Origin of the sequence: Salegentibacter echinorum (assembly GCF_900129445.1) — a bacterium.
Lineage (GTDB): Bacteria > Bacteroidota > Bacteroidia > Flavobacteriales > Flavobacteriaceae > Salegentibacter > Salegentibacter echinorum.
In genome coordinates this window covers 1-57,671 of the sequence record NZ_FQVT01000010.1, presented here as the reverse complement: position 1 = coordinate 57,671, position 57,671 = coordinate 1, and the positions used below count along the sequence as shown (strand labels likewise).

Below are 57,671 nucleotides of genomic sequence, written 5' to 3'. Positions count from 1 at the left end.
TGAATCAATATGACAATTTATCTAATACAAAAGCACATTATGAAAGTACGGGACCCGAGATTTGGAAACAAACTGACGGGAAAGTTACTCACTTTGTAGTTGGAGTAGGAACCGGGGGAACCATTTCTGGTGTTGGAAAATATTTAAAAGAACAAAACCCAAATATTAAAGTTTGGGGAATAGATACTTATGGTTCGGTTTTTAAAAAGTATCACGAAACAGGCGAATTTGATGAAAATGAAATCTATCCTTATATAACCGAAGGAATAGGAGAGGACATCCTACCTAAAAATGTAGATTTTAATGTAATTGATGGTTTCACAAAGGTAACCGATAAAGACGCTGCGATTTATACACGTAAATTAGCTGAAGAAGAAGGTTTCTTTTTAGGTAATTCTGCCGGGGCAGCTGCAAAAGGTTTACTACAATTAAAAGAACATTTTACCAAAGATGATGTGGTAGTGGTCTTATTTCACGATCACGGGAGTCGTTATGTGGGCAAAATTTTTAATGATGAATGGATGAAGGCTCAGGGTTTTTTAGACTAACTTCACCATAAGTTGCGATTGCAGTGCTTATCGCATCTTTGTATTCTTTGAAATAATATAATAATAACATAATTTTAAGCAATTTAGCAAAGCGAAATAGTAATAAAATAGAACATATTTATGAGGAATTTATGGCTTTTTACCAGTATATTTTTAATGCTAACAGCCATTACCAATGCGCAAGACGAAATAAAAGAAGATACGGGACTTCAAATTGAAGTAAAACTAAATAACCCATCTACCGAAATTAATGACGCCACCGCAGAAGTGGTTGCCCGGGGCGGCAAAAAGCCTTATAAATACAAATGGTCCAACCAATCTACAGCCCTTGATGCTGCAAAATCTACGGGTTTAATTGAAGGGATGGATCACAGCATTAGTGTTACCGATGCTAATGGTAACACTGTTTCAGAGACCTTCTCTATTCCCGCGAAATCTATCACCGAAATTTTTAATAGTAATGTACAGCCTGCCGTAGATTTTCTTGGAGGGATCTTATTCTGGGATCCCTTTGAGGCAATAGGTCTTTTTGATCCAGTGGTTTACACACCAAGTAAGCAAGTGCCAATTCCCAGATGGGATGCTACTACAAATGAAGCATACACGCTCAAAGAGTGGCTTAAGGAAAAAAACGCCCGGGTAAGCGAAGGCGATAAAATTGCCCTTGTTCAAAGCGATGGAGGAAAAGAGATAGAAGTAGTTTCACCGGCAGATGGTGAACTTAGCTATCTTGTAAAAGAAGGCCATGTGATTTTTGATCCCGAAAGCGGTAGTGACGTGATTGAGCAGGGTGCTCATATCCTGGCCGAAATTACTTATGACGAGCCACAACCTCTCTTACATCCTAATGGCGATATTAAAAAAAATAAAATTCCGTTTATCGTGATGTGGCTAATTGTGGGCAGTATATTCTTTACGCTTAGACTTGGTTTTGTAAACATTCGCGGATTTAGACACTCCATAGATCTCGCCAGGGGAAAATATGACGATCCCAATGCACCGGGTACTATTACCCACTTCCAGGCCATGGCCACTGCAGTTTCTGCAACGGTAGGTTTGGGGAATATTGCAGGTGTTGCTGTAGCGGTCTCATTAGGTGGCGCCGGAGCCACTTTTTGGATGTTTTTAGCAGGTTTCTTCGCAATGTCCCTAAAGTTTGTAGAATGTACCCTTGGAGTAAAATATCGATTTATAAATAGTGAAGGTCGAATTTTTGGTGGGCCTATGAATTATTTACGGTATGGCCTTGAAAAAAGAAAAATGAAAGGACTTGGTAAATTTTTAGCCGCTCTTTTTGCCGTTCTTGGGGTAGGAGCTTCCTTTGGAGGAGGAAATATGCTGCAATCCAATCAAGCGTTTAAAATTGTTTCAGAACAAGTACCTTTCTTACAGGGGTACGGATTTTGGTTTGGGGTGATTTTTGCCATTCTAGTAGGTGCCGTTATTATTGGAGGTATTAATAGTATTGCCCGCGTAACAGGAAAAGTAGTGCCTTTTATGGCCATAGTTTATGTGCTTGGTTGTGCGATTGTAATTGGTACAAACATCGAAAATATTGGCACTGCCTTTTCTGCAATTTTTAATGGTGCACTTTCAGCTGATGCATTAAAAGGCGGATTTATAGGCGTCTTGATTATTGGACTACAGAGGGCCGCCTTCTCCAGTGAAGCCGGAGTAGGATCGGCGGCTATTGCGCATAGTGCCTCCAAAACCAATAATCCTATTGCAGATGGATTTACCTCGCTGGTAGAGCCGTTTATCGATACTATGGTGGTGTGTACCATGACTGCTTTAGTACTTATTTTTACCGGCATGCATGAAGTTGACGGCCTGGGAGGAGTAGAACTTACTTCCGATGCTTTTGGTAGTGTGATTTCCTGGTTCCCTTCTGTACTGGCATTTGCAGTATTTTTGTTTGCCTTTTCTACCATGGTGTCCTGGTCCTACTATGGGATGAGGTCCTGGACTTATTTATTTGGAAAAAGTAAAAAGTCTGAGCTTGTTTATAAAGTAATGTTCCTGGTTTTTGTGGTATTAGGTGCTTCTGTAAGCCTTGGTGCTGTATTGAGCTTCTCAGATATGATGATTCTCGCAATGTCCTTTCCAAATATTATAGGACTGTATATCATGTCTTCAGAAGTAAGGGAAGATATGGCGATCTATTGGGACAGGCTTAAAACTGGAGGCTTGTATATCAACCCAAAATTTAAAAAAGCTAAAGCTGATGCTTAAGGTTAAAAGTGTTATTTTAGAAAAATAAAATATAAACGATGCGTAAAATTTTATTTTCTTTATTAATGCTGGTTTTAAGCTTATCTGGCTGTAAAACTTTTAATGAAACCATTGTTAAAAACGATTATGAATATTCGTTTTTGGCCCTGGGTGATTCATATACTATTGGAGAAAGTGTAGATAAATCTCAGCGTTGGCCGGTGCAACTAGTCTCCCGTTTAAATGATAGAGGCTATAAAGTAGCGCCACCAAAAATTATTGCTAAAACAGGTTGGACCACCGGTGATTTGCTCTCGGCAATGCGGTCGCAACTTAATTATACGCGGGATTTCGATTTGGTTTCAATCTCTATTGGAGTAAACAATCAATACCAGGGGAAAAGTATAAAAGAATATGAAGAGGAGCTAAGAGAGATTTTTAAAATGGCTTTAAATTATGCCAAAAAAAGGGAGAAAGCAGTATTTGCTCTAAGTATTCCAGACTATGGGGTTACTCCGTTTGGAGCCGATAATGCCGAAACCATAAGAGAGGAAATTAATCAATACAATGCAGTTTTTAGAAAGGTTGCGAATGATTTTGATGTAGTTTTTTATAATATTACTCCTATCTCACGGGAAGCTGCTCGCGACTCAAATCTAATTGCCGAAGATAATCTGCACCCCAGCGGCTTGATGTACCAATATTGGGTAGATGAGATTATAGATGAAATCCCCCAAATGCTGCCAGAGAATTAAAAGTAGCTTAGTTAACTTTTAGATTTTCCTAATTTTAAAAATGCGGGAAGATTTTTTACATTATCTGTGGAAGTATAAAAAGTTCGATTTCGCCAATGCGAAAACAACGCAGGGCGAAAAAATCTTACTTTTAGATTGCGGTACTCATAACTTTAATGCCGGTCCAGACTTCTTTAATGCCAGGTTAAAAATTGGGGAACAGCTTTGGGCGGGAAATGTAGAACTGCACATAAAAGCTTCAGATTGGTATTTTCATCAACACGAAACAGATCCCAATTACGATAATGTAATCTTGCACGTGGTTTGGGAAGATGATGTCCCGGTTTCCCGTCGGAATAAAACTAGAATTCCTGCATTGAGCTTAAAAAATTTGGTGGATGCAAGTTTAATAAATGAATACCGAAGCTTGTTTGCATCAACTACTACCTGGATAAACTGTGAACAAACTTTTCCCCAGGTCGATAATTTTACACTCAGGCACTGGCAGGAACGTCTGTATTTGGAACGTCTTGAGGAGAAATCCCGGTTAATTGAGCAGCTCTTAAAAAAATCAGAGAACAACTGGGAGGCAGTTTTATTTCAGCTTTTATCGAAAAACTTTGGTTTAAACCTTAATGGGGATGCTTTTTTAAGTGTGGCTCAAAGTTTTGGTTTTTCAGTTCTGCAAAAGTGTGGTGCAGATCACTTAAAATTGGAAGCTCTGTTCCTGGGACAGGCGGGATTATTAGATAGGAATAGGAATACAGCTTATTATAAGGCACTCGAAGCCGAATATCAATACTTAAAGCATAAATTTCGGCTTAGTAATACTGGGATTACCAGACCTAAGTATTTTAGGTTACGGCCAGATAATTTTCCTAATATTCGGTTTTCTCAATTGGCTTCTTTATACACACGGCATAAATATTATTTTTTGGCTTTGATGAAAGCCAATAGTGTGACCTCAATTTATAAACTTTTGGATGCGGAAACAGCTACTTTTTGGGAAACGCACTATAGCTTTACGAAATCCCATAAGAAGCGGAAAAAAGCCCTTCCGAAGAAGTTTAAAGACCTGGTGATTATAAATACGTTGATTCCTTTGCGCTTTTGTTATGCAAAGGCACGTGGTATTGATGAAATTGAATTTTTATTTTCTGTGATGGAACAACTTGCTTCGGAAGAAAATAAAATAACGAAAGGTTTTAATAAATTACGAGCTTCAACTTCTGTAAACGCGATGCAATCCCAGGCTTTATTACAAATGAAACGTCATTATTGCGAGCCCAATAGATGTTTGCATTGCGCAATAGGAACTAAAATATTAAAGGGGGATATTTAAACTTTTTATCCTGAATGGGGAAACATTTTTGATAAGCTGAAAAGTAAAAGGATTTACTGAAAACATAGGGTTTAAACTTTTAGTTATGTAGGGGCTTTCGTATCTTTGAGTAGCCATAAATAACGTAGCCATGATAAGAATTTTGCTGCCAACAGATTTTTCAGAGAATGCATTTAATGCAATTAGGTACGCTGTTAAGTTATATGCCGAGGAGGATTGCCATTTTATTTTACTGCATACCCTTTACAATGCAGATTATATTATGTACAGCAGCCTTGGTGGCATTTATAAAGAAAAGTCTAATGAAGGCCTGGAAAAAACCAAAGAGCGTATAGACCACGAGTTTAATAATGACAGGCATACTTTTGAACTTGTCTCTTCCTACGAAATGCTGCATCAGGAGATAAAGGATCGGGTGAAAGACAGGAGTATAGATATGATTATTATGGGAACTAATGGTGCTACAGGAAGCGATCAAATCTTATTTGGAACTACCACTGTTCACGCCATTAAAGTTGCCAAATGTCCTTTACTGACAATACCTTCAGATTATCAATTTAAAAAGCCTAAAAACATTGTTTTTGCTACAAAATATGAAATAGATTTTTCTGAATATCAAATGAACCTACTTAAGGAGATCGCAGTACGCACTAAAGCAAATATTCACGCGATGCGAGCCAATTATGGTAGCGACTTAAAAGAACGGCAGAAAAACGCTAAAAACGAATTAACAAGGTTTTTTGAGGGGCTTCCGCTTCAACATCACGATATTGCAGCCGATAGCGTTCCACAGGCGTTGGAAAAACTGGCACAAAAAACTCCTATTGACGTTTTAGTTATGATTAAACACAAACGCAGTTTTATAGAAAAACTGTTGTTTACTTCGGTAATTCACGAAATTGGTTTTAACAGTAGCTCACCATTCCTTGTACTTCCGGCAGAAAAATATGAACCGGATAATGAGTAGGTTTTAGAATTTAATTTTCTCATTTTTAACACCAAACACCAAACCGTTTTATAGTAGTACCTTTATCGCTATGAAAAAACTAATTTATAACATTCGGTATTTTTTTGAACGTCATGGCTTCTATGTCTCTTCTCGTCTTGCCGAGAGTATTGGGATGAGGGCAAAAAGTGTTCGTTTGTTTTTTATTTATGCATCTTTTTTCACCCTGGGATTCTGGTTTGTTGTTTATCTAACGCTGGCTTTTTGGTTAAAACTTAAAGATTTGGTATATACAAAGAGAACTTCAGTATTTGATTTGTAGCAGCTATTTGAATTCTTCGGAATAAGAAAGTCTGGGTTAAGTAAAGTGAAATCTCTTTAACAATATTTTACAATTTAACTTGCAAAAATTTGAAAAAGAGTATTTTTTTAGCATCTTGCTTCGCGGAAATATTAAATTTAAACTTAATACTAAATAGTCTCTATGAGAAAGTACTTACTTTCAGCGTTCTTTATATTTTCAATTTTTACAATTAATGCACAAGAACTGGATGTTACAGCCAAAGTTGGAAACCCTTCAAATCTTATAAACGATGGTTTTATAGATCTTGAAGCAACTGGCGGAGAGCCCCCATATCAATATCATTGGTCTAATTCTCAAACATCCTTGCAGTCTTCAAGAGCGCAGGGACTTACCGAAGGTGTACCATATACGGTTACCGTAACCGATAGCCAGGGCAATTCTGTTACCAAAAGTTTTGAAATTAAAGCTGATGCTATTACCGAGCACTTTAACGGTACTTTCGTTCCAATAGTAGAAGCGATGACCTCCATACTCTTTTGGGATCCGTTTACGGCCTTGGGAGTTTATGATCCTAAGGTGTATTCTGAAGAAAGCAATGTACCGGTGCCAGCCTGGAGTGCAGATGCGCAAGATAAATATAAGCTTAAAGAATGGAAAGTAGCAGAAGGATCTCACGCTAATAAAGGTGATCTTATTGCTATTGTGAATTCTGCAAACGAGGGCGATATGGAAGTTTTTGCCAATGGAACTGGTGACGTGGTTCATTTGGTCGATGAAGGGGAAATGATTTGGGATTACGAGAATAATGACGATCTTATTGAGACCAACGCCCACATGTTGGCGCAAATTACTTATGATGAACCTAAGCTTTTAACCAATCCAAACGGGAGTCCCCAAACTCATAATATTCCCTTTATTGTAGTTTGGTTAATTTTTGGAGCAGCTTTCTTTACCATTAAAATGGGCTTCGTGAATTTTAAAGGTTTTAAGCATTCTTTCGATCTTGTAAAAGGAAAATATGACGAGCCCAATGCTCCGGGAAGTATTACACATTTTCAGGCTTTATCTACGGCAGTTTCTGCAACTGTTGGCCTGGGGAATATCGCAGGAGTTGCAGTAGCTATTTCTCTAGGTGGGGCAGGAGCCACTTTTTGGATGATTATTGCCGGCCTGCTTGGGATGGCTTCTAAATTTACCGAATGTACTCTGGGTGTAAAATACAGGTTTATTAATTCTGAAGGGCGAATATTTGGTGGCCCCATGAATTATTTGCGCTACGGACTCGAGAAAAGGAATATGCGCGGATTGGGTAAATTCCTTGCGGCTTTTTTCGCTGTTTTGGGAATTGGAGCTTCTTTTGGCGGTGGAAATATGTTCCAGGCCAATCAATCTTTTGAAATTTTACAGGGACAGTTTTCCTTTTTAGCCGGTAATGGATTCTGGTTTGGGCTTGTAGTAGCCGTTTTAGTGGGAATTGTAATTATTGGCGGAATACAAAGTATTGCTAAAGTAACTGAAAAAGTAGTGCCTTTTATGGCCGCTACTTATGTCCTGGGAGCTTTAGTGGTAATCTTTTTAAATATAGAAAATGTTGGCGCTGCTTTTGGAGCCATTTATGACGGGGCATTTAATCCTACCGCTTTAAAAGGAGGGGTGATTGGTGTGCTGATTGTTGGTTTTCAAAGAGCGGCATTTTCTAACGAAGCCGGGGTGGGGTCTGCAGCGATTGCTCACTCGGCAGCAAAAACAAACCATCCGCCATCTGAGGGTTTTGTAGCATTATTAGAACCTTTTATAGATACTGTTGTAGTTTGTACCCTAACAGCCCTGGTATTGATTTTCACCGGAATGCACGAAGTACAGGGTGTTGGTGGGGTTCAATTAACTTCAGATGCTTTTGCCAGCGTGGTTTCCTGGTTTCCTTATGTACTGGCGGTAGCGGTATTTTTATTTGCTTTTTCTACCATGATCTCCTGGTCTTATTACGGGATGCGTTCTTGGACCTACTTATTTGGAAAAAGCCAAAAAACCGAATTGGTGTACAAGATATTATTTCTTGTTTTTGTGGTGGTAGGAGCTTCTATTAGCCTTGGCGCTGTATTAGACTTTTCAGATATGATGATTTTAGCGATGTCTTTTCCTAATATCATCGGGTTGTACATCATGTCTGGCGAGGTGAGAAGAGATCTTAAAAATTATACCCGTGACCTTAAAGAGGGCAGGTTGTTTAAAAAACAGCCTGAACCCAAAAGCAGCTAATTTTTAACGTATGAAATTTTTAAAACCTCATTTTGTCTTCTCCAGGAGCCAACAAAATGGGGTTTTTCTTTTGGTGTGCATTATAATTATACTTCAATTGGCCTATCATTTTATAGATTTTTCTTCTGAAGAAAAAGAAAGAAACCTCAATACTTCTAAAATAGAAGAATTGCAGAAACATATCGATTCTCTAAAGCAGCTTAAAGAACAGGAAAAAATTGTAGAGATTTATCCCTTTAATCCCAATTATATTTCAGATTTTAAAGGCTATCAATTGGGGATGAATGTGAAAGAAATTGATAGATTGCACCGCTATCGGGAAACGGGTAAATGGATAAATTCTACGACCGATTTCCAAAAGGTTACCGGCATATCAGATTCAATATTGACAAAAATATCTCCTTATTTTAGGTTTCCAGATTGGGTTGTAACCGCTGAAAAAGCGAAAGTGATAAGCAATGCTTCAATTCCCAGAAAAGTTTTAAATTTGAATACTGCTTCCGTAGAGGATTTTGAGGAAATAAGTGGGGTAGGGGAGGTTCTGGCTAATCGAATTGTAAATTACAGAACTAAAATTGGCAAATTCAGAAGTAATCTTCAATTAAAGGATATTTATGGATTGAATTTTGAAACCAGAGAAAAACTTATACGTACTTTTGAAGTTTCTAAAAATGATAAATTTGTGCTGTTAAACATCAATACGGCAAAAGTACTGGAGCTCGTTGAGGTTCCCTATATTAACTATGAGCTTGCCAGGGAGATCATAGATTATCGGCAAATTCACGAGAAAATAACTAGTTTTGAGGAATTATCAAAAATAGAAAGTTTTCCTTCAGATAAAATTGATAGAATTGAATTATATTTGAAAATCGATTGATTTTTCGGAAATAATCGTTGTTTTACTACCAATGATAGTTATGTTGAAAAGCTAAAATTCTCTCACTTTTAGAGCGAGAAGATTAATAAAAAAAGAAAAAGAAAATGAATACAATGTATTTTACAGAGGAACACGAACTTTTTAGAAAAAGTTTTCAAGATTTTTTAAAGAAAGAGGTAGTTCCGCATATTGATAAATGGGAAGAAACCGGAACCATAGAGCGCTTTATTTGGAAAAAGTTTGGTGAAATGGGATACTTTGGTATTAACCAGCCAGAGGAATATGGCGGTATGGGACTGGATATTTTCTACACCGTAATATTTTTGGAAGAACTTCAAAAGATAAATAGTGGCGGTTTTGCTGCTGCTATGTGGGCTCACGCATATTTGGCGATGACCCACGTAAGCAAGGAAGGCGACGATGCAATAAAAAAGAAATACCTCACACCAAGTATTGATGGGGAAAAGATTGGTTGTCTTTGTATCACCGAGCCTTTTGGAGGATCTGATGTTGCTGGAATGCGAAGTACTGCAGTAAAAAATGGCGATAAATATATTCTTAATGGATCTAAAACTTTTATTACCAATGGAGTGTATTCAGATTATTTGGTAGTTGCCGCAAAAACCGACCAGGAAAAAGGGAATAAGGGTATGAGTATTTTTATTGTAGATAGGGATACCCCGGGAATTTCAGCTTCAAAATTAGATAAATTGGGCTGGCGAGCATCTGATACTGCCGAGCTTGCTTTCGATGATGTGGAAATTCCGGACGAAAATTTAATGGGTGAAGAGGGAAAAGGTTTCTCTTATATTATGCAGCATTTCGCTTTAGAGCGGTTAATTATGGGAATAAACTCGCACGCTCGCGCCGAGTATGCCTTAGATTATGCAATGGGTTACATGGCAGAGCGAGAAGCATTTGGTAGTACCATAGATAAATTTCAAGCTCTAAGACATTCTGTAGCAGATATGGCAAGTGAGATAGAGATAAATAAAGAGTTTAATTATTCTGTAGCCAAGAGATTAGACCAGGGGGAATATGTGGTGAAAGAAGCCAGTATGTCTAAGCTGGTTTCTACCAAAATGGCCGATAGGGTTATTTATGATTGCCTGCAATTATTAGGCGGCTATGGTTATATGGAAGATTATCCTTTGGCAAGGATGTTTCGCGACAGTCGCTTAGGTCCCATTGGCGGTGGAACTTCTGAAATTTTGAGAGAAATTATCGCTAAAATGGTAATCGATAAGAAGGAGTACAAACCTGCAGCGCGGTAGGGTAGAATAATTAATTAAAATATAAGTTGTAGGTTCTTAGATTTAAATTATCTTTGCGCACTATTTCTAAAGAAAGGGGGTGATGACACTATGTTAATAATACCAGTAAAAGACGGAGAAAATATAGATAGAGCGCTAAAGCGTTTTAAACGAAAGTTTGATAAAACCGGAACTATGCGACAGCTAAGAAGCCGTCAGCATTTTACTAAACCTTCTGTAGCCAAAAGGGCACAAAATCAAAAAGCAGAATATATTCAGCATTTGAGGGATCAGGAAGATATCTAGTAAATTAAAAATTCTGGTTTTTTGAAATTATATTTCTCAAAATCATATAGGACTGTTGATAGATTAAAGTTTAGTAACTTTGTTTATCAACAGTTTTTTTATGCCCTTTTTTCAATTTCTCGATTACTTACACCTGGAGAAAAATTGTTCTCCCCATACCGTAACTGCCTATAAAGCCGATCTTACATTTTTTGCTGAATTTATTGACGAGGAATTTCATGAAAAAGATTTAAAACAGGTCGTTTATCCACAGATAAGAAACTGGATCGTGGCGTTGGTAGAAGAGGGGCTCTCCAATAAATCTATAAACCGAAAAATTGCTTCCTTAAAAGCTTATTATAAATTCTTGCAAAAAACAGGAGATATTAGTATTTCGCCGCTTGCAAAACACAAAGCCTTAAAAACCAGCAACACATTACAGGTGCCTTTTTCTAAAGATGAAATTGAGCAGGTTCTAAAAGATTTTGATACTTCAGGCTTTGAGGGTGCCCGGGATAAACTAATCGTAAGCTTGTTTTATGCAACCGGTTTAAGGCGCATTGAACTTATAAACATTCAATTGCAAAACTTGAGCTTAAATGATGGTTACATTAAAGTATTGGGTAAGCGCCAGAAAGAGCGAATAATTCCACTGCTTCCCGGAATTAAAGTTGATATAGAAGAATATTTAAAACAACGCCGAGAGATTTTAGAAGGAAAAGAAAATCCATATTTATTTATTACAAAGAAAGGAGTTAAATTATACGAAAGCCTTGTTTATAGAGTTATAAATAATTATTTTAGTAAGGTGTCTGGCAAAACGAAAAAAAGCCCGCATATTTTGCGTCATTCTTTTGCTACACACTTGTTGAACCAGGGCGCTAATTTAAATGCGGTTAAAGAGTTGTTGGGACATTCCAGTCTGGCGGCAACTCAAATATACACGCACAATAGTATTGCAGAACTTAGCGAAGTACATAAAATGGCACATCCCAGGAACAATAAAGATTAACTAATATAATTGTTTAATTAAATACTAGTAAACATGAAAGTAAACGTGCAATCTGTTAATTTCAATGCCGATCAAAAACTTATAGATTTTATCCAGCTAAAATTGGACAAGCTTGAAAATTACTACGATAAAATAATTTTTGCCGATGTTTATCTAAAGGTTCAGAATACAAGCGCAAAGGAAAATAAGATAACAGAAATCCTATTAAGTATTCCCGGAGACGATATCATGGTTAAGAAAACCTGTAAAAAGTTTGAAGAGTGTGTAGATGAGTGTTTTTCATCACTACAAAGACAGCTTATTAAGCGAAAAGAAAAATTAAGCGCACGTGTTTAAATATTTTTTTAAATAATTGTTTTGCGAAAGAAATAATTTATATACATTTGCAGTCCGTTAGAAATAGCGGGCTTTTTTATGCTGAAAACGTAGCGTAAATGCCGATGTAGCTCAGCTGGCTAGAGCAGCTGATTTGTAATCAGCAGGTCGTGGGTTCGAGTCCCTCCATCGGCTCTTGAAATTTTGAAGTATTTAAGATTTTTCGAAGATATAAGTTTTTAGAATTATTTCTGAAAAAAAAGCTGGATACAGTGTGTAGAGTGGTGTTTGGTTTGTCAATACAACTCTTGAAATTTTGAAATAGTGTTTTTAAGCTTTGATTTATTGTAAATCAAGCGAATAAAAATTTTATTTAAAATTTTTTTAAAAATGCTTTGGACGGTGCTGTAAATTTATGTTTATTTGCAGCCGTTAAAAACAACCGTCATAAAGCTTGGTCAGTACGCTGGCTACGGTTCTATGAAATAGTGGAAAAATTAACATTGGGGAGATACTCAAGCGGCCAACGAGGGCAGACTGTAAATCTGCTGTCTTTCGACTTCGCAGGTTCGAATCCTGCTCTCCCCACTTATTAATTCAATTTTCTAAGTTCTCTATTCAAAATTAATCTTGAATTTTGAATTTTAAATCTTGAATTCAATGCGGGAGTAGCTCAGTTGGTAGAGCGTCAGCCTTCCAAGCTGAATGTCGCCGGTTCGAACCCGGTCTCCCGCTCAAAGTCTTTCTGAGGTTCATGAATTACGAACTTGTTTTGAAAGAAGAGTTATAATCGAAAATAGTTTACAAGTTTTAATAATTGTGGCTATTGAGAGATGAATTTAAAAATTCACTGTGAATGAAAAAGCTTTTTAAGCTTTAATGTTTGTTTTAATCACTTACCCATACACCTTTGTTGGTCTATGGTTTTTGTTGTTTAAAGCTGTGAAGTCCTGGAGAGGTTGAACTTTAGATTGCCGACGTAGCTCAGGGGTAGAGCGTTTCCTTGGTAAGGAAGAGGTCATGGGTTCAATTCCCATCGTTGGCTCTAGATTTGTATTAAATTGAACACTAATATATAACTAAGATAAATAAGTATTAATTATGGCAAAGGAAACTTACGATCGTTCCAAACCGCACCTTAATATTGGTACGATTGGACACGTAGATCACGGAAAAACTACTTTAACTGCAGCGATTACTAAAGTAATGGCTGATGCTGGATATTCTGAAGCTAGTGCATTCGATCAAATCGATAACGCACCAGAAGAAAAAGAAAGAGGTATTACTATTAACTCTTCTCACGTAGAGTATCAAACTGAAAAGCGTCACTATGCACACGTTGACTGTCCTGGTCACGCCGACTATGTGAAAAACATGGTTACTGGTGCTGCTCAAATGGACGGTGCTATTCTTGTTGTTGCTGCGACTGATGGTCCTATGCCACAAACTCGTGAGCACATCCTATTAGGACGCCAGGTAGGTATCCCAAAAATCGTTACTTTCTTGAACAAAGTAGATTTAGTTGATGATGAGGAATTGTTAGAGCTTGTTGAGATGGAAGTAAGAGATTTGCTTTCTTTCTACGAGTATGATGGTGATGATGCTCCTGTGATTTCAGGATCTGCATTAGGAGCTCTTGAAGGAGATGAGAAATGGGCTAAGACTGTTATGGAGCTTATGGAAGCAGTGGATTCATGGATTGACTTGCCAGAGCGTGATGTGGATAAACCATTCTTATTGCCAATTGAAGATGTATTCTCAATTACTGGTCGTGGTACTGTTGCTACCGGTCGTATTGAAACCGGAGTTGCAAATACCGGAGATCCTGTAGAGATAATTGGTATGGGAGCTGGAAAACTTACTTCTACAATTACAGGGGTTGAGATGTTCCGTAAGATATTAGATAGAGGTGAAGCAGGTGATAACGTTGGTATCCTTCTAAGAGGTATTGAGAAAACTCAAATCTCTAGAGGTATGGTAATTACTAAGCCTGGATCTGTAACACCTCACTCTAAATTTAAAGCAGAGGTTTATATCCTTAAGAAAGAAGAGGGTGGACGTCATACTCCATTCCATAATAACTACCGTCCTCAGTTTTACGTACGTACAACCGATGTGACAGGAACAATTAGTCTTCCTGAAGGAGTTGAAATGGTAATGCCTGGTGATAACCTTACAATTACTGTTGAGCTTATTAACACAATTGCAATGAATACTGGACTTCGTTTTGCTATCCGTGAAGGTGGTAGAACCGTAGGTGCAGGACAGGTAACTGAAATTTTAGAATAATTACAGTTTAGATATACAAAGGTATCCCGCCGGGGGCGGGGTGCCTTTCTTTATCTTTCTAATACGGGTTTAGCTCAGTTGGTAGAGCACTGGTCTCCAAAACCAGGTGTCGGGAGTTCGAGCCTCTCAACCCGTGCTTAAATGAAAATACTGAATTGCATTAGGCGAGAAGCCTGTCCCGATTGTAGCGATAGCGGAATATCGGGAAGCCTCTCAACCCGTGCTTAAATGAAAATACTGAATTGCATTAGGCGAGAAGCCTGTCCCGATTGTAGCGATAGCGGAATATCGGGAAGCCTCTCAACCCGTGCTTAATTTGAAATATTAAAGTGTATAAGGCGAGAAGTTTATCTTGAGCGAGGGCGAAGGGAGCTTCTCAACTGGTTAACACTGAGCTTGTAAAAGTGTTGAATTACTGAAAATGAATAACGTGAAGAATCTCGGAGTCTGGGTTTCTGTTGAGGGATGTTTTGGGGAGTGAGATTGTTCTAAATCAGTATTTTTTTTGCTTTAAACAGGTTCATAATAGATTATTAAAAATAGACTACACAAAGTTTAAGGTTTTTAACCCTTATCTCGTGTGAATACCATAATATCATGGCAATAGGTAATTATATATCAGAATCTTACAGCGAATTGAAAAACCACGTGACCTGGACCAGCTGGTCTGAGGCGCAACGTCTTACTATTGTGGTGGCGGTTTTTTCAATAATTTTTTCACTTGCAATATGGGGCGTAGATACCGTGTTTAGTGCGGCTATTGAACAATATTTTGAATGGATTAAATCGTAAATATAGTTAAATGTCAGAGGCAAAGGAAAAAAAGTGGTATGTAGTTCGCGCCGTTAGCGGCCAGGAGAACAAGGTGAAAGACTATATTGAAAAAGAGGTCGCCCATCTAAAAATGGAAGACTATTTAGAGCAGGTTCTTGTGCCTACTGAAAAAGTAATTCAGGTAAGAAATGGTAAGAAAGTAAATAAAGAACGTGTTTATTTCCCGGGATATATTATGGTGCAGGCAAACCTGGAAGGGGAGATGTCTCACGTAATTAAAAGTATAAATGGTGTTATTGGATTTTTAGGTGAGACAAAGGGAGGAGACCCCGTGCCTTTAAGAAAATCTGAAGTGAATAGAATGCTTGGTAAGGTTGACGAATTGGCTGTGAAAACAGAAAATGTGGCTATACCGTTTACTATTGGGGAAACCATAAAAGTTATAGACGGACCGTTTAATGGCTTTAATGGTACTGTAGAGAAGATAAATGAAGAAAAGCGTAAGCTTGAGGTAATGGTGAAGATCTTTGGTAGAAAAACACCGTTGGAATTAAGCTATATGCAAGTAGAAAAAGTATAAAGAATTTTTGTTACCAATTTTTTGATGGTTTTTTAAAGCTTCCACTCTAACAAACTATCACCTTAAAATTATAGAAAATGGCAAAAGAAGTAAGTAAAGTTGTAAAACTACAAGTTCGCGGAGGTGCTGCTAACCCATCACCACCAGTTGGACCTGCTTTGGGTGCTGCCGGGGTAAATATCATGGAATTCTGCAAGCAATTCAATGGTAGGACCCAGGATAAACAAGGTAAAGTTTTGCCGGTGAATATCACAGTATATTCAGATAAGTCTTTTGATTTTGTAATCAAGACTCCTCCGGCTGCTGTACAATTGTTGGAAGCATCTAAGAATAAAAAAGGTTCAGGAGAACCAAACAGAAAAAAAGTAGCAAGTGTTTCTTGGGATCAGGTTAGAGCGATCGCAGAAGATAAGATGCAGGATTTAAATACCTTCACCGTAGAATCTGCTATGAAAATGGTTGCTGGAACAGCGCGTTCAATGGGAATAACTGTAAAAGGTGATGCACCGTTTTAATCCAAAAAGAAATTAGAAATGGCAAAATTGACAAAAAAGCGAAAAGAGGCACAATCTAAAATTGAGAGCAATAAAGCTTACTCAGTGGCAGATGCTTCAGCTTTAATTAAAGACGTTGCTAGCGAAAACTTCGATGCATCTGTGGATTTAGCGGTTCGTTTGAATGTAGATCCCAGAAAAGCCAACCAAATGGTAAGAGGTGTTGTAACCCTGCCGCACGGTACTGGTAAAGATGTGAAAGTTCTTGCGTTGGTAACTCCAGATAAAGAAGAAGAGGCTAAAGAAGCCGGGGCCGATTATGTTGGTTTAGATGAGTATTTAGACAAGATAAAAGGTGGCTGGACAGATGTAGATGTGATTATCACTATGCCTAGCGTTATGGGGAAATTAGGTCCTTTGGGCCGAATTTTAGGGCCAAGAGGTTTAATGCCTAACCCTAAAACAGGAACCGTAACAATGGATGTAGCGAAAGCAGTTTCTGATGTAAAAGCTGGTAAAATTGACTTTAAAGTTGATAAAACCGGAATTGTACATGCGGGAATCGGAAAATCATCATTTGATGCTGAAAAACTTGCCGGTAACGCAAGAGAATTATTAACTACTTTAGTGAAGTTGAAACCTCAGGCCGCCAAAGGGGTATATATTAAGAGTATATATATGTCTTCTACAATGAGCCCGAGCGTTCAGGTTGATACTAAAAGGTTCACTGAGCAATAATAGTATAGATTATGACAAGAGAAGAAAAATCAATAGTAATTGAAGATTTAACTGCCCAGTTATCAGATAACTCTGTTGTTTATTTAGCAGATATATCTGGCCTTGATGCCGGAACGACTACCAACTTGCGTAGAGCTTGTTTTAAAGCTAACGTAAAACTGGCTGTAGTTAAAAATACTTTATTGGCTAAAGCAATGGATGCTTCAGACAAAGAATTTGGGGAACTTCCTTCAGTTTTAAAAGGAAACACTTCAATTATGTTATCTGAAGTTGGAAATGCACCAGCCAAAGTAATTAAAGAATTCAGAAAGAAAAACGAAAGACCACTTCTTAAAGGAGCTTTTGTAGATGAGGGAATTTATTTAGGTGACGATTACCTGGAAACCCTTGTTAACATTAAGTCTAAGGAAGAAGTTATTGGAGATATCGTTGGCCTATTGCAATCGCCTGCTAAGAATGTTATTTCAGCACTTAAATCTGGTGGTGGTAAACTGTCTGGTATTCTTAAAACCCTTTCAGAAAAGGAAGGATAACATAGTACGCACTTTTTAACAAATATAAATTAAAGAACTTTTTAAAAACGATAGAAAATGGCAGATTTGAAAGATTTCGCAGAACAATTGGTTAACTTAACCGTAAAAGAGGTAAATGAGTTGGCTGATATTTTAAAAGAAGAATATGGTATAGAGCCTGCAGCTGCTGCAGTAGCTGTTGCCGGTGGTGGAGCCGCTGAAGGTGAAGCTGCTGAAGAGCAAACAGAATTCGACGTAATTCTTAATGCTCCAGGTGGTTCTAAACTTGCAGTTGTTAAGTTGGTAAAAGAACTAACCGGTCTTGGTCTTAAAGATGCTAAAGCATTAGTAGATGGCGCACCAGCTCCAGTTAAAGAAGGAGTTGCCAAAGATGAAGCTGAAGCACTTAAATCACAGCTAGAAGAAGCAGGAGCCGAGGTTGAGCTTAAATAAGCTTGACAAAGCAATATTATTTAGGTTTAGACCTCAGGATACGTTCCTGAAGGTCTAAACCCTTTTGCGTATATAGCCAAAAATCTATAACGCACCCGTTTTTTAATAAATTATAATCCGTCCATTGATGTTAGCAAAGCAAACTGAAAGAGTAAGTTTCTCCTCTGTAAAGAAGCCTGATTATCCCGACTTTTTGGATATCCAAATCAAGTCGTTCCAGGATTTCTTTCAATTAGAAACTAAATCAGAAGAGCGGGGAAATGAAGGTCTTTATAATACCTTCCTGGAAAACTTCCCTATTACGGATACCCGTAACCAATTTGTACTAGAATTTTTAGATTATTTTGTGGACCCACCCAGATATTCCATTCAGGAATGTATAGAGCGTGGGTTGACTTATAGTGTACCGTTAAAAGCCAGGTTAAAATTATATTGTACCGATCCTGAACACGAAGATTTTGAAACTATTGTACAGGACGTTTATTTAGGGACTATTCCTTATATGACCCCTAGTGGTACCTTTTGTGTAAACGGAGCAGAACGTGTGGTAGTATCTCAACTTCACCGTTCACCTGGAGTCTTCTTTGGACAATCGTTCCACGCAAATGGAACAAAACTATATTCTGCCCGTGTAATTCCTTTTAAAGGTTCCTGGATAGAATTTGCTACCGATATTAACAGCGTGATGTATGCTTATATCGATAGAAAGAAAAAGTTACCTGTAACCACGCTTTTCCGTGCCATTGGTTTTGAGCGCGATAAAGATATTTTAGAGATTTTTGACCTTGCAGAAGAGGTGAAAGTTTCTAAAACAGGACTTAAAAAAGTATTGGGCCGTAAACTGGCCGCACGTGTATTGAACACCTGGTATGAAGATTTTGTGGATGAAGATACAGGAGAGGTTGTTTCGATAGAACGTAACGAAATTGTATTAGATCGTGATACCGAGCTTAATAAAGATCACATAGAGGAAATTCTTGAAACCGGCAGTAAAACAATTCTACTGCATAAAGAGGATAATTCTACCGGAGATTACGCGATTATTCATAATACACTTCAAAAAGATCCTACAAACTCAGAGAAAGAGGCAGTAGAACATATCTACCGTCAATTGCGTAATGCTGAACCGCCAGACGAGGAAACTGCGCGCGGTATTATTGATAAATTGTTCTTCTCAGACCAGCGTTACAGCCTTGGGGAAGTAGGTCGATATAGAATGAATAAAAAACTTGGTCTTGATGTGGCTATGGATAAGCAGGTGCTTACCAAAGAAGACATCATTACCATTGTAAAATATTTAATAGAGCTTATTAACTCTAAAGCAGAGATAGATGATATTGACCACCTTTCTAACCGTCGTGTTAGAACTGTTGGTGAGCAACTATCTCAGCAGTTTGGTGTTGGTCTTGCCCGTATGGCACGTACCATTCGTGAAAGAATGAACGTTCGTGACAACGAGGTATTTACTCCAATAGATTTAATTAACGCCAAGACATTATCTTCGGTGATTAATTCTTTCTTTGGTACCAACCAGTTGTCTCAGTTTATGGACCAAACCAACCCACTGGCAGAAATCACGCATAAGCGTCGTCTTTCTGCATTAGGTCCGGGTGGTTTATCCAGGGAAAGAGCAGGTTTTGAGGTACGTGATGTTCACTACACACACTACGGAAGACTTTGTCCTATTGAAACTCCCGAGGGTCCAAACATTGGGCTTATTTCTTCACTTTCGGTTTATGCGAAAGTAAATGGAATGGGCTTCATTGAGACACCATACCGAACTGTTGAAAATGGAAAAATAAATATTTCTGAAGAGCCTATATACCTAAGTGCTGAAGAGGAAGAGGACAAAAAGATCGCTCAAGCTAACATCCCTCTTAAAGACGATGGTACTATAGATTCTGAAAGAGTAATTGCAAGAATGGAGGGTGACTTCCCGGTAGTAGATCCAAAAGAGATACACTATACCGATGTTGCACCAAACCAGATTTCTTCAATCTCGGCTTCGTTAATTCCGTTTTTGGAACACGATGATGCGAACCGTGCCTTGATGGGATCTAACATGATGCGCCAGGCATTACCATTATTGCAAGCAGATTCTCCTATTGTAGGAACAGGATTGGAGCGCCAGGTAGCTACAGATTCCCGTGTATTGATTAATGCTGAGGGCGATGGTGAAGTGGAATATGTAGATGCAAAACAAATTATTATTAAATACGACCGTAGCGAAGAAGAGCGTATGGTAAGTTTTGATAGTGATTCAAAAAGCTACGATCTTATTAAGTTTCGTAAAACAAACCAGGGGTCTTCTATTAACCTAAAACCTATTGTTAGGGTTGGTGACAGGGTAACCAAAGGACAGGTGTTATGCCAGGGTTACGCTACAGAAGCAGGAGAACTTGCACTGGGAAGAAACATGAAGGTTGCTTTTATGCCCTGGAAAGGTTACAACTTTGAGGATGCGATTGTAATTTCAGAAAAAGTGGTAAGGGAAGATATTTTTACTTCTATCCACGTAGATGAATACTCGCTTGAAGTTAGGGATACCAAACTTGGAAACGAAGAATTGACCAATGATATTCCAAACGTTTCAGAAGAGGCTACCAAAGACCTTGATGAACACGGGATGATTAGGATTGGTGCCGAGGTTAAACCTGGGGATATTCTTATTGGTAAAATTACACCAAAAGGAGAGAGTGACCCAACTCCGGAAGAGAAATTACTTCGTGCCATCTTTGGAGATAAAGCAGGAGATGTAAAAGACGCATCCCTTAAAGCTTCTCCATCACTTAATGGTGTGGTTATAGACAAGAAATTGTTTGCCCGTGCTATTAAAGATAAACGCAAGAGAGCGCAGGATAAAGAAGATGTTGCAGCATTAGAGAAAAAGTATGACGCTAAATTTGCTAATTTAAAGGCTGAGCTTGTAGATAAATTATTTACAATTATTGGCGGAAAAACAGCACAGGGCGTTCAAAATGATCTTGGAGAAGAGGTAATGCCAAAAGGGAAGAAATACACCCTTAAGATGTTAAATTCGGTAGATGATTATACCCACTTAACGCACGGCACCTGGACGACAGATGATCACTTAAACACTTTGGTTGCAGATCTTATCCACAACTATAAAATTAAGGAAAACGATCTTCAGGGGAACTTGAGAAGAGAGAAGTTTACCATCTCTGTTGGAGATGAGCTTCCATCTGGTATCCTTAAACTTGCTAAAGTTTACATCGCCAAGAAACGTAAGCTTAAAGTAGGGGATAAGATGGCGGGACGTCACGGTAACAAAGGTATTGTTGCCAGGATTGTGCGCCAGGAAGATATGCCATTCCTTGATGATGGTACTCCGGTAGATATCGTGTTGAACCCACTTGGGGTACCTTCACGTATGAATATTGGACAGATCTATGAAACTGTTCTTGGATGGGCCGGCCAGAAGCTTAACACGAAATATGCAACACCAATTTTTGATGGTGCCAGTATAGATCATATTAATGAGCTTACCGATAAAGCCGGAATTCCAAGATATGGACATACTTATCTATATGATGGTGGTACAGGTGATAGATTTGACCAACCTGCTACAGTAGGGGTAATCTATATGCTGAAACTGGGCCATATGATTGAAGATAAAATGCACGCCAGGTCTATTGGTCCATACTCTCTTATTACCCAGCAACCGCTTGGTGGTAAGGCACAGTTTGGTGGACAGCGATTTGGAGAGATGGAAGTTTGGGCCCTTGAAGCTTATGGAGCCTCAAGTACCCTGCGTGAAATCTTAACAGTGAAGTCTGATGATGTTATAGGAAGGGCTAAAACTTACGAATCTATCGTAAAAGGAGAGCCTATGCCAGAACCCGGCCTGCCGGAATCTTTCAACGTACTTATGCACGAATTGAAAGGTCTTGGTTTGGATATTAAATTAGAAGAATAATAAAAAGTTTACAGTATTCAGTGGTAGTTTTTACTGCTGCTGAATACTGATATACTGAATATTGGAAAATATGGCTAGAAATAATGATAAGAATGCAGTAAAGAGATTTGATAAAATCTCTATAGGTTTAGCTTCCCCAGAGTCTATCCTCGCAGAGTCTCGCGGAGAAGTTCTTAAACCGGAAACTATCAACTATCGTACCCACAAACCAGAGCGTGACGGTTTGTTTTGTGAGCGTATTTTTGGTCCTGTAAAGGATTACGAATGTGCTTGTGGTAAATATAAAAGAATACGTTACAAAGGAATTGTTTGTGACCGTTGCGGGGTAGAGGTAACCGAAAAACAAGTACGTAGAGACCGTGTGGGACACATAAATCTGGTAGTTCCTGTAGCACATATCTGGTACTTCCGTTCTTTACCAAACAAAATTGGATACCTACTTGGTCTTCCGTCTAAGAAATTAGATATGATTATTTACTACGAACGCTACGTAGTAATCCAGGCCGGTATTGCTAAAAATGAAGAAGGAGAACCATTAAAGAAAATGGATTTTCTTACCGAAGAAGAGTATCTTAATGTTTTAGATAGTCTTCCGCAGGAAAATATGTATTTGGAAGATAACGACCCTAATAAATTCATCGCGAAGATGGGGGCAGAGTGTCTTATTGAAATACTTAAGAGAATAGACCTTAACGAACTTTCTTACGAGTTAAGACACAAGGCAAATAACGAAACTTCTAAACAACGTAAAACTGAAGCTCTTAAACGCCTTCAGGTTGTGGAAGCACTACGTGATGCCAATAAAAATCGCGAAAACCTTCCGGAGTGGATGATTATGAAGGTGGTACCGGTAATTCCGCCAGAATTACGCCCATTGGTACCGCTTGATGGTGGACGTTTCGCGACTTCAGATTTAAATGATCTTTATAGAAGGGTGATTATTCGTAACAACCGACTTAAAAGATTAATGGAGATTAAGGCTCCCGAAGTAATTTTACGTAATGAGAAACGTATGCTTCAGGAATCGGTAGATTCATTGTTCGACAACACCAGGAAATCTTCCGCAGTAAAAACCGATTCAAACCGTCCGTTGAAATCACTTTCAGACTCCCTTAAAGGGAAGCAGGGACGTTTTCGCCAAAACTTGTTGGGGAAACGTGTAGATTACTCGGCACGTTCGGTAATTGTTGTGGGACCAGAGTTGAAGATGTATGAGTGTGGTCTTCCAAAAAACATGGCAGCAGAACTTTACAAACCTTTTGTAATTAGAAAATTAATTGAAAGAGGAATTGTAAAAACCGTAAAATCTGCCAAGAAAATAATCGATAAGAAAGAGCCGATTGTATGGGATATTTTAGAAAATGTTCTTAAAGGACATCCTGTACTGCTTAACCGTGCTCCTACGCTTCACCGCTTGGGTATTCAGGCATTTCAGCCTAAGCTTATTGAAGGTAAAGCGATACAATTACACCCCTTAGCGTGTACGGCATTTAACGCCGACTTTGATGGTGACCAGATGGCGGTACACCTACCGCTTGGACCAGAGGCTATTTTAGAAGCGCAACTTTTAATGTTGGCTTCTCACAATATTCTTAACCCGGCAAACGGTTCGCCAATTACAGTACCTTCCCAGGATATGATTCTTGGTCTTTATTATATGACCAAATCACGGGAATCTACAGATGATGTGAAAGTAAAAGGTGAAGGCCTTACGTTCTATTCAGATGAAGAGTTGGTAATCGCTTACAACCAGAAAAAGGTAGATCTTAACGCCAAAATTAAAATTAGGGCAAAAGATTTTAACGCTGCCGGGGAATTAGTATATCAAATTATTGAAACTACAGTTGGTAGAGTACTGTTTAACCAGGCTGTACCAGAAAAAGTTGGTTTTGTAAATACCGTATTGACCAAGAAAAACCTTCGGGATATTATTGGTAGTGTATTGAATAAAACCAGTGTACCAGAAACAGGTGAATTCCTGGACGCCATTAAAGAAATGGGTTATGGATATGCCTTTAGAGGTGGATTGTCGTTTAGCCTTGGGGATATTATTATTCCTGCAGAAAAACAAACGATGATCGATGAAGCTAACGAGCAGGTTGAGGGTATTGTAGGCAACTATAATATGGGGCTTATTACCAACAACGAGCGTTATAACCAGGTGATTGATATTTGGACTTCCACCAACGCCGGTCTTACCGAATTGGCGATGAAGCGAATTCGCGAAGACAAGCAAGGTTTTAACTCGGTGTTTATGATGCTTGATTCTGGGGCACGTGGATCTAAAGAGCAAATTCGTCAGTTAACGGGAATGCGAGGATTAATGGCCAAGCCTAAAAAATCGAATTCCGGTGGTGGTGAAATTATTGAAAACCCAATTCTTTCTAACTTTAAAGAAGGGCTTTCAATTCTTGAATACTTTATTTCTACCCACGGTGCACGTAAAGGTCTAGCCGATACTGCACTTAAAACTGCCGATGCGGGTTATCTAACACGTAGATTGGTAGATGTTTCGCAAGATGTTATTGTAAATGAAGAAGACTGTGGAACTTTAAGAGGTGTAGAAGTAAGACCGCTTAAGAAGAACGAAGAGACTGTGGAATCTTTAGGAGAAAGAATCCTGGGACGTATTTCCCTGCACGATGTTCACGATCCTTCAAATAATGAATTGTTAGTTGAAGCAGGAGATGAAATCACTGCAGATATTGTTGCGAAAATTGAAGCCGCACCAATTGAAAGCGTAGAGGTGAGATCACCATTAACCTGTGAAGCTAAAAAAGGTATTTGTGTTAAATGCTACGGAAGAAACCTTTCTACCAATAAACTGGTACAAAGAGGTGAGGCCGTTGGTGTTGTAGCTGCGCAATCTATTGGAGAGCCCGGTACACAGTTAACCCTTCGTACGTTCCACGTTGGAGGTATTGCCGGAAACATTTCTGAAGATAATAAACTGGTGGCTAAATTTGAAGGTCGTGCAGAAATTGAAGATCTTAAAGTAGTAAAAGGTGAAGCTCCAGATGGTAGCCAGGCCGAGATCGTAATCTCCAGAACTGCCGAGCTGAAGATAAAAGATAAGAAAACCGGGGTAGTGCTAAGTAATAGTAACATTCCTTATGGTTCTCAAATATTTATTGAAGATGGTGTAGATGTTGCCGAAGGTGATACTATATGCCAGTGGGATCCATATAACGGGGTAATTATTTCAGAGTTTGCCGGTAAGATTAAATATGAGAATATCGAGCAAGGTGTAACTTACCAGGTAGAGATCGATGAGCAAACCGGATTCCAGGAAAAAGTAATTTCAGAATCAAGAAACAAAAAATTGATTCCTACTTTACATATTCTTGGTAAAAAAGGAGAAGTGATTCGTTCTTATAACCTACCGGTGGGTGCCCACCTTATGGTAGATAATGAGGAGAAAATAGGAATTGGTAAGATTTTGGTTAAGATTCCACGTAAATCTTCTAAAGCAGGAGATATTACCGGTGGTCTGCCAAGGGTAACCGAGCTGTTTGAAGCCCGTAACCCTTCAAATCCTGCCGTAGTAAGTGCGATAGACGGCGTGGTTTCCTTCGGGAAAATTAAACGAGGTAACCGCGAGATCATTGTAGAATCTAAACTGGGAGAGGTTAAGAAATACTTAGTGAAGTTATCCAGCCAAATCCTGGTACAGGAAAATGACTACGTGAGAGCGGGAATGCCACTTTCTGATGGTTCTATTACTCCAGAAGATATCCTGAACATTAAAGGGCCAAACGCGGTACAACAGTACCTGGTGAACGAAGTTCAGGAAGTGTATAGACTACAGGGTGTGAAGATTAACGATAAGCACTTTGAGGTTGTAGTAAGACAAATGATGCGTAAGGTAAGGGTTCAGGATCCGGGAGATACCATTTTCCTTGAGAACCAACTGGTACATAAATCAGATTTCATTGAGGAGAACGATAAAGTCTTCGGAATGAAAGTGGTGGATGATGCCGGGGATTCAGAAAACCTTAAACCGGGACAAATTGTTTCTCCTAGAGAGCTTAGGGATGAGAATTCCTTGTTGAGAAGGGAAGACAAAAACCTTGCAACAGCCAGAGATGTAACTGCTGCAACGGCAACTCCGGTACTTCAGGGTATTACGAGGGCATCGCTACAAACAAAATCGTTTATTTCGGCGGCTTCCTTCCAGGAAACAACCAAAGTATTGAACGAGGCTGCGGTGAGCGGTAAGATCGATAAGCTTGAAGGACTTAAGGAAAATGTAATTGTAGGACATAAGATCCCTGCAGGTACAGGAATGCGCGAGTATGATAGCATTATCGTTGGTTCTAAAGAAGAATTTGACGAAATGATGGAGCAAAAACAAGAAGTTAATTATAACTAATGTTTGGAACAAGGGCCGCAATCGCGGCTCTTTTCTTTTTATAAGCTAAAATCCCGGTCTTAGGCCGGGATTTTTTGTATTTTTATTTTAAACATTTCAAAGCAACAATATGAGTGAAGAAAAGAAACAACCCAAAAAGGGACAAATCAATATAGAACTGGATGAAACCGTAGCCGAGGGCACCTATTCTAACCTGGCGATTATTAATCATTCGGTATCAGAGTTTGTGGTCGATTTTGTAAATATCATGCCCGGCAGACCTAAGAGCAAGGTAAAATCACGTATTATCTTAACCCCGCAGCACGCAAAACGTTTGCTAAAAGCTTTAAATGATAATATCCAGCGTTTTGAAAAAGCACACGGCGAAATAAGGGATTATGAAAAAGCCCCAATGCCACTTAATTTTGGCCCAACGGGTCAAGCTTAATTTAATTGAAATTTTATTTTAAAACCCTGCAGTTTCTGGCTGTGGGGTTTAATTATAAAAAGCACTTTAAACCTGCGTTTATCCCTGAATATTTTTGATTAGATAGGTATATTGTACTGGATATAACACGTTGGGTGCAATTTGAACAAAAATCGATGAAAGGAAAAATTATTCAATTTATAAGAAGTAAAGACTTTAAATTCATAGAAGAAATAGGTCAAGGCGGAACTGGTAGAACCGTACTTCTTGAAGATGAAATAATTAATGAGCGATTTGTTTGCAAAAAATATTCGCCATATTACGAGGAGCACAAAAAGATATTCTTCAACAATTTCAAAGATGAAATCAAATTACTTCATCTTTTAAATCATAAAAATATTGTTAGAGTTTTCAATTACTATTTGTATCCAGAAGAATATACAGGATATATATTAATGGAATTTATAAAAGGCAAAAACATAACTGACTTTTTAAAGGAAAACCCTGACAAATTAAATGACATATTTAGACAAACAATAAACGGTTTTGTTCATTTAGAAAATTCAAATATTCTACACAGAGATATACGACCTGATAACATTCTGATTTCTAACGAAGGCATAGTCAAAATAATAGATTTTGGCTTTAGCAAAAAAATAGATTTTGAGTCGGACTTTGATAAGAGCATATCCTTAAATTGGAGATACTCACCACCAAATGATTTCAAAGAAAAAAAATATGATTTTAAAACGGAATTATATTTTATTGGAAAAATGTTCGAAGAAATAATCGTTGAAAATGATTTTCAAAACTTTCGGTATAAAGACCTTTTGAAAAATATTGTTGTAATAGATTATGATAATCGAGTTTCATCATTTTTTGACCTAAACAGAAAAATGATTTCCGAATTGACAAGCGAAATTTCATTTTCAAAGGAGGAGAAAGCAATATACCAGAAATTTGCTGATGGTTTAGAGAATATATTTAGTAACATTGATGTTGATGCAGAATACATTACAGATATTTCGAATATTATAAGAGAAATTCAAGAAGTTCATAGAAATTCAATTTTAGAAGACAACATTCAAAATCAAAACCGACTTGCGAGATGTTTTATCAAAGGTAATTTTCGGTATTGGAAAAATCGAGAAATAAAAGTTGATACAGTTTACGATTTTTCTAAATTCTTAAGTTCTTCATCGAAAGAAAGACAAAAAGTGATTTTAAATAATTTATGGCAAAGGCTTGACAAAATAGATAGACACGACCCAAGTGAAGAAGATGATTTACCATTTTAATAAAAAACTGTATCCAATAACTAAGCATTCCCCGAGAAAAAATCGGGTCAGGCAGTGTGGCCGGTACTGCCTGTCCCGATTTTATCGGAAGCCTAACATGAATGCCGTGTTGACTAAACCGGCTGTTCTTCGATTAGCCACTATGGGGATTGGTCTGTTTGCCTTGAGTTTTTTAGGTAGAGAATCCCACCTTTCTTTTTATTTGGCATCTAAACCTAAGCTTAGAAAATAGCAAGTTTCACTATTTTGGGTATTGAAGGGTTTTTTATCACTGCTTTTTACCATTTTTCTTGATTTTTGGATGTAGTCTTGGATTACGCCTTTTAGGATCGTTTTTCAGTATCATTTAATTTTGTTTTAATTTGTTAAGCCGGCGTTTTGGTGGACCACGAACTGTAAATGTGACCACGGTAATAAGTTTTTCTTTTTGCATACCGGGCACATCTGGTGTTGTAGGGGCTTTGTTTCTGTAGTACTGCCGTGCCTAATAGCTGCTGTAATTCTGGAATTATAGTTCTTTTGTAATAACTGCTTAGGATACTATAATTCCTGATCCGGGTGAATCCTTTGGGCAGGATCCTGAAAGAATCGGGACAGGTAATTTGATGAAAACCGCCTGATCTATTCGGTCAAAGTCAATTTTTTTATGATTATCTTTACTCAATAATCGAGATTTATCCCGATACCTATCGGGAGCTCCGAGGCTTGCCCCGAGGTAGTTTATTGTAAATATTTAGTTATGAATTCAGCAGAAATAAAAATAGACTTATTTAGAAAATTAGATTCATTAAAAGGAAATCAATTAGAAGAAGCTTATGGTGTTTTGTTGAATTATATTAACGGAAAGAATGAACTTGATGATTGGAAAAGTCTGACCCAAGAGCAACAAAATGCCATTAAACTTGGTATTGAAGAACTTGATAAAGGAGAAGGTAGAGAACATAAAAAAGTAATGTCTGATATTAGAAAACGATATACAAGTGCTTAAAAAAGTAACCTGGTCCCCTTCTGCCGAGAATGATTTTTGAATCAATATTAGATTACTTACAACTAAATTGGGATGACAAAATGGTAAATAGATTCATTAACAGAGTTGATGATAATATTAACTTGATACTTAAAGACTCAAAGATATTTCCTGTAATTAATGAAGATCTTCAGATAAGAAAAAGTGTAATATCAAAGCACAACACGCTTTATTATAGAGAAAAGGCAGGGAAACTCGAAATAATAAGACTTTTTGATTCACGACAAGCCCCTAATAAATTGAAATTTTAAAAAGCACTACCTATAACTAAGGATTCTCCGATAAAAATTGGGGCAGGCTGTGCGGCTCATTACTGTCGATCTCAATTTTTCCGGGAGCCTAACATAAATGCTCCCCAAGCTCGAGATTGGCTAAAAAGTCATTCTTTAATTGTTCTTAAGAAGATTGTTTGTCTTTGGTTTTCACAAAAGGACACATATTTTTCTATAGAAACGGCATAAATTAGGATAGATGAGCCTATATTTATTCTTGAAATAAAGAATTTATGAAAGTTAGAATTATTGGAATTATTTTATTACTTGTCGGTTTTATCATGATTTCCTTCATTGATCATGATATGATAGACATCTTTTCCGGAATTGTTACCGGAGTTGGCCTTGGCTTTACCATTACTGGCAGGTTTAAAAAATGTAAGTCATTATCTTAAAAATATAAATTCTTCGGCTTATACTTTATCGACATCTTTCCTTTCTTCTTCAGAAAAGAAATTCAATAATTATGGACGTCTGCTAACTCTAAAAATTCCTGGTGAAATTAAAAAAATATAGATTTTGGAATGCCGCTCATAAATGAAATTAAGGGTATGATTCATGTCAGATTTCGGTTGTTTAAAGTCGGGTATTATTTGATTAGTTGTAGTTCTTACCTAATTTAGAGCTTGGTTACGACCTGTCATTTTTATAAAGGAAATGGAATGTTAACTTGAAAGACAGGGATAAAATAAGCGCGGAATATGGATTTTCTCATAGAGTTTTTAAGTAAGGATTATATCGCCTTATTTATTATTATTGGTTTTGGGATTGCCCTGGGCCAGGTAAAGGTGAAAGGAATTTCATTAGATTCTTCCGCAGTTATTTTTGTGGCAATCCTTTATGGGTATATCTTAAATTCAAACGGCACCCAGTTTGAATTACCCGCTATCATCCAGCAAATAGGCTTATTGCTTTTTATTTTTACTATTGGGATGCAAGCCGGGCCTTCTTTCTTTGAGGTTTTTAAAACCCAGGGCGGTAAGTTGATAAGTTTGGCGGTGATTGCAGTGGTTTCTGGCGCAGGGATAACTGCTTTGGTTGCCAATGTTTTCGATGTAGAATTTGATATTGCCGTAGGGCTCTTTACCGGCGCTTTAACCAGTACCCCGGGATTGGCCGCAGCGATAGAGGCTTCAAATTCTCCCCTGGCTTCTATTGGCTACGGGATCGCTTATCCGTTTGGCTTGCTGGGAGTAATTCTTTTTGTAAAGCTTTCACCACATATATTCCGCGTAAAAATAAAAAAGCAGGAAGAAAATTATCGCGAAGCAGAAACAAGCCAAACCTCAGAGGTATTTAATCGCAATTTTATTATTAGCAATAGTAATATAAACGGAAAAACTATTGAGCAACTTGAAGTAAGGGCCATGACAAAGGCAAATATTTCCAGGATTATGCGTCCCGATAAAAATTCAGTTCCCGTAACTCCTGATGCTGTTTTGTATAAAGGAGACCTTATAAAGGCCGTGGGTACCGAAGAAGCTTTAAAAAAGGTTGAGATTCTTTTGGGGAAAGTTACCGATATAGAAATTCCCACCAGCGGACTTTACGAAATTAACTGGTATGTGGTTTCCCGCCGGGATATTGTGAAAAAGAAAATTGCCGATCTTTACTTATTAAATAACTTTAAGGCTAATGTAACCCGGGTGAGAAGGGCAGGAATAGACTTACCTGCCAAACCTACCTTAAAATTGCGATATGGTGATAGGTTGCTTATTTCTACAACCAGGGGGAACGTAAGCGGACTTTCCTCTCTTTTGGGAAATAGTATGAAAGAGGTAGAAACAACCAGTTTTCTTCCTGTAGCGCTGGGAATTGTTATTGGTTTGCTGGTAGGTGCTATAGAAATTCCGCTTCTCGGTGGAGGTTCTTTTTCTTTGGGAATTACCGGGGGTGTGTTACTGGCCGCGCTTATTCTTAGCCGAATTGGCAGAACAGGAAAAGTGCTTTGGAATCTGCCCGGTACCGGAAACCAGATTTTGCGACAGCTAGGTTTGCTGCTATTTCTAACGCCGGTTGGCCTTGCGGCAGGAACACATATTCAACCCACCATTGCCGAATATGGCATTAGTTTGTTTGGTATTGGTGCAATTATTACCGTAATACCCTTGTTTTTGGTAGTGATGATTGGCCATTGGTTTATGAAAATTAATTTTTTGTCTATTCTTGGAGCTCTTACGGGGGGTATGACTAGTACTCCCGGCTTAAGCGCTGTAGATTCTATGACCGATACCGCAGGTCCCCAGGTGGCTTATGCGGCGGTATATCCTTTTGCACTCGTAGCAATCATTATTTGTGCGCAGATCCTGGCACAGCTTTAAAGAGTAGCAAAAGTTTAATGCAAGAAGAAAGATTACTCTATCGTCGGAAGAAACAATGCTTTTTCAGCTCTTTTGCCTTATCCTTAATGGGAATTTGCTAAAACGAAAGGAGTGACAAAGTCCCCTTTAGGGGATTTAGGGGTTTTTTATTTTTCGAAGCAGAGTCAATTTTGAAAGCTTAATCAAAATACAGCACGCTAGCAGTGCGGCTATCGTTGGGATGAATCGTCACAATAAATAAACTGCCATAAACACTTTCCTCCAGGTCATCATATTTTTCTTTTCCTAAAATATAATTTACCCATTCGGGATTTAGATTACTGTGTCCCACTACTAAAACCGTTTTGTTCTCTGTTTCCTGCTGAAATTTCTTGCTGTTTAACTTTTCAGTGTCAAAAAAATTAAGCTCTTTATTTTGAGCTTGCGCAATAGGTTTGGCAGTGTTTTTTGTGCGTTTATAATCTGAAGTATAAATAAGGTCAAAATCGATATCTTTAAAAGTTTTTGCCCAGTTTTCCGCTCGTTTTAATCCGGCTTCGGTGAGTTTAGGATCTTTATTTCCAGAATCTGTGGTATCTTTTTCAGCGTGTCGAATAAAGTAATACGTGGTGATTTCTTCGGAAGGTTTCCTGGCATCTTCTAAAATATCTTCAGGCTCTTTCTCCCCAAATTCACAAGATGTAAGAAGCGCAAAACTACAAGTGATTAGAAATACTGAAATTATTCCGCGCAAAATATCTTTTATTCTTATTGATTTAGTGGGAATAAAATAATGCATAGTGTTTTATTTAATTTCCAATTCTAAAAGTATAAACTGGTTGATTTGTTTGCTAAAGCTACTAAAATTATCGTCTGAAACCAGAATAAGCGACTTTTTTCCGTTAGGTAAATCGGGGCCAAATGTCATACCCTCAATATTATCTATAATTTCTTTCGTTAGAAAACTTTTAATAGATTTAAAGTCGAAAACCAGTTTTTTTGAAGCTTTTTGATAATCAGATTTCTTTAAATTATCTATTGCTAAAGTATTGCTAGCCTTGCTGGCATCAACCTGAAAAATTTTTACCGTATTCCCATTAGAGCCATAACCGGCGGAGTATGCCCGTTCTAAAATCAGGAATTTATCTTCAGCATATTCAAGAATATCGGTTACCCCGTTTACCGCAAACCAGTTTATAGGTAATTTTGAAATTCCGTCTAATTTATAGGCAAACTGGCGTTCTGCCTCTTTGGTTTTTTTATTGAATTTTGTGATTCTCACCATAGATTTCGTCGGAAATACTTTAGGTTTTGGCCCGTCTTTTTCCAGGGGAAGTTCAGTGGCTACCCAGTAGGCTTTTTTGTCGAAACTTTCACTAAGCCCTTCAAAAACCCCGTTATGCCTTGGTTTTTGTTCGCCAGAAACTCTAAAATACTCTGGGATCTTGTAATCGGCCAGAAATTGACCCTCTGGAGAAACTTCAAATACCACGGGATCCTTGCCATATTTAATGGAACCTTCAGAAGTAAGAATGATTTTGTTGGTTTCAGCATCAAATCTAATGGCTTCTAAATCTAAGGTATTGTTCTTTATAAAATCCTGCTCGTTGTCCAGTTTTATCATTTCTGTAATTAATACAGTGTCTAAAGAACGGTTTATCATGGGGATTTCTGCTTTATAAAAGCGGGGATTAGAAGGTTGGTCACAAACCAAATAATAGCTTCCGTTGTGATAATCTATTCCGGAAATTCCGCCCACCTTGATGCCATCAAATTCCAAGTCATTGGGAATGACCACATCGTCCAAATAACTTAACTTTATTTCCTGCTGCTCAATTTTTCTGCTAGTGGCACAACTTAAAATACTCCCGCTTAAAAGGAGTAATAAAATAATTCTTTTCATAATTAAAATTCCTGGAAATAACCTGCTTTGTTTTCATTTAGCAAGGCCTCTTATTACAAGGGCAAAAATAACAAATCCTTAAGATAAATATGGGAGTATTTTGAGAGTTTGAACTTTAAGCTCATGGTATCTTAGAGGTGTTATTAACAATTAAAACCAATAGTTATGAATAATGATCAATTAGAAGGAAAGTGGAAACAGGTAAGAGGTCAATTTAAGCAGAAATATGGTGATGTGACCGATGATGACACTACGTATTCTGAAGGTAAATTTGATGAAATGCTTGGTCGTTTACAGGAAAAAACCGGAAAAACGAAGGAAGAATTGAAAGACGAAATTGATAAAATGTAATTTCGTTGCAACAAAAAAGAAAAGGCTGTCTAAAATTTTAGACAGCCTTTTTTTATTAAATCTTGCCCGTGATTAATCATTGGGCACTGCATTGGTTTCATTTCTAAATACCAAATGCTCATCAAATTCATCGATCAAAATAATACTATCTGTAGTGATTTTACCGGCTAGTATTTCTTTAGAAAGTTTGTTCAGCACTTCTTTTTGAACAACCCGTTTTACCGGTCTCGCTCCAAACTGAGGATCAAAACCAAGTTGCGATAGATAAGATATTGCTTCCTCAGTGGCATCTAAAACTATATTTTGTTTTGCCAACATTCTCTTCACCCCTTTTAATTGCAGGGAAACAATTTTGCGAATATCTTCTTTTGATAACGGACTAAACATCACGATGTCGTCAATACGGTTAATAAATTCTGGTCTTACATTTTGTTTTAACAGTCCCAGAACTTCGGTTTTTGCCGCTTCCATTGCTGTATCTAAATCCTGCACATTCTCAAATTTCTCTTGAATAATATGGCTTCCCATATTTGAGGTCATAATAATTATGGTGTTTTTAAAATCGGCGAGACGGCCTTTATTATCTGTTAACCGGCCTTCATCCAGCACCTGCAATAAAATATTGAAAGTGTCTGGATGCGCTTTTTCAATCTCATCTAAAAGCACCACAGAATAAGGTCTTCTTCGCACGGCTTCGGTAAGCTGGCCACCTTCATCATAACCTACATACCCGGGAGGAGCTCCAACCAAACGACTCACAGAATGCCTCTCCTGGTATTCACTCATATCTATACGGGTCATCGCTGCTTCATCGTCAAAGAGGTATTCTGCCAGGGCTTTCGCAAGTTCGGTTTTACCAACGCCGGTGGTTCCTAAAAACAGGAAGGATCCAATAGGCCTGTTTTGATCCTGTAATCCCGCACGGCTTCTTCTTACTGCATCACTTACTGCTACAATAGCTTCCTCCTGGCCAACTACTCGTTTATGGAGTTCATCTTCCAGTTTTAATAACTTTTCACGGTCGCTTTGCAGCATTTTGGTGACAGGTATTCCCGTCCATTTGGCGACAACCTCTGCAATATCTTCGTTGGTCACCTCTTCCTTGATCAAGGTGTTAGTTTCCTTCTTTTCGGCTACTTCTTTTTGTAATTTTTCCAGTTTTTCCTGGGCTTCCTTAATTTTTCCGTAGCGAATTTCGGCTACCTTACCGTAATCGCCTTCCCGCTCGGCACGTTCAGCCTCCAGTTTATAATTCTCAAGATCAGATTTTAACCCCTGAATATTATCTACTACGCTCTTCTCATTTTGCCAGCGGGCATTTAACTCATTACGATCTTCTTTGAGGTTAGCTAATTCGGCGCGAAGCGTTTTTAGTTTGGTTTCATCCTTTTCACGTTTAATCGCTTCAATTTCAATCTCCAATTGCATGATCCTACGATCTAATACATCCAGTTCTTCTGGCTTGGAGTTAATTTCCATACGTAGCTTAGAAGCAGCTTCATCCATAAGGTCTATCGCTTTATCGGGTAAAAACCTGTTGGTAATATACCGCTGTGATAATTCTACTGCCGCAATAATAGCCTCATCTTTAATACGCACCTTGTGGTGGGTTTCATACTTTTCTTTAATTCCCCTTAAAATGGAGATCGCACTCTCGGTATCGGGTTCTTCTACCATCACCTTTTGAAACCTTCGCTCCAGGGCCTTATCCTGTTCAAAATACTTTTGGTATTCATCTAAAGTTGTGGCTCCAATAGCGCGAAGTTCACCTCGGGCCAGGGCCGGTTTCAAAATATTGGCGGCATCCATAGCTCCCTGTCCGCCACCGGCGCCTACCAGGGTGTGGATTTCATCAATAAATAACACAATATCACCATCGCTGGAAGTCACCTCCTTGATCACCGCTTTTAAACGTTCCTCAAACTCCCCTTTATATTTGGCACCGGCGATAAGTGCCCCCATATCCAAATTATATATGGTTTTATCCTTTAGGTTATCGGGAATATCACCGGCAATTATTCTATGTGCCAGACCCTCGGCAATAGCAGTTTTACCGGTTCCGGGTTCACCTACCAGCATAGGGTTGTTCTTGGTCCTTCGGGACAGGATTTGCAAAATCCTTCTAATCTCTTCATCCCTTCCAATAATTGGATCTAATTTACCTTCCTCGGCCATTTTATTGAGGTTGTTGGCATATTTTTCCAAGGAATTATAGGTATCTTCTGCGCTTTGGGAAGTCACTCTATCGCCCTGCCGTAATTCTTCAATAGCCGTCTTCATAGACTTTTCGGTGGCACCCTGGTCTTTTAATATTTGGGCAACCTTGCTTGAGGATTTAAGGATTGCCAGAATTAAATGTTCAATAGAAACATATTCATCTTTCATTTTTTTAGCGATGGTACTGGCTTCATTCATAGCTTTACCTGCTTCTCGTGAGAGAATAATATCGCCACCACTCACTTTAGGGAAACTTTCTAAAGTTTTATCGAGAATCTCGTTGAAAAGATTTACGTTAATGTTCAGTTTTTTCAGCAGAAAAGGCGCAACATTTTCATCTACCATACCAATGGCTTTAAAAATGTGTTCATTTTCTATTTGCTGATGGCCCATTTCCTGGGCAAGCTGTTGTGCTTGCTGGATGGCCTCTTGTGATTTTATAGTAAAGTTTTTAAAATTCATTTCCGTTATTTTTCTGAAGTAGAGCAATTGATATACCAATGTAGAATAATGACATTATGGCGTTATATTTTAATAATTAACCGACAAATTGTCTATTTAGGTTAATAGATTCTTAATCATTTGATGAAGTAGTTCTACTTAATTTTATAAACTTAAATTTGTAAAAAATCATATTATGGGAATATTGGATAAATTTTTTAATTCTGATAAAGACGATAAGCAGGAAGATGGAATTACCTGGCATCCTTTAACCGATAAAGATCAGATCACTATTGCCTTAGAAGAGTCTAAAGATAAATTAATAGCGGTTTTTAAACATTCTACTAGCTGTGGAGTAAGCCGGATGGTGCTTAAGAGCTTTGAAAAAGAATATATTGAAAATGAAGATGTTAAACTTTATTTTCTGGATTTAAGAAAGCATCGCGAAGTTTCTAATGCTGTGGCAAGTGAATTGAATGTAAGACATGAGAGTCCGCAGCTTATCGTTTTGCAAAATAAGGAAGTAGTTCATCACGCTTCCCATCAGGATATTGATGCTGAAAAAATTGCCGAGCTAGCCAGATAAACATCTTGCCGTTCAGGTCTTAACGAAAAGTAGATTTAGTATCTAAGAGCTGCCGATTATCATCTTTTAACCGCAAGGCGATAGCATGAGGTTTATTTCCCCGGGACCTGGCTCGAAATAGAAGAACTTTTTACAAAAGCATACCTCGTGCCTTTGGTTCGGGGTTGTTGAATTTTTAGACTAATCGTAACTTTAGCATTTAGTGAAAACAATATTTTAAGTGAGAAAATATTATAAAACCGTGGCCATTATTGGTTTTATCTCCAAAGGGATTATTTATTTGGTGATTGGGGTGCTTTCTTTATTGGCCGCACTACGAATGGGAGGTGAAAGCTCTGGAACCAATCAGGCTCTTACTTTTCTAAAAAGACAGCCTTTCGGACAAATAATGTTGTTATTTCTTGGCGTTGGTTTATTGTGTTATTCGTTTTGGATGTTTCTACAAAGCATTAAGAACCCTGAAAAACTCGACTCATCCCGAAGGTCGAAGTCTCGCCGATTCGGACTTTTTACTACGGGATTGGTTTATACGGCTGTAGCTATCATGGCCTTTTACCACCTTTTTACAAACTCGTATAAGGGAGATTCTGAAACGCGTTATATGAGTTTTCTAGATCCCTCAGTAATCTCCTATATTTTTATAGGTGTTGGAATCATACTTCTTGTTCAGGCGGTTATTCTAATAAGGGGGGCATTTAAAGGAGGTTTGCTGGATCAGTTTAATTTAGAAGGACAAAAACACCATCGCATAATTAGGTCTGTAGGAAGGTTTGGTTTCTACGCGCGTGCCTTTGTAGTGCTAATTATCGCCTATTTTTTCCTTCGTGCCGGAATTTATTCGGGAAGTAATGATATTAAAGGCATGCAAGATGCTTTTGCCTTTATGGATCAATCTAGTTCAGGTCGGATTTTGATGGCTTTCACGGCTGTTGGGTTTATTTCTTATGGTGCATTTTTTGTTTTTCTAACTCGGTTTAGGAGTTTTGGAACAGAGGATTGAGTTGTTGATTGACGTTGGGAAACTGCCTAAGCGTGATTATACATTCCTAAAAAGGCAGGAAGCTCTGTACCCGGCAAGAATCCTACGTAGGTTTTGTCTGTGAAAACAACTATTTTTGAGTAATGTCCATCAGGGTTTAAAATATTTTTAAGTAGTAAATTACTATTGGTCGGTAAAGAAATAAGATTGCTTTCCTGCAAGAATAAAGAGAAAAGACTAAATTCTAACTAACCGAGAATCAAGCCTTTTAATAAGTAATATTCTTCAACTAAGTCTTTTTCCTGAAGATTTCAAATAGCAAGAAGGATAATTGTGAAAGCGTTTTGCGGCATTGCTATAAAAAAGAACAAGCTAATTAGTTATATTTTTATCGGACATCAAAGGCAATAAAGATATTTGGAGTGGGAAATAAAATAAAAGCAAATAAAGATATTTTATATCGAGATGTAGCATTCCTTACATCCATATATCCGTTCAGGAATTATAAAAATCCTAAAAGTCTTAAGAAGGCGGCAAATTTTATTGAAAATGAATTCAGGAAAATAGGCTTACGCACCGCGCGACAAGAATGGTTGGTAGGGGAGGAACCTTACGAGAATATTATCGCAAAATATCAGCCCGAGAAAACAAAACGCTTTATTATTGGGGCGCATTATGATGTGTATAAGGACCAGCCCGGGGCAGATGATAATGCCAGTAGTGTGGCAGGATTACTTGAGATAGCAAGAATGCTAACAAAGAATGAGGTAGCATTAGAATACGGAATCGATTTTGTTTCCTTTTGTTTGGAAGAGCCACCGTTTTTTAAAAAGAAAGAAATGGGAAGTTATATTCATGCAAAATCTATTGGAGATCAAAACATAGAATATATTGGAATGATCGCACTGGAGATGATTGGCTATTACCATGAAGAACCCGAGTATAATGCTGATAGTAACTCCAGTAAAAACTTTTTAATAGTCTCCGGTATTAAGCGTTTTGATACATTCAATAAAAACATATCCAAATTGTTGAAAGCCTATGGAGAAATTGATTCCCGACGCTTATCTTATGCCGATAATTACCGAAACAACGGTCCTTCTGATCATCGCAATTATTGGCAATATGGAATTCCGGCCGTCATGGTGATTGGAACTGGAGGCCACGGGAATCCTCACTACCACAAAGCTACCGATACTATTGATACTTTAGACTTCGAAATTATGAGCCGTGCAGTAAACAGTTTGGTGTATGCCTTGACCAATTTCTAAATTATAGATTTGCTGTTTTATTTATTTCCCGATACAGAAATTAGAAAATATATTCCCAAGTAACTCGTCATTGGTAACCTGGCCGGTGATTTCTCCAAAATATTCTAAAGCTTCACGAATATCTATAGCCAATAAATCGCCTGACAAACCTGAGTTTAGACCTTCTTCCACTTTGTTGATTTCTTCAAGGGCTTGAAGTAGCGCATTGTAATGACGGGAGTTGGTGACGATGGTGTTGTTGTTTCTAAGAGCTCCTGTATTGACAAATTCGAGTAATTTTGTCTTTAACTCCTCAACCCCGGCACCGGTTTTAGCCGAGATTAATTGTAAACTTGCGCCTTCAACTTCGTTTAAATCTTTATACAATCGCGTTTTCTCTTCTTCTACAAGTTGGTCTATTTTATTGGCAAGGATTAAAAGTGGTTTCTGTGGAAACTGATTGTGAATCTTCTTAATTTCAACCTTGAACTTCGAACTTTCCACTTTGAAGTTTTCTGCATTGAGCAAAAAAACAACAACCTGCGCCTGACTTATCTTCTCAAAAGTCCGCTTTATCCCGATGCTTTCTACCTTATCTTCGGTTTCCCTAATCCCGGCGGTATCGATAAATCTAAACCCCACGCCGCCAATGCTCATTTCGTCTTCAATAGAATCCCTTGTGGTGCCAGCAACATCAGAGACTATGGCGCGTTCTTCATTTAAAAGTGCGTTGAGTAAAGTAGATTTTCCTACGTTTGGCTCGCCCACAATCGCAACCGGAATTCCGTTCTTAAGCACATTACCCGTTGCAAAAGAATCGATTAAACGTTTTAAAACCTGCTGAATTCTCGCAACCAATTCTTTAAATTGATCGCGATTGGCGAATTCCACATCTTCTTCAGAAAAGTCGAGCTCCAATTCAATTAAAGAAGCAAAATCCAACAATTCCTGGCGCAAGCGATGTATCTCGTTCGAAAATCCGCCGCGCATTTGTTGCATCGCCATTTGGTGGGAAGCCTGATTTTCAGAAGAAATCAAATCGGCCACCGCTTCAGCCTGACTTAAATCCATTTTTCCATTTAAAAACGCCCGCATAGTAAATTCACCTGCTTCGGCAGATCTACAGCCTTTTCTTATCATCAGCTGAATAATTTCTTGCTGAATATACGGACTTCCGTGGCATGAAATTTCAACCGTTTCCTCTCCCGTATAAGATTTAGGTGCCCTAAATACCGAAATTAAAACTTCATCTAAGGTGCGTTCGGCATCCACGAGATTGCCCAGATGCAAAGTGTGACTGGGCTGTTCTTCCAGGTTTTTTTTGCTTTTTGCTTTAAAAAGTGGCGAAACAATGGATAAAGCTTCGGGACCCGAAACTCTTATTATAGCAATCGCCCCGGCGCCAGATGGCGTCGCAAGAGCAACAATGGTGTCATTTAATTTCATAGGGCAAAGATAAGCCTCCCCCCAACCCCCTCCAAGAGAGGGGGAGAAAAATTGATCTTTTTAGAATATGTAACAATTAGTAAAGTTTATCGTCTTATTTATAAACAGAGAGTTAGGAGCTCATAGAGATGAGATTATACGAAAACCAGTTATTTAATTACAAACAAATGCGAGAAGACAAACAAATGCTTATGCTTACCCATCTTTCCCAGTTATTAAGCCTTGTTACCGGGTTGGGAGGTTTTATTGTTCCTTTAATTCTTTGGCTTACCCAAAAGGATAAAATAGCGGGAATGGATTTTCACGGTAAAATAATCCTCAACTTTCAAATAAGTATGTTTATTTACAGTATTATTTGTATTCCGCTAATATTCCTTGTCGGACTTGGTTTTTTTGGCTTCTTAATTATTGGGATTCTAATATTAATCCTCCCAATTATAAACGCCATTAAGGTAAGCAACGGCGAAATCCCGAATTATCCATTAACCATAGAAATCATAAAATAATTAAATAAAAAATCCTCACATTCCCGATACCTATACGGGATTATGAGGATTTTATATTTTTTCTCCTCTCCTTGGGAGGGGCTGGGGGAGGCTTCCCCCTTAGGGAGCCAGGGGGCTTAACTATTAAGCATCACCGGCATAACGAGCATGGTAATCTTTTCCCCGGGATCTAAACCATCTATTGGCGTAAGAATTCCTGCGCGATTTGGCAAGCTCATTTCCAACTGCACTTCATCTGAATTTAAATTATTCAGCATTTCTGTTAGAAAACGAGAGTTAAAGCCAATTTGCATATCGTCTCCTTCATAAGCACAAGTAAGACGTTCCTCTGCTTTGTTGCTGTAATCAACATCTTCCGCAGAAATATTTAATTCGGCTCCTGCGATTTTTAAGCGCACCTGGTGGGTGGTTTTGTTAGAGAAAATAGAAACACGACGCACCGAACTTAAAAATTGGTTGCGTTCTATACTTAACTTATTCGGATTTTCTTTAGGAATTACCGCTTCATAATTTGGATATTTCCCGTCTATAAGTCGGCAAACCAACTGGGTATCGTCAAAAGTGAATTTCGCATTGGCGTCGTTATACTCTATAAGAACTTCACTTTCACTTCCGGCTAAAATACCCTTTAAAAGGTTTAAAGGTTTTTTAGGCATGATAAAATCGGCAGCTTCGGTGGCGCTCACATCTTCCCTGGAGTATTTTACCAGTTTATGAGCATCGGTAGCCACAAAGGTTAACCCATCTGTAGTGAATTGAAAAAACACACCACTCATCACCGGGCGTAAATCATCATTTCCAGAGGCAAAGATGGTTTTGCTAATGGCCGTGGCCAAAATATCTCCTTCAATAATGGTTTTGCTGGGATCTTCCAGTTCCACGGGATTAGGGAATTCCTCACCATCGGCGTAAGCCAGTGCATATTTCCCGTGATTGGAACTCAATTCTATAGTGTTGTTATCTTCTACCACGAAGGTTAGTGGCTGCTCGGGAAAAGTCTTTAAGGTGTCCAAAAGTAATTTTGCCGGTACCGCTATTTTTCCTTCGGAATCTGACTCTACTTTTAACTTTGCAGACATGGTAGTCTCAAGATCTGAAGCAGAAACACTAAGTTCGTCCTGATTAAGGTCAAATAAAAAGTTGTCTAAAATAGGAAGGGTGTTGGTGTTGTTTATTACGCCACCCAATATTTGAAGCTGTTTCAGCAAATAACTGCTGGATACAATAAATTTCATCGGCTTTGTGATTAATTAGAATCGTTTACAAATATATTGAATCTGGTAAATTCAGGACGCTTTCAAGATAGTATTTATTAACATTGTAATCTTGAAATTATGTGTTATACTGCTGAAAATTAGTGGAGTGTCGCAGCGAAAATCTTTCTTATTGTTAATATGTTACTTTCTTCGACCCGATAACTTCAGAAGAAAATGCTATTTCTGATATTTTTTCTTTCTGAAAAATTTAAAGATTAAACCAAAACCCCCTAAGAGAAACAACGGAAGCAACAGATTTACTAATTGCCATTTTAGCCTTTCATTGGCCGCTTTTTGCTCGTTAAGAAAAGCAATATTAATTTCTTTACTTCTTATATCAATAAGTCCGGTATCGTCTAACATATAATTCACGGCATTGAGCAAAAATTCTTTATTACCATAAGTGTTACCGGTATAACGTTCAAACCCAAGCTCTAAAGGTTTGCCTTTCTGTACAGTATTCTTAATCACATCACCATCAGAAATCACCAACATTTTTGTGGGAATACTTTCTCTTAGCGGATTATTGATTTTAAAAGGTTTTATCCTGTTTTTATATACTGAAGTAAATTTACCTTCCAATAAAACCGCCATGGGCTGCTCTCCATCTTTGTAAGTAGCCAGGTTTGGTTCTTTGTTTACAATTTCCAGGCTAATTTCCCTAGGTGTGCCTTCAACCCTGGTTTGTGGTGAACTACTCAATAAAATCGTTTTCTTTACATCGTTGGCCAGGGTGTCAATTTGGTTGGCATATTCAAAACGTACCGCCTCAATATTGTTGATAATTGGGTGATTATTTGGCGAGGTGGTAAGCGGACTGTAAAACCAGGGATATGGATTAAACCTGGTGTTATTTCCCTGCCCCGAAGCCAAAATAATGGGTGCTGAATAAATATCATTTATCAATACAGGGTTGATCCTAACCCCATACGAAAAGAAGAAATCGCCAAGGTTGAGATCCCGCGGTAAAGCAAAAGCTTTCCCGGTGGGGTTTAAAAGACTATCGGTTTCCATCGCTACAGCTTCGGTGAGCCATAACGATTTTCCGCCTTGCATGGTGTATTGATCCAGCACGAATTTCTCTTTCTCGGTAAAAGCCTCGGTAGGTTTTGCTTCAATGAGCAAATCGTATTTTGTTAATTCCTGAAGGGTTTTTTGTGGATTTTCGGCTACCGAATCTAAAGTAAATGGTGCCATAAAATAATATTCCTGCAGGGTCTTAATGAAATCGGCGATGTAAGCGTCTTTAAGTTCGCCATTGCCGCGCATTACAGCAATTTTCTTTTGCTTCGGATAAATTAATTTATTTAATGCATTGGCGATAGCATATTCCAATTGTTGCACCGAGTTGGAAACGCGTTCCTCATCGGTCGCGCCAAGTTTATTTTTTAGCAATGGAATTTGCACCTTTTTCCCTGCCAGACTGGCTTCTGCCCAGGGAAAGATTAAAGCTTCAGATGTTTTTCCATTTTCTTTTACGCTTACCCGGGCGGGGGCCATGCCTCGCTTATAAAATTCCTGTGCAGTGGCTTCGGCATTGTTACTGGTTTCTAAAGGATTGGTAAACGTAAATTTTATATTGCTGTTGTATGCTGAAAATTCTTCCAACATCTGCCGGGTTTCGTTCCGCAACCTCCTAAATTCCGAGGGAAAATTTCCCTGTAAAAAAACTTTGATGATTATAGGTTCTTTCGCGTCTTCAACAATACGCATCGCCGCGGGAGAAAGAGAATAACGGTTGTCACCGGTGAGATCAAAACGCGCAAAGAAATTTGCAGCCAGCAGGTTAACGGCCACCAGAGCAAGCAGGATTAGGAATGCGTTTTTATAAGTTTTTTGTTGTTTCAAAACTAGGATTTTTGCTGAATGGCTTTTAATCTTAGCTTAGTGAATGCTAAAAATAAAATGATAAAACTTAGAAAATAAATAAGATCCCTCGTATCTAAAACTCCCCGGCTAATACTCTGGTAATGAAAACTAATTCCCAGGTATTCCAGGCCATAAGCGGTACTGCCAAAAAGATCGAAATTCCCTAAATTTTCAAAGGCGAAAAAACTAAGAAAACATAAAAACACCGCGATAATAAAAGCAATAATTTGATTTTGAGATAAAGCGGAAGCAAAAACACCAATAGCGGCGTAGCAACCGCCAAGTAGCATCAAGCCAATATAAGAGCCCAGAGTGGCGCCAAAATCGAGATTTCCAACGGGATCGCCCAGTTGATAAATGGTGATTGCATATAAAATGCTGGGGATAATTGCCAAAAGAATTAATAACAGTGCGCCAAAATATTTACCCAAAATTAATTGATTAAAACCAATTGGGCGGGTGAGTAATAGCTCCATAGTACCCTGTTTTTTTTCTTCAGAAAAACTTTTCATCGTAATTGCCGGTACTAAAAAGATAAAGATCCAGGGCGCTAGATTGAAAAATGGTTTTAGGTCTGCAAAGCCGTTATCTAAAATATTGTAATTCCCGGTAAAAAGGAATAAGAAAAGACTGCAAGCCACCAAAAACACCCCAATAACCAAATACCCCGTAAGCGAGGAAAAAAAAGAGTTTATTTCTTTGTTTAAAATTGCGAACATGATCGGATTTCGGTTGTCGGTTTGTCGGTCTCGGTTAAATGTTTATACCTTAGTACTATCATTAAATGAGGTTTTGTAAATTAGCATAAAGATTGTTAATAAATAAATCCTGTAAATCTTCCTTTTTCATATATTATTTTTTCTTTAAACAACTCACAACTCACAACTCACAACTCACAACTCACAACTCACAACTCACAACTCACAACTCACAACTCACAACTCACAACTCACAACTCACAACTCACAACTCACAACTCACAACTCACAACCTCAGTGCTCCAGGCTTCGGGTTTTTCATTAAATAAAACCTTTGTTTTTGCCCAAATTCCTTTAAAGATTTCAGAATTTCTGTAATTTTCTAAAGCTGTTTCATCGGTCCAGTAACTATACGTAAAAAACCGATTGGTATTGTGTTTGTCCCGCAATAATTCAACTTTATGACAGCCGTCAAATCCGCTGATTTTATGTTTGTTCTGCTCGAAATTTTCCAGAAATTCCGGAATTTTTTCGGGCTTAAAACTCATTTTTACGATTCTGTTCAGCATTATTTTTCAAAGTTTATGGTAACGGTATCCCTAATTTCGAGTCCGAAGAGGGTAGCAGCGCTTCCTACGGTAGAAGGATTACTTTTGTAAATGGCTAATTCTATATTTCCTTCAGAATTAAATAATGCCAATTTTTTTCCTCCTTCTTCGCCGCGTTCTTCTTTGGCTACATCAAAATTGATCCAATCGGAATATGATTCGTAAATATCTTTAAAGGTGAGCATCCTGGCACTTATTACAAATTCCCGTCCTTTGCCCACCTGTTCAAATAATTTTCGATTAATGTTAGTGACCACGTTGCCATAGTTGTCAATATAGAGCACGTGGCCTATAATTTGATCTTCTTCAGTATTTACTATTGGCTCAAACTGCTTAAGGTAGCGAATTTCGTTAATATTTCTTCCAATAACATCTAAAGTTCCCCCACGAGCTATATGGCAGGCTACCCGCACAAAAACATCCAGTACCGGGAAATTGGTTTGGGTAGTATCGTGAATATTGATTTCTACAATCTTTTCGGGTTTAATTTCTGAAGCTAAGAGAGATAGAATCCCATTATTGGCGCAAATAAAATAATGCTCGTCCAGTAACACGGCCAGGTGTTTATTTTCTGGAGTAAATTCAGAATCTATTCCAATTATATGAATGCTTCCTTTTGGGAAACTGCGATATGCATTTTTTATAATATAGGCTGCTTCGCTTATATGAAAAGGAGAGACCGAATGCGAAATATCAACAATCCTTACCTGATCCAGCTCGTTGTAAATTGCGCCTTTAACTGCCCCGACAAAATAATCTTTCTCTCCAAAATCTGTAGTTAAAGTAATGATGGCCATAGATAATTGTTAATATATTTTTTTAAATGTAAGCGCTAATTTTGTGTAAGTTTGTAATGAAGCTAAGTAGCAATGAGCGCACTACGCAACAACTAAGAATGCTTTTAATTAAGCCGGTTGTTTTTTAATTTTCCCTACATTGGGTGTGGTGATGTGGTGATTTTTTCTCATCTTGCCGCTAAGCATTACACTAAATTTTATTTGCCAAAATTAGCATTTAAACTTAGTAGACACAAAAAAAGAATAACTATAAATAAAAATATTTTGAACATCTTTTTTCAATTTAAACTTTAAGCTTTTGAACGAACTTGTTATTGAACTTTCAGATATTAATCCCCGCGAATTTTTCGGGCAGCAGAATGAAAATATTGAACTTTTAAAAAAGTATTTCCCAAAACTAAAGATTGTAGCCAGGGGAAACAGGATTAAAGTTTTTGGAGATGATGAAATGCTGGAGGAATTTGATGGACGTATCAATATGCTTATGGAGCACTTTACTAAATACAATAAGCTGGACGAGAATGCTATTGAGAGGGTGTTGACCAGCAAAAGCAGTGCTGAATATCAAACTTCGGCTAAAAGTGACGATGTACTGGTACACGGGGTAGGCGGCCGGCTCATAAAAGCCCAAACTGCAAACCAGCGAAAACTGGTAGAATTAATGCGTAAAAATGATATGGTATTTGCCATTGGTCCCGCCGGAACCGGAAAAACCTATACGGGGGTTGCTTTGGCAGTTCAAGCTTTAAAATCAAAACAGGTAAAAAGGATTATTTTAACCCGGCCTGCGGTAGAAGCCGGGGAAAACCTGGGTTTCCTTCCCGGGGATTTAAGAGAGAAATTAGATCCATATATGCAGCCGCTTTATGATGCGTTGCGTGATATGATCCCCCACGAAAGATTAGATGCTTATATCGAAAAAGGAACCATCCAAATAGCACCGCTCGCTTTTATGCGAGGAAGAACATTGGACAATGCTTTTGTGATTTTAGACGAAGCGCAAAATACTACCCACGCCCAAATGAAAATGTTTCTTACCAGGATGGGAAAAAGTGCCAAATTTATGATTACCGGAGATCCCGGGCAGGTTGATTTACCAAGAAGAGCTGTCTCTGGTTTAAAAGAATCTTTATTGGTCTTAAAAGAAGTGAAAGGAGTGGGGATGATCTATCTTGATGATAAAGATGTAATAAGACATAAGCTGGTTAAAAAAATTATTGCAGCATATAAGGAGATTGAACAGGCCGAATAAGTTTCAATTACCCTGAAACTAACTTTCAATTGAAAATAATCTAAAAAAACAATGATTTATTTATTGCAAAATGTCAATCTTAGCTTGTCGAAGACGCTATTATTTGGAACGCTTCTACAGGCCTGTGCTGAGTTGGTGGAAGTGCCCGGCGAGACAATTTAATTTATTATACAATTTACCTAAGGGGTTTCCAAAACAATGTTAGCCCGGGACTCCAATTTTATCAATTAAGTTTTATATTACAAACTAATGAGCAATACCATTATAAAAACCGATTTCAACTTTCCATCGCAAACCAGCGTTTATAAAGGCAAGGTTAGGGATGTTTATACACTAAAAGACAATAAACTTATAATTGTAGCTACCGATAGGCTTTCAGCTTTTGATGTGGTGATGCCGAAGGGAATTCCTTATAAAGGACAAATTCTTAATCAAATTGCCACAAAAATGATGGAAGCTACCAGCGATTTGGTGCCAAATTGGTTGGAAGCAACCCCAGATCCTAATGTGGCAGCCGGCCAGGCTTGCGAGCCATTCAAAGTAGAAATGGTAATAAGAGGTTATCTGGCGGGGCATGCAGCCCGGGAATACAAAGGGGGGAAACGTATGCTTTGCGGTGTGGAAATGCCAAACGGCTTAAATGAAAACGATAAATTTCCTGAACCTATAATTACGCCGGCAACAAAAGCAGAACAGGGTGATCACGATGAAGATATTTCTAAAGCTGAAATTTTAAAACAAGGTATCGTTTCGAAAGAAGATTATGAGGTTTTAGAGAAATATACCTGGGATTTATTTCAACGTGGTTCTGAGATTGCAGCAAAACGCGGACTCATTTTAGTAGATACCAAATATGAATTTGGAAAAACTGCCGATGGAAAAATTGTGTTGATCGATGAAATTCACACTCCAGATTCTTCGCGGTATTTTTATGCCGATGGCTATCAGGAAAGACAGGATAACGGAGAATCGCAAAAACAGCTTTCTAAGGAATTTGTAAGACAATGGCTTATTGAAAACGATTTTCAGGGGAAAGAAGGACAAATTCTACCCGAAATGAGCGATGATTATATAAACTCGGTTTCTGAAAGGTATATTGAACTCTATGAAAAAATTACCGGAGAAGCTTTTGTGAAGAGTGATATTAATAATATTCAGCAGAGGATTGAAGAAAATGTACTGGATTATCTAAAATAGCCTTTATCTTATTGTGAAAAATAGAACCGGATTAGCTTTTAGTCCGGTTTTTTTATTTTTAATGAATAAGAAACCTATTTCGCTTAGTTTTTTCTCAAAAGTTTAAATTGAGCTGTTTTAATAGGGGCTGAATATTTTATATTCCAATGTATTTTTTAAATTGCAGGGAAGATGTTTCAATTTTTTAATTATTAATCAAACTAGCCACTAAAATATTTATTTAAGTTATGAGTAATTACCATATTAAGAATTTAGAGGAGTACTTTCAGGTATATCGTAAATCGGTTAGAGAGCCCGAAAATTTTTGGGAAGAAGTAGCCGAAGAACATTTTACCTGGCGCAAAAAATGGGATAATGTGTTGAGTTGGGATTTTGATAAACCGGAGGTGAAATGGTTTGAAAATGCTAAACTCAATATTACCGAAAACTGTATAGATCGTTTTCTCTTTAACAGGGCCGATAATACTGCCATTATTTGGGAACCTAATGACCCCAAAGAAGAGGCGCAGCATATTTCATATGGTGAATTGCATAAAAAAGTTAATAAGTTTGCTAACGTTTTAAAATCACAAGGCATAGAAAAAGGGGATAGGGTTTGTATTTACCTTCCTATGATCCCAGAATTAGCTTACGCGATGTTAGCTTGCGCCAGAATTGGAGCTATTCATTCTGTGGTTTTTGCAGGCTTTTCGTCTAAAGCTCTGGCCAGCCGAACCAACGACGCCGATTGTAAAATGGTTATAACCTCCGATGGTTCTTTCCGCGGAAATAAAACTATAGATCTAAAAGGAATTGTCGATAAAGCAATGACAGAGTGTCCAGATGTAGAAACCGTGCTCGTAGCTAAAAGAACCGGCGCCGATGTTAACATGCAGGAGCGCGATAAATGGTTGGAGCCACTTTTGGAAGAAGCATCAGACGAATGCGCCGCAGAAACCATGGATGCTGAAGACCCCTTGTTTATTTTATATACTTCTGGTTCTACCGGGAAACCTAAAGGCATGGTACACACCACCGCGGGATATATGGTTTATACTGCCTATTCTTTTAAAAATGTATTTCAGTATAAAGAGGATGATGTCTATTGGTGTACCGCCGATATTGGCTGGATCACAGGACATTCTTATATTCTATATGGGCCGCTTGCCAACGGCGCCACTACCGTAATGTTTGAAGGGGTTCCTTCTTATCCAGACGCCGGTAGGTTTTGGGAAGTGGTAGATAAACATAAAGTAAATCAATTTTACACAGCGCCAACTGCAATTAGGGCGTTAGCCAAAAAGAATGTGGAACTTGTAGAAAAGCACGACCTTTCTTCACTTAAAGTTTTAGGCTCGGTAGGAGAACCTATTAATGAGGAAGCCTGGCACTGGTATAATGATAATGTGGGAAGAAATAAAAGCCCTATAGTAGATACCTGGTGGCAAACGGAAACTGGCGGAATTATGATTTCCCCAATTCCTTATGTTACCCCGGTAATCCCAACCTATGCTACATTACCGTTCCCGGGAATTCAACCGGCTATCATGGATGAAAATGGAAATGAGCTCATGGATAAACAGGTTGATGGAAGATTGTGCATAAAATTTCCCTGGCCTTCTATTGCCAGAACTGTATGGCGCGATCATAAACGTTATAAAGACACCTATTTTTCTACCTATAAAAACATGTATTTTACCGGTGATGGGGCCTTAAGAGATGAGGTTGGCTACTATAGGATTACCGGTAGGGTGGACGATGTGATTATCGTTTCTGGTCACAACCTTGGTACTGCACCTATTGAAGATGCTATTAATGAGCATCCCGCCGTAGCAGAATCTGCTATTGTTGGTTTCCCTCATGAAGTTAAAGGAAACGCGCTCTATGCCTACGTGATCCTGAAAGAAGCCGGGGAATCCAGAAACCAGGATAATCTTAGAAAAGAGATACACCAGCAAATTTCAGAAAAAGTTGGGCCTATCGCTAAACCGGAAAAAATTCAGTTTGTTAGCGGACTTCCAAAAACAAGAAGTGGTAAAATTATGAGAAGGATTTTACGTAAAATCGCTTCCAAACAAACCGAAGATCTTGGCGATACTTCAACATTGTTAAATCCTGAAATTGTAGATGAAATTATGAAAGATGCTTTGTAAACTTTTTTAAAAGCTTACAGTAAGTAAATTTAGTAGGCAGTCGCAGTGAGCATTGTTCAAGTATTGCTCACTGCTTACTGCTCACTGCAAACTGAAACTGCCCACTGAAAACTGATACTGGTCAATATTTCAATAGCGTTTTTAAATTCAACTTTTTGTCGCTATTTAAAGTTCCCATTATCTTTAAAAAAGCAATAGCGGTGATAAATGCATCGCCGGCGGCAGTATGCCTGTCTTTTATCGCGATATCATAAGTTTCGGCCAGGTCATCTAAAGTATAATGTTTGTCACGGTTAATCAAATTAGAATGAATACGGGTGCGACGATATAAATTTGAGGTATCTAAAACTTTATTTTTTAAATTAGGCAAATTTATCCGTTCTAAAGCCGCGTTTACCATTCCTATATCAAAACCTGCGTGATGAGCAACTAAGACCGAATTTCCAATATATTTTAGAAAATCTTTTATCGCTTCTTCTTCCGTAAGTGTTTCCAGCCTTTCGTGCTGAATAATACCGTGAATTTTTACGGTTTCAGGATTAAAAGTGTTTTGAGAGATATATTCTTCAAAGCTATGCGAAACATCAATACTATTGTTGTGAATTGCAACGGCACCAATACATAACATGCGGTCTTTTATAAAATTAAAGCCGGTGGTTTCGGTGTCAAAAGCAATAAACCGGGTGTCTTTGATTTCTGCTGGCAGCGCCTCTGAGAATTTGGCTGCATACTTTTGCCAAAATTCAGGATATTTTTCTGGTTTTTTTCTAAAAATACTAAACATTAAACGTAGGGGCTTACTTCAAATTTAAACTTTATCAATTCCTGCAATTGCCTTATATTTTTAAAACAGCGTTTTAATTTAATGCGCTCTTCCTTGCTTAGGCTGGAAAGATCTATAAAACGCCCGCTGTTTCTATTTTTCAAACCGTGTTTTGTCCTTAATTTAATTAAGACTTTAGACGCATAAGCGCAAGCCAGGAATAATTCTTTGTTATTGGGCTCCAGCTGCGCTAGTTTTTCAAAACGCTCTGCAGTATTGCTTATGTTTTTTACCTGGTGGTTTAAAATAAGCAATCGCGCAGCATCTGTAATTGGGGTAATTCCACGTTTTTTTATGTCAAAATAATCCTTGTTTTCTCCGTCCTGTTCTACTAAAAATTGCCTAAAGAAACCGAGCGGTGAAGGGTTTCTTAATGTGGTTGCACCCATTACCGCAAAAAATTTACGATTATCGCGGGTAAGTTCGAAAATATGATCGGCCAGGGCGTTGGTAAGTTTTATATTTCCGTAGCTAATATCAAAATCGAAAAAAATAGAACAAAGCAGAATCTCGTCGTTGCCGGGATTCACGATCCAATCGCTAAATTGTTTTTTCCATTCCGTTAGACTAAGACAATATTTGGGGTTTTTGGCCATCATTTCGGCAGGACAGTATTCATAGCCAATTATCCGCAAGCGCTTATTTACTTTTTTAGCGAGTTCTAAAAAGTAAGCTCTCGCTTCTTCCAGTTTTTCTGCGGAAACATCTTCAAAAATAATCGCGTTATCCTGATCGGTTTGTAACAATTGTTCCTTCCGGCCCTGGCTGCCCAACGAAACCCAGGCAAAATCACAGGGTGGGGGAGTACCAAGTTTTTTGATACAACGCTCAATAATTCTTTTGATGGTGGCATCGTTTAATTCAAAAATAATTTTTGAAATATGCGTTAAGGGGATATTGGAACTTATAAAACCTCGTAGCAGTAAAGTGATCTTATGCCTAATTTTCTTTAGTTCATTAGTGCTTTTACTACGCTGTATAGCCTTCATTAAGATGGAAGGATTGTGCGCTTCAGAAACCATAATATCATGTTCAGAAAGAATGCCGGTTACTTTGGTATTTGGCGTGCCATCTTCGGTAATACAAATATGGTTAATATGATGTTTCATCATGCTAAGCTGCGCCTGGGCAATGCTTAAACCCCGCGGATAACAAACTACCGGGGAAGCCATGATCTTCGCAACGGTGGTTTCGCTCTCAAATTCTCCCGAAGCAATCATTTCCCGAAAATCCTCGTCGGTAATTATTCCTTTTGGAATACCTTTCTCGGCAACCAGCACCGAGCCCAATCTTTTTTCGCTCATCAATTGTGCTGCCTGTCTAATTGTAGTATCTGGTGAAACCAATACCACTTTTCTGGTAATTGGTGCCGGCTGGAGTTCAAAAAGATTAGAGTTAGATTGATATTTATGTTCTTCGGCCCCGTGATCTGAAACAAGTTTACCTTTATGCGCTTCAGAGTAGGGATTCCGGGTGTTGGAAGCAAAGCTCTGAATAAGGAAATTACCTACTTCTTTGTTTTCTTCAGAAAGAGGCTTGAATTTTTCAATAGGAATGGCATAAACTATACTTTCTTCTTCGGCGATAGCGTTGATGAGGTAATTCTCTTTGGCAAAAAGCGGCCGAAGACCAAAAATATCCCCTTCATCGCATTTATCTATAGTCTCCAGCTCGCCATTATGCTTTCGCTCTAAAGAAATAGCTCCTTTATTGACTACATAAAAATGTTGATGGCCTTTTTCACCTTCAGAAAAAAACATTTTACCTTTTTCCAGGTATAAAACTTTTACCTGGCCAGAAATGCTTAGTAGCTGCTCTTTCTCTAAAAATTTAAAGGGTGGAAAATCCTTTAAAAAATCGGCGATACGGGAAGCTATGGTATTCATCACAGCACTAATTTGACTAAATTTATAACTGCAATTTACAGAATTACTTCGTAATCTTTAATCATTTCGAGAATCACTTTTTCAGTTTCAGAGAGCGCTACATAATTTTGAGTTGTTTCTTCCTTAACCTTATCAAAATAGGGCTCTATTTCTCCAGATTCGTAGGAATTGATAATCTTTGGATGCACGTAATAGCTGCGACATACCGCCCGGGTATTGCCCAAACCTTCGGCAGATGCGTCGAAGGCTTTTAGCAGGTTTTTTTTATTTTGTTTTTCTTCTTCGATATATCCTAATTCTCTTAAGGTCTCAAAGAAAATTTTAGTGGCGCTCCAGGTTCTAAAATCTTTAGCTGAAAATAGATCACCGGTTAGTTCGTGGATGTACTCATTGATCATTCCGCTGTCTATGCTTCGTTTTTCACCGTTTTCATCAAAGAATTTAAAGAGCTCCCAGCCGGGAATTTCTTCACACTGGTTAATTAGTTTGATTAACTTTTTATTCTTTACGGTTACCGAGTGCTCTTTCCCTTTTTTGCCAATAAACTCAAATTTTATGCGATTTTTATGGGTTTTTACGTGCCGACTCCTAAAAGTAGAAAGTCCGTAGGTTTTATTCTTCTTTGCATAATATTCATTACCAATTCTAATATGTGTTTCTTCCATAAGCCTAAGAATAAGCGCTAAAACTTTTCTTTGACTCATCTCTGGTAGGTCAAGGTCCTTATCTACTTGTTTTCTTATTTTGGGTAGATTTTCACCAAAAGCAGCCATTTTAAAAAACTTAGTTTCATTTCTTAATTTGCTCCAGGTAGGATGGTATATATATTGTTTTCTGTTTTTCTCATCCCGTCCCACTACCTGAAGGTGTCCTTTCTCAAGATGACTAATCTTAACATCCTGCCAGGCTGGAGGAATTACTAATTCTTTAATACGAGCTATGGTTTTCTTATCTTCCAGGCGCTCTCCTTTTTGCAAATATGAGAATCCCCGTCCTCTCTTTTTTCGTTCAATAGAAAGGTGCTCTTCGGAAACATAAGTTAGCCTGGCAAAAGCGACCGCTTCATAAGGATCTGATATTAGGGATTCAATCTCTTCCGGAGAAATAGTCATTTCTTTTTTTATAAATATAAGCTGAAATAAAAAACCAGAATAATAAACATTTGTGAAAGTATAGCTAAGTAACTCGTAATATTCCTGAAATTAGACTCCATTAGCGATATTTAAACCATTATTGCCAGGATGTATTAAGAATGCCGGTTTACTTTATAATTAAATATTGAATATTTCTATAAAAGAAAAAACCCTTTCCTGAATGTTAAAAGGGTTTGAGTTTATTCAGAATTAAACTAAAAAATTATTCGAAATAGCTAAACTTATCGCCGTCTTTAATTTTTAAGATGCTTTCGTATATTAGTTTGATCACATTTTCTACATCTGTTTTATGCACCATTTCTACCGTGGTGTGCATATATCTTAAAGGAAGTGAGATTAATGCGGAAGGAACCCCGCCATTGCTGTAGGCAAAAGCATCGGTATCGGTACCGGTAAACCTGGAGTTTGCGGCTCTTTGAAACGGAATTTCTTTCTCGGTAGCTGTATCGGTAAGCAATTCCCTTAATTTATTTTGTACTGCGGGCGCATAAGCAATTACCGGCCCGTGACCAATTTTAGTGTCCCCGGTTTTTTTCTTGTTAATCATGGGGGTATTCGTATCGTGAGTTACATCGGTCACTATCGCCACATTTGGTTTAATATGATGTGTAATCATTTCTGCACCGCGAAGCCCAATCTCTTCCTGCACCGAATTGGTGATATACAAACCAAAAGGCAATTCCTTTTTGTTCTCTTTTAATAATTTCGCTACTTGCGCAATCATAAAGCCACCCATTCGGTTATCTAATGCCCGGCAAACAAACTTATTGTCATTTAATATAAAGAACTCATCGGGATAGGTGATTACGCAACCTACGTGAACGCCCAATTCTTCTACTTCATCTTTGGTGCTACATCCCACGTCTATACAAATGTTGTCTATCTTAGGGGATTGTTCGCTGTCTTTATCGCGGGTATGAATGGCCGGCCATCCAAAAACACCTTTTACAATGCCTTTTTTGGTATGGATATTTACGCGTTTGGAAGCTGCAATTTGGTGGTCGCTACCCCCATTTCTAACTACATAGATAAACCCGTCATCGGTGATGTAATTTACATACCAGGAGATTTCATCAGCATGTCCTTCTATGACAACTTTATATTCGGCTTCAGGATTAATTACTCCTACGGCTGTACCATAAGGGTCTGTAAAAAACTCATCTACATAAGGCTTTAGATAATCCATCCATAGTTTTTGTCCTTCAGACTCATATCCTGTGGGTGATGCATTATTAAGGTATTTTTCTAGAAATTCTAAAGCTTTTTTATCTATTATGCTGTCTGTACTCATAGTTTTTATTTTTCACGAATTTAATAAGAATTAAACGGTCCACAACGCAATAATCATTAATTTTGGAATGGTTTTAGTACAACAGCAAACAAAATATTTGGTTCATGCCCAGGATACTTTTTGTCATATTATTCTTTGCTTTTTCTACGCTTTTCGCGCAAGACAGCTTGCAGGTGCAGGATACTCTACAGAAAAAATATATGATTATAGCCGGAGATACTGTACCCAGGGAAAGTATTGACCTTAAAGAAGTAGTTATTTTAAAAAAGTTACGATTTAATAGTCTTGCTGAAAGAAGGCGTTACCTTATATTAAGAAGAAAAACGAGAAAGGTGTATCCCTATGCTAAACTGGCTTCAGAAAGATTAGTAGAATTAAATAGTAGATTGGAAGCAATAGAATCTAAATCGAAACGACGATCTTATACGAGGATAGTTCAAAAATATATAGAGGATGAGTTTTCTGCGGAATTAAAAAAGCTTACCCACACCGAAGGTCAAATTCTGGTAAAGTTGGTGCATAGGCAAACGGGCACAACTACTTTTAACCTAATTAAAAATTTAAAAAGCGGTTGGCGGGCATTCTGGTACAATACCACGGCAAGTCTATTTGAAATATCTTTAAAGGAAGAGTATGATCCTAAGAACAATCATGAAGACTTTTTGATTGAAGATATTTTGCAGCGTTCTTTTATGAATAATCTTTTGGAACCACAGGCTACTGCTTTAGATTTTGAGTATGTGGAATTAACCGATAAATGGAGTGAAACAAGAAGCAGTGTCAATTGATTCTTTCTCCTTTAATTTTTTTTCAATCCCAACCCGCTAATTTGAAGTCTTTTAAGTTTGCTGTTTAAGATTTTTTTAAATTAATTTCATAGAACGCTTGCCCACTCAAAAAACGGGTGTATATTTGCCCCCGCTTAGCAGGACAGCGAATAGCTTAGCTTGGCAAAGTTCATTGCATATTGGGGATTGTATTAAGGCTTTTGATAGCGTGTGTATTTAAAGATACAGCGTAATTTTTATCAAATAACGCTCAGTAAAAAAATAATTTATTTTTTGCTTGCCACATTAAAAAAGAGTTGTATATTTGCACCCGCAAAAATAATAATTGCGACGTTCTTTTAAGGTTTGGTTTTAGCGAAAATAAAATTTTAAAAAAACCTTTAAAAAGTTTGGCTGGTAAAAACAAAGCGACGTATATTTGCAGCCGCTTTCACAGCAAAACAAGTTCCCAGAAATATTGAAAAAGAAACCGCCGGACGGGGCGTTATATAAGAAAGGTTCGACTCCTTTGTTTTTTACAAGATAGGAAGCCCCCTTCCTGTTCCCCCGAAAGGGGAATGATTAAGGAGTTGGTTCCTCCCCTTTGGGGAGGCTAGGTGGGGCTTTTGAAGTTCATTGATTTATTGAATTGACAGCGCGTACGTTTTTCGAGAGAAAAGCGATACAAATAATTTAGAATTAAGACTAGAGAAGTCATCTTTGA

Annotated in this window: 47 protein-coding genes and 5 tRNA genes (1 of these 52 running past the window's edge); 39 read left to right on the top strand and 13 right to left on the bottom strand. The window is 38.0% G+C overall.

Annotation, left to right across the window (positions count from 1 at the left end):
- From BUA71_RS13200 to BUA71_RS13050, 30 genes are all read left to right on the top strand, one after another.
- Positions 1-548, top strand: partial view of a PLP-dependent cysteine synthase family protein gene (locus BUA71_RS13200; RefSeq protein ID WP_072880559.1) — the 3' portion only. The gene continues 433 nt to the left of window position 1, outside the view; only the last 548 of its 981 coding nucleotides appear in the window; its start codon lies off the left edge, out of view; the stop codon is at positions 546-548.
- Between the two features lie 120 nt (positions 549-668).
- Positions 669-2,780 carry an amino acid carrier protein gene (locus BUA71_RS13195; protein WP_072880557.1) on the top strand — a complete coding sequence of 704 codons (2,112 nt, stop codon included), beginning with the start codon at positions 669-671 and terminating at the stop codon, positions 2,778-2,780.
- A gap of 38 nt (positions 2,781-2,818) precedes the next feature.
- The gene (locus tag BUA71_RS13190) at positions 2,819-3,514 is read left to right on the top strand and encodes an SGNH/GDSL hydrolase family protein (RefSeq protein ID WP_072880555.1); all 696 of its coding nucleotides are present in this window, start codon (positions 2,819-2,821) and stop codon (positions 3,512-3,514) included.
- A gap of 40 nt (positions 3,515-3,554) precedes the next feature.
- On the top strand, positions 3,555-4,835 hold the full coding sequence (locus tag BUA71_RS13185) for a DUF2851 family protein (RefSeq protein WP_072880553.1): 1,281 nt from the start codon (positions 3,555-3,557) through the stop codon (positions 4,833-4,835).
- Positions 4,836-4,965: 130 nt separating this feature from the next.
- A complete protein-coding gene (locus BUA71_RS13180) occupies positions 4,966-5,802 on the top strand; it encodes a universal stress protein (protein WP_072880551.1) in 837 nt (278 codons plus the stop codon).
- A gap of 70 nt (positions 5,803-5,872) precedes the next feature.
- Complete coding sequence (locus BUA71_RS13175) at positions 5,873-6,103, top strand: PspC family transcriptional regulator (protein WP_072880549.1); 231 nt, start codon at positions 5,873-5,875, stop codon at positions 6,101-6,103.
- A 162-nt stretch (positions 6,104-6,265) separates the two neighbouring features.
- A complete protein-coding gene (locus tag BUA71_RS13170) occupies positions 6,266-8,344 on the top strand; it encodes an amino acid carrier protein (protein WP_072880547.1) in 2,079 nt (692 codons plus the stop codon).
- Positions 8,345-8,354: 10 nt separating this feature from the next.
- Positions 8,355-9,221, top strand: coding sequence for a ComEA family DNA-binding protein (locus BUA71_RS13165; RefSeq protein ID WP_072880545.1), 867 nt, complete (start codon positions 8,355-8,357; stop codon positions 9,219-9,221).
- A 104-nt stretch (positions 9,222-9,325) separates the two neighbouring features.
- Complete coding sequence (locus BUA71_RS13160; RefSeq protein WP_072880543.1) at positions 9,326-10,495, top strand: acyl-CoA dehydrogenase family protein; 1,170 nt, start codon at positions 9,326-9,328, stop codon at positions 10,493-10,495.
- A gap of 90 nt (positions 10,496-10,585) precedes the next feature.
- A complete protein-coding gene (gene rpsU / locus BUA71_RS13155; protein WP_072880541.1) occupies positions 10,586-10,780 on the top strand; it encodes a 30S ribosomal protein S21 in 195 nt (64 codons plus the stop codon).
- A gap of 100 nt (positions 10,781-10,880) precedes the next feature.
- Positions 10,881-11,771 (top strand): tyrosine-type recombinase/integrase, encoded by an 891-nt coding sequence (locus tag BUA71_RS13150; protein ID WP_072880539.1) that lies wholly within the window; start codon positions 10,881-10,883, stop codon positions 11,769-11,771.
- Between the two features lie 33 nt (positions 11,772-11,804).
- Positions 11,805-12,107, top strand: a complete 303-nt coding sequence (gene hpf, locus BUA71_RS13145) for a ribosome hibernation-promoting factor, HPF/YfiA family (protein ID WP_072880537.1) — start codon at positions 11,805-11,807, stop codon at positions 12,105-12,107.
- Between the two features lie 100 nt (positions 12,108-12,207).
- Positions 12,208-12,281: transfer RNA gene (locus BUA71_RS13140), tRNA-Thr, on the top strand.
- Between the two features lie 310 nt (positions 12,282-12,591).
- A tRNA-Tyr gene (locus tag BUA71_RS13135) sits at positions 12,592-12,674 on the top strand.
- 74 nt (positions 12,675-12,748) lie between these two features.
- Positions 12,749-12,821 (top strand) — tRNA-Gly (locus BUA71_RS13130).
- 238 nt (positions 12,822-13,059) lie between these two features.
- Positions 13,060-13,131: transfer RNA gene (locus tag BUA71_RS13125), tRNA-Thr, on the top strand.
- Between the two features lie 56 nt (positions 13,132-13,187).
- On the top strand, positions 13,188-14,375 hold the full coding sequence (gene tuf, locus BUA71_RS13120) for an elongation factor Tu (protein ID WP_072880535.1): 1,188 nt from the start codon (positions 13,188-13,190) through the stop codon (positions 14,373-14,375).
- Between the two features lie 63 nt (positions 14,376-14,438).
- A tRNA-Trp gene (locus BUA71_RS13115) sits at positions 14,439-14,511 on the top strand.
- A 458-nt stretch (positions 14,512-14,969) separates the two neighbouring features.
- Positions 14,970-15,167, top strand: a complete 198-nt coding sequence (gene secE, locus BUA71_RS13110; protein ID WP_139277103.1) for a preprotein translocase subunit SecE — start codon at positions 14,970-14,972, stop codon at positions 15,165-15,167.
- A gap of 10 nt (positions 15,168-15,177) precedes the next feature.
- Entirely contained in the window at positions 15,178-15,729 is a 552-nt protein-coding gene (gene nusG, locus BUA71_RS13105; protein ID WP_072880531.1) for a transcription termination/antitermination protein NusG, read from the top strand.
- A 77-nt stretch (positions 15,730-15,806) separates the two neighbouring features.
- Positions 15,807-16,244 (top strand): 50S ribosomal protein L11, encoded by a 438-nt coding sequence (gene rplK, locus BUA71_RS13100; RefSeq protein WP_072880529.1) that lies wholly within the window; start codon positions 15,807-15,809, stop codon positions 16,242-16,244.
- Positions 16,245-16,262: 18 nt separating this feature from the next.
- On the top strand, positions 16,263-16,961 hold the full coding sequence (rplA, locus tag BUA71_RS13095) for a 50S ribosomal protein L1 (protein ID WP_072880528.1): 699 nt from the start codon (positions 16,263-16,265) through the stop codon (positions 16,959-16,961).
- 11 nt (positions 16,962-16,972) lie between these two features.
- On the top strand, positions 16,973-17,494 hold the full coding sequence (gene rplJ / locus BUA71_RS13090; RefSeq protein WP_072880526.1) for a 50S ribosomal protein L10: 522 nt from the start codon (positions 16,973-16,975) through the stop codon (positions 17,492-17,494).
- A gap of 57 nt (positions 17,495-17,551) precedes the next feature.
- Complete coding sequence (gene rplL, locus BUA71_RS13085; RefSeq protein WP_072880524.1) at positions 17,552-17,926, top strand: 50S ribosomal protein L7/L12; 375 nt, start codon at positions 17,552-17,554, stop codon at positions 17,924-17,926.
- A gap of 127 nt (positions 17,927-18,053) precedes the next feature.
- The gene (gene rpoB, locus BUA71_RS13080; RefSeq protein WP_072880523.1) at positions 18,054-21,863 is read left to right on the top strand and encodes a DNA-directed RNA polymerase subunit beta; all 3,810 of its coding nucleotides are present in this window, start codon (positions 18,054-18,056) and stop codon (positions 21,861-21,863) included.
- Positions 21,864-21,933: 70 nt separating this feature from the next.
- Complete coding sequence (gene rpoC, locus BUA71_RS13075; protein WP_072880522.1) at positions 21,934-26,235, top strand: DNA-directed RNA polymerase subunit beta'; 4,302 nt, start codon at positions 21,934-21,936, stop codon at positions 26,233-26,235.
- 109 nt (positions 26,236-26,344) lie between these two features.
- Complete coding sequence (locus BUA71_RS13070; RefSeq protein ID WP_072880520.1) at positions 26,345-26,662, top strand: DUF3467 domain-containing protein; 318 nt, start codon at positions 26,345-26,347, stop codon at positions 26,660-26,662.
- A 155-nt stretch (positions 26,663-26,817) separates the two neighbouring features.
- Entirely contained in the window at positions 26,818-27,939 is a 1,122-nt protein-coding gene (locus tag BUA71_RS13065; RefSeq protein WP_072880518.1) for a protein kinase family protein, read from the top strand.
- A 739-nt stretch (positions 27,940-28,678) separates the two neighbouring features.
- Complete coding sequence (locus tag BUA71_RS13060; RefSeq protein ID WP_072880516.1) at positions 28,679-28,927, top strand: hypothetical protein; 249 nt, start codon at positions 28,679-28,681, stop codon at positions 28,925-28,927.
- 1,012 nt (positions 28,928-29,939) lie between these two features.
- Positions 29,940-31,559 carry an aspartate:alanine exchanger family transporter gene (locus BUA71_RS13050; RefSeq protein WP_072880512.1) on the top strand — a complete coding sequence of 540 codons (1,620 nt, stop codon included), beginning with the start codon at positions 29,940-29,942 and terminating at the stop codon, positions 31,557-31,559.
- Positions 31,560-31,737: 178 nt separating this feature from the next.
- Here BUA71_RS13050 and BUA71_RS13045 read toward each other — a convergent pair whose 3' ends face one another.
- On the bottom strand, positions 31,738-32,337 hold the full coding sequence (locus tag BUA71_RS13045; RefSeq protein ID WP_083572101.1) for a phosphoglycerate mutase family protein: 600 nt from the start codon (positions 32,335-32,337) through the stop codon (positions 31,738-31,740).
- Between the two features lie 6 nt (positions 32,338-32,343).
- Positions 32,344-33,441, bottom strand: a complete 1,098-nt coding sequence (locus BUA71_RS13040) for an esterase-like activity of phytase family protein (protein WP_072880510.1) — start codon at positions 33,439-33,441, stop codon at positions 32,344-32,346.
- Between the two features lie 165 nt (positions 33,442-33,606).
- Between BUA71_RS13040 and BUA71_RS13035 the strand changes: the two genes are divergently transcribed.
- Positions 33,607-33,792 (top strand): CsbD family protein, encoded by a 186-nt coding sequence (locus BUA71_RS13035; protein ID WP_072880508.1) that lies wholly within the window; start codon positions 33,607-33,609, stop codon positions 33,790-33,792.
- A 72-nt stretch (positions 33,793-33,864) separates the two neighbouring features.
- Here BUA71_RS13035 and clpB read toward each other — a convergent pair whose 3' ends face one another.
- Positions 33,865-36,471 carry an ATP-dependent chaperone ClpB gene (clpB, locus tag BUA71_RS13030; RefSeq protein WP_072880506.1) on the bottom strand — a complete coding sequence of 869 codons (2,607 nt, stop codon included), beginning with the start codon at positions 36,469-36,471 and terminating at the stop codon, positions 33,865-33,867.
- 175 nt (positions 36,472-36,646) lie between these two features.
- Here clpB and ytxJ point away from each other — a divergent pair, with 175 nt between their 5' ends.
- From ytxJ to BUA71_RS13015, 3 genes are all read left to right on the top strand, one after another.
- The gene (gene ytxJ, locus BUA71_RS13025; protein ID WP_072880504.1) at positions 36,647-37,036 is read left to right on the top strand and encodes a bacillithiol system redox-active protein YtxJ; all 390 of its coding nucleotides are present in this window, start codon (positions 36,647-36,649) and stop codon (positions 37,034-37,036) included.
- 220 nt (positions 37,037-37,256) lie between these two features.
- The gene (locus tag BUA71_RS13020) at positions 37,257-38,036 is read left to right on the top strand and encodes a DUF1206 domain-containing protein (RefSeq protein WP_072880502.1); all 780 of its coding nucleotides are present in this window, start codon (positions 37,257-37,259) and stop codon (positions 38,034-38,036) included.
- A 401-nt stretch (positions 38,037-38,437) separates the two neighbouring features.
- On the top strand, positions 38,438-39,286 hold the full coding sequence (locus BUA71_RS13015) for a M28 family peptidase (RefSeq protein WP_175545960.1): 849 nt from the start codon (positions 38,438-38,440) through the stop codon (positions 39,284-39,286).
- A 21-nt stretch (positions 39,287-39,307) separates the two neighbouring features.
- On the opposite strand, the gene mnmE is transcribed toward BUA71_RS13015, so the two are convergent.
- A complete protein-coding gene (gene mnmE / locus BUA71_RS13010) occupies positions 39,308-40,711 on the bottom strand; it encodes a tRNA uridine-5-carboxymethylaminomethyl(34) synthesis GTPase MnmE (RefSeq protein ID WP_072880500.1) in 1,404 nt (467 codons plus the stop codon).
- A 167-nt stretch (positions 40,712-40,878) separates the two neighbouring features.
- On the opposite strand from mnmE, the gene BUA71_RS13005 reads away from it, so the two are divergent.
- On the top strand, positions 40,879-41,217 hold the full coding sequence (locus tag BUA71_RS13005; RefSeq protein WP_072880620.1) for a DUF4870 domain-containing protein: 339 nt from the start codon (positions 40,879-40,881) through the stop codon (positions 41,215-41,217).
- A 116-nt stretch (positions 41,218-41,333) separates the two neighbouring features.
- Here BUA71_RS13005 and dnaN read toward each other — a convergent pair whose 3' ends face one another.
- From dnaN to BUA71_RS12980, 5 genes are all read right to left on the bottom strand, one after another.
- Positions 41,334-42,452 carry a DNA polymerase III subunit beta gene (gene dnaN / locus BUA71_RS13000; RefSeq protein WP_072880498.1) on the bottom strand — a complete coding sequence of 373 codons (1,119 nt, stop codon included), beginning with the start codon at positions 42,450-42,452 and terminating at the stop codon, positions 41,334-41,336.
- Between the two features lie 198 nt (positions 42,453-42,650).
- The gene (gldG, locus tag BUA71_RS12995; RefSeq protein WP_072880496.1) at positions 42,651-44,321 is read right to left on the bottom strand and encodes a gliding motility-associated ABC transporter substrate-binding protein GldG; all 1,671 of its coding nucleotides are present in this window, start codon (positions 44,319-44,321) and stop codon (positions 42,651-42,653) included.
- 2 nt (positions 44,322-44,323) lie between these two features.
- Positions 44,324-45,061, bottom strand: coding sequence for a gliding motility-associated ABC transporter permease subunit GldF (gldF, locus tag BUA71_RS12990; RefSeq protein ID WP_072880494.1), 738 nt, complete (start codon positions 45,059-45,061; stop codon positions 44,324-44,326).
- Between the two features lie 251 nt (positions 45,062-45,312).
- Entirely contained in the window at positions 45,313-45,609 is a 297-nt protein-coding gene (locus tag BUA71_RS12985; RefSeq protein WP_072880492.1) for a putative quinol monooxygenase, read from the bottom strand.
- On the bottom strand, positions 45,609-46,445 hold the full coding sequence (locus BUA71_RS12980; RefSeq protein WP_072880490.1) for an SAM hydrolase/SAM-dependent halogenase family protein: 837 nt from the start codon (positions 46,443-46,445) through the stop codon (positions 45,609-45,611). The genes BUA71_RS12985 and BUA71_RS12980 overlap by 1 nt, the downstream gene beginning before the upstream one ends.
- Before the next feature lie 298 nt (positions 46,446-46,743).
- Between BUA71_RS12980 and BUA71_RS12975 the strand changes: the two genes are divergently transcribed.
- The 3 genes from BUA71_RS12975 (at position 46,744) to acs (ending at position 51,026) form a co-directional block, all read left to right on the top strand.
- Complete coding sequence (locus BUA71_RS12975) at positions 46,744-47,697, top strand: PhoH family protein (RefSeq protein WP_072880488.1); 954 nt, start codon at positions 46,744-46,746, stop codon at positions 47,695-47,697.
- A gap of 249 nt (positions 47,698-47,946) precedes the next feature.
- A complete protein-coding gene (locus BUA71_RS12970; RefSeq protein WP_072880486.1) occupies positions 47,947-48,894 on the top strand; it encodes a phosphoribosylaminoimidazolesuccinocarboxamide synthase in 948 nt (315 codons plus the stop codon).
- Positions 48,895-49,121: 227 nt separating this feature from the next.
- A complete protein-coding gene (gene acs, locus BUA71_RS12965) occupies positions 49,122-51,026 on the top strand; it encodes an acetate--CoA ligase (RefSeq protein ID WP_072880484.1) in 1,905 nt (634 codons plus the stop codon).
- Between the two features lie 121 nt (positions 51,027-51,147).
- Here the strand turns inward: acs and BUA71_RS12960 are convergent, their stop codons facing one another.
- The 4 genes from BUA71_RS12960 to BUA71_RS12945 all read right to left on the bottom strand — a co-directional run bounded on the left by BUA71_RS12960 (position 51,148) and on the right by BUA71_RS12945 (position 56,180).
- Complete coding sequence (locus BUA71_RS12960; RefSeq protein ID WP_072880482.1) at positions 51,148-51,810, bottom strand: 3'-5' exonuclease; 663 nt, start codon at positions 51,808-51,810, stop codon at positions 51,148-51,150.
- The gene (locus tag BUA71_RS12955; RefSeq protein WP_317040908.1) at positions 51,810-53,735 is read right to left on the bottom strand and encodes a DUF294 nucleotidyltransferase-like domain-containing protein; all 1,926 of its coding nucleotides are present in this window, start codon (positions 53,733-53,735) and stop codon (positions 51,810-51,812) included. Before BUA71_RS12955 ends, BUA71_RS12960 begins: the two co-directional genes overlap by 1 nt.
- A gap of 35 nt (positions 53,736-53,770) precedes the next feature.
- Positions 53,771-54,847, bottom strand: coding sequence for a DNA topoisomerase IB (locus BUA71_RS12950; RefSeq protein WP_072880478.1), 1,077 nt, complete (start codon positions 54,845-54,847; stop codon positions 53,771-53,773).
- A 244-nt stretch (positions 54,848-55,091) separates the two neighbouring features.
- On the bottom strand, positions 55,092-56,180 hold the full coding sequence (locus BUA71_RS12945) for a M42 family metallopeptidase (protein WP_072880476.1): 1,089 nt from the start codon (positions 56,178-56,180) through the stop codon (positions 55,092-55,094).
- 104 nt (positions 56,181-56,284) lie between these two features.
- On the opposite strand from BUA71_RS12945, the gene BUA71_RS12940 reads away from it, so the two are divergent.
- Entirely contained in the window at positions 56,285-56,968 is a 684-nt protein-coding gene (locus BUA71_RS12940; protein WP_072880474.1) for a DUF4294 domain-containing protein, read from the top strand.
- Positions 56,969-57,671 lie beyond the last annotated feature (703 nt).

Excerpts from the sequence above, each read along its gene's own strand:
- rplK (WP_072880529.1), top strand. The coding sequence starts at position 15,807 with ATGGCAAAAGAAGTAAGTAAAGTTGTAAAACTACAAGTTCGCGGAGGT.
- BUA71_RS13180 (WP_072880551.1), top strand. The coding sequence starts at position 4,966 with ATGATAAGAATTTTGCTGCCAACAGATTTTTCAGAGAATGCATTTAAT.
- BUA71_RS13005 (WP_072880620.1), top strand. The coding sequence starts at position 40,879 with ATGCGAGAAGACAAACAAATGCTTATGCTTACCCATCTTTCCCAGTTA.
- BUA71_RS13185 (WP_072880553.1), top strand. The coding sequence starts at position 3,555 with ATGCGGGAAGATTTTTTACATTATCTGTGGAAGTATAAAAAGTTCGAT.
- rpoC (WP_072880522.1), top strand. The coding sequence starts at position 21,934 with ATGGCTAGAAATAATGATAAGAATGCAGTAAAGAGATTTGATAAAATC.
- ytxJ (WP_072880504.1), top strand. The coding sequence starts at position 36,647 with ATGGGAATATTGGATAAATTTTTTAATTCTGATAAAGACGATAAGCAG.
- BUA71_RS13060 (WP_072880516.1), top strand. The coding sequence starts at position 28,679 with ATGAATTCAGCAGAAATAAAAATAGACTTATTTAGAAAATTAGATTCA.
- BUA71_RS13170 (WP_072880547.1), top strand. The coding sequence starts at position 6,266 with ATGAGAAAGTACTTACTTTCAGCGTTCTTTATATTTTCAATTTTTACA.
- BUA71_RS13190 (WP_072880555.1), top strand. The coding sequence starts at position 2,819 with ATGCGTAAAATTTTATTTTCTTTATTAATGCTGGTTTTAAGCTTATCT.
- BUA71_RS12980 (WP_072880490.1), bottom strand. The coding sequence starts at position 46,445 with ATGGCCATCATTACTTTAACTACAGATTTTGGAGAGAAAGATTATTTT.
- acs (WP_072880484.1), top strand. The coding sequence starts at position 49,122 with ATGAGTAATTACCATATTAAGAATTTAGAGGAGTACTTTCAGGTATAT.
- hpf (WP_072880537.1), top strand. The coding sequence starts at position 11,805 with ATGAAAGTAAACGTGCAATCTGTTAATTTCAATGCCGATCAAAAACTT.
- tuf (WP_072880535.1), top strand. The coding sequence starts at position 13,188 with ATGGCAAAGGAAACTTACGATCGTTCCAAACCGCACCTTAATATTGGT.
- BUA71_RS13035 (WP_072880508.1), top strand. The coding sequence starts at position 33,607 with ATGAATAATGATCAATTAGAAGGAAAGTGGAAACAGGTAAGAGGTCAA.
- BUA71_RS13150 (WP_072880539.1), top strand. The coding sequence starts at position 10,881 with ATGCCCTTTTTTCAATTTCTCGATTACTTACACCTGGAGAAAAATTGT.
- BUA71_RS12970 (WP_072880486.1), top strand. The coding sequence starts at position 47,947 with ATGAGCAATACCATTATAAAAACCGATTTCAACTTTCCATCGCAAACC.
- mnmE (WP_072880500.1), bottom strand. The coding sequence starts at position 40,711 with ATGAAATTAAATGACACCATTGTTGCTCTTGCGACGCCATCTGGCGCC.
- BUA71_RS13070 (WP_072880520.1), top strand. The coding sequence starts at position 26,345 with ATGAGTGAAGAAAAGAAACAACCCAAAAAGGGACAAATCAATATAGAA.
- BUA71_RS12940 (WP_072880474.1), top strand. The coding sequence starts at position 56,285 with ATGCCCAGGATACTTTTTGTCATATTATTCTTTGCTTTTTCTACGCTT.
- BUA71_RS13175 (WP_072880549.1), top strand. The coding sequence starts at position 5,873 with ATGAAAAAACTAATTTATAACATTCGGTATTTTTTTGAACGTCATGGC.
- BUA71_RS13195 (WP_072880557.1), top strand. The coding sequence starts at position 669 with ATGAGGAATTTATGGCTTTTTACCAGTATATTTTTAATGCTAACAGCC.
- dnaN (WP_072880498.1), bottom strand. The coding sequence starts at position 42,452 with ATGAAATTTATTGTATCCAGCAGTTATTTGCTGAAACAGCTTCAAATA.
- BUA71_RS12960 (WP_072880482.1), bottom strand. The coding sequence starts at position 51,810 with ATGTTTAGTATTTTTAGAAAAAAACCAGAAAAATATCCTGAATTTTGG.
- rpoB (WP_072880523.1), top strand. The coding sequence starts at position 18,054 with ATGTTAGCAAAGCAAACTGAAAGAGTAAGTTTCTCCTCTGTAAAGAAG.
- BUA71_RS13040 (WP_072880510.1), bottom strand. The coding sequence starts at position 33,441 with ATGAAAAGAATTATTTTATTACTCCTTTTAAGCGGGAGTATTTTAAGT.
- rplJ (WP_072880526.1), top strand. The coding sequence starts at position 16,973 with ATGACAAGAGAAGAAAAATCAATAGTAATTGAAGATTTAACTGCCCAG.
- BUA71_RS13165 (WP_072880545.1), top strand. The coding sequence starts at position 8,355 with ATGAAATTTTTAAAACCTCATTTTGTCTTCTCCAGGAGCCAACAAAAT.
- BUA71_RS12955 (WP_317040908.1), bottom strand. The coding sequence starts at position 53,735 with ATGAATACCATAGCTTCCCGTATCGCCGATTTTTTAAAGGATTTTCCA.
- BUA71_RS13160 (WP_072880543.1), top strand. The coding sequence starts at position 9,326 with ATGAATACAATGTATTTTACAGAGGAACACGAACTTTTTAGAAAAAGT.
- BUA71_RS12945 (WP_072880476.1), bottom strand. The coding sequence starts at position 56,180 with ATGAGTACAGACAGCATAATAGATAAAAAAGCTTTAGAATTTCTAGAA.
- nusG (WP_072880531.1), top strand. The coding sequence starts at position 15,178 with ATGTCAGAGGCAAAGGAAAAAAAGTGGTATGTAGTTCGCGCCGTTAGC.
- BUA71_RS13045 (WP_083572101.1), bottom strand. The coding sequence starts at position 32,337 with ATGCATTATTTTATTCCCACTAAATCAATAAGAATAAAAGATATTTTG.
- BUA71_RS12985 (WP_072880492.1), bottom strand. The coding sequence starts at position 45,609 with ATGCTGAACAGAATCGTAAAAATGAGTTTTAAGCCCGAAAAAATTCCG.
- BUA71_RS12950 (WP_072880478.1), bottom strand. The coding sequence starts at position 54,847 with ATGACTATTTCTCCGGAAGAGATTGAATCCCTAATATCAGATCCTTAT.
- gldF (WP_072880494.1), bottom strand. The coding sequence starts at position 45,061 with ATGTTCGCAATTTTAAACAAAGAAATAAACTCTTTTTTTTCCTCGCTT.
- BUA71_RS13065 (WP_072880518.1), top strand. The coding sequence starts at position 26,818 with ATGAAAGGAAAAATTATTCAATTTATAAGAAGTAAAGACTTTAAATTC.
- rpsU (WP_072880541.1), top strand. The coding sequence starts at position 10,586 with ATGTTAATAATACCAGTAAAAGACGGAGAAAATATAGATAGAGCGCTA.
- rplL (WP_072880524.1), top strand. The coding sequence starts at position 17,552 with ATGGCAGATTTGAAAGATTTCGCAGAACAATTGGTTAACTTAACCGTA.
- BUA71_RS13050 (WP_072880512.1), top strand. The coding sequence starts at position 29,940 with ATGGATTTTCTCATAGAGTTTTTAAGTAAGGATTATATCGCCTTATTT.
- clpB (WP_072880506.1), bottom strand. The coding sequence starts at position 36,471 with ATGAATTTTAAAAACTTTACTATAAAATCACAAGAGGCCATCCAGCAA.
- rplA (WP_072880528.1), top strand. The coding sequence starts at position 16,263 with ATGGCAAAATTGACAAAAAAGCGAAAAGAGGCACAATCTAAAATTGAG.